43 protein-coding genes, 1 rRNA gene and 1 pseudogene (1 of these 45 running past the window's edge) are annotated in these 46289 nt (G+C 71.4%); 33 read left to right on the top strand and 12 right to left on the bottom strand.

Translation table 11 applies throughout. From position 1 onward, the window contains the following. The first annotated feature begins 160 nt into the window (after positions 1-160). Together rrf and ACZ7L5_RS24835 are read left to right on the top strand one after the other, a co-directional pair. Positions 161-277, top strand: a 5S ribosomal RNA gene (gene rrf, locus ACZ7L5_RS24840). Positions 278-1444: 1167 nt separating this feature from the next. Then, entirely contained in the window at positions 1445-2203 is a 759-nt protein-coding gene (locus ACZ7L5_RS24835; protein WP_471518871.1) for a tetratricopeptide repeat protein, read from the top strand. A gap of 53 nt (positions 2204-2256) precedes the next feature. Here ACZ7L5_RS24835 and ACZ7L5_RS24830 read toward each other — a convergent pair whose 3' ends face one another. After that, on the bottom strand, positions 2257-3549 hold the full coding sequence (locus ACZ7L5_RS24830; RefSeq protein ID WP_471518822.1) for a DUF1015 domain-containing protein: 1293 nt from the start codon (positions 3547-3549) through the stop codon (positions 2257-2259). A gap of 72 nt (positions 3550-3621) precedes the next feature. Here ACZ7L5_RS24830 and ACZ7L5_RS24825 point away from each other — a divergent pair, with 72 nt between their 5' ends. The 4 genes from ACZ7L5_RS24825 (at position 3622) to ACZ7L5_RS24810 (ending at position 7828) form a co-directional block, all read left to right on the top strand. After that, complete coding sequence (locus ACZ7L5_RS24825) at positions 3622-4650, top strand: HAD hydrolase-like protein (RefSeq protein ID WP_471518820.1); 1029 nt, start codon at positions 3622-3624, stop codon at positions 4648-4650. A gap of 138 nt (positions 4651-4788) precedes the next feature. Then, positions 4789-5832, top strand: a complete 1044-nt coding sequence (locus tag ACZ7L5_RS24820; RefSeq protein WP_471518818.1) for a FecCD family ABC transporter permease — start codon at positions 4789-4791, stop codon at positions 5830-5832. Between the two features lie 8 nt (positions 5833-5840). Continuing rightward, positions 5841-6917, top strand: a complete 1077-nt coding sequence (locus ACZ7L5_RS24815) for a FecCD family ABC transporter permease (protein WP_471518870.1) — start codon at positions 5841-5843, stop codon at positions 6915-6917. Beyond that, positions 6914-7828: an ABC transporter ATP-binding protein gene (locus ACZ7L5_RS24810; RefSeq protein ID WP_471518816.1), complete on the top strand. Its 915-nt coding sequence runs from the start codon at positions 6914-6916 to the stop codon at positions 7826-7828. Before ACZ7L5_RS24815 ends, ACZ7L5_RS24810 begins: the two co-directional genes overlap by 4 nt. Positions 7829-7880: 52 nt before the next feature. On the opposite strand, the gene ACZ7L5_RS24805 is transcribed toward ACZ7L5_RS24810, so the two are convergent. Beyond that, positions 7881-8228 carry an SCP2 sterol-binding domain-containing protein gene (locus ACZ7L5_RS24805; protein ID WP_362380873.1) on the bottom strand — a complete coding sequence of 116 codons (348 nt, stop codon included), beginning with the start codon at positions 8226-8228 and terminating at the stop codon, positions 7881-7883. Between the two features lie 42 nt (positions 8229-8270). Here ACZ7L5_RS24805 and ACZ7L5_RS24800 point away from each other — a divergent pair, with 42 nt between their 5' ends. From ACZ7L5_RS24800 to ACZ7L5_RS24775, 6 genes are all read left to right on the top strand, one after another. After that, on the top strand, positions 8271-8588 hold the full coding sequence (locus ACZ7L5_RS24800; protein WP_383239762.1) for a hypothetical protein: 318 nt from the start codon (positions 8271-8273) through the stop codon (positions 8586-8588). A gap of 7 nt (positions 8589-8595) precedes the next feature. Continuing rightward, positions 8596-9411: a TlyA family RNA methyltransferase gene (locus ACZ7L5_RS24795; protein WP_471518813.1), complete on the top strand. Its 816-nt coding sequence runs from the start codon at positions 8596-8598 to the stop codon at positions 9409-9411. Then, positions 9408-10313 carry an NAD kinase gene (locus tag ACZ7L5_RS24790; RefSeq protein WP_471518812.1) on the top strand — a complete coding sequence of 302 codons (906 nt, stop codon included), beginning with the start codon at positions 9408-9410 and terminating at the stop codon, positions 10311-10313. The genes ACZ7L5_RS24795 and ACZ7L5_RS24790 overlap by 4 nt, the downstream gene beginning before the upstream one ends. Before the next feature lie 190 nt (positions 10314-10503). Then, positions 10504-12222 carry a DNA repair protein RecN gene (gene recN / locus ACZ7L5_RS24785; protein ID WP_471518868.1) on the top strand — a complete coding sequence of 573 codons (1719 nt, stop codon included), beginning with the start codon at positions 10504-10506 and terminating at the stop codon, positions 12220-12222. 21 nt (positions 12223-12243) lie between these two features. Further along, positions 12244-12996 carry a hypothetical protein gene (locus tag ACZ7L5_RS24780; RefSeq protein ID WP_471518810.1) on the top strand — a complete coding sequence of 251 codons (753 nt, stop codon included), beginning with the start codon at positions 12244-12246 and terminating at the stop codon, positions 12994-12996. Positions 12997-13263: 267 nt separating this feature from the next. Next, the gene (locus tag ACZ7L5_RS24775) at positions 13264-14400 is read left to right on the top strand and encodes a glycosyltransferase family 4 protein (RefSeq protein WP_471518808.1); all 1137 of its coding nucleotides are present in this window, start codon (positions 13264-13266) and stop codon (positions 14398-14400) included. 32 nt (positions 14401-14432) lie between these two features. On the opposite strand, the gene ACZ7L5_RS24770 is transcribed toward ACZ7L5_RS24775, so the two are convergent. Continuing rightward, positions 14433-16085 (bottom strand): PucR family transcriptional regulator, encoded by a 1653-nt coding sequence (locus ACZ7L5_RS24770; protein ID WP_471518806.1) that lies wholly within the window; start codon positions 16083-16085, stop codon positions 14433-14435. A gap of 88 nt (positions 16086-16173) precedes the next feature. On the opposite strand from ACZ7L5_RS24770, the gene ACZ7L5_RS24765 reads away from it, so the two are divergent. After that, a complete protein-coding gene (locus ACZ7L5_RS24765) occupies positions 16174-17136 on the top strand; it encodes an LLM class F420-dependent oxidoreductase (RefSeq protein WP_471518804.1) in 963 nt (320 codons plus the stop codon). 21 nt (positions 17137-17157) lie between these two features. Here the strand turns inward: ACZ7L5_RS24765 and ACZ7L5_RS24760 are convergent, their stop codons facing one another. Then, a complete protein-coding gene (locus ACZ7L5_RS24760) occupies positions 17158-18540 on the bottom strand; it encodes an FAD-binding oxidoreductase (RefSeq protein ID WP_471518802.1) in 1383 nt (460 codons plus the stop codon). A 69-nt stretch (positions 18541-18609) separates the two neighbouring features. Then, the gene (locus tag ACZ7L5_RS24755; protein WP_362381366.1) at positions 18610-20412 is read right to left on the bottom strand and encodes a glycoside hydrolase family 15 protein; all 1803 of its coding nucleotides are present in this window, start codon (positions 20410-20412) and stop codon (positions 18610-18612) included. Positions 20413-20900: 488 nt separating this feature from the next. Here ACZ7L5_RS24755 and ACZ7L5_RS24750 point away from each other — a divergent pair, with 488 nt between their 5' ends. From ACZ7L5_RS24750 to ACZ7L5_RS24690, 13 genes and pseudogenes are all read left to right on the top strand, one after another. Continuing rightward, a complete protein-coding gene (locus ACZ7L5_RS24750) occupies positions 20901-22589 on the top strand; it encodes a CTP synthase (protein ID WP_328884526.1) in 1689 nt (562 codons plus the stop codon). A 98-nt stretch (positions 22590-22687) separates the two neighbouring features. Next, a complete protein-coding gene (locus tag ACZ7L5_RS24745; protein ID WP_471518800.1) occupies positions 22688-23314 on the top strand; it encodes an NUDIX domain-containing protein in 627 nt (208 codons plus the stop codon). Positions 23315-23529: 215 nt separating this feature from the next. Then, the gene (locus ACZ7L5_RS24740) at positions 23530-25617 is read left to right on the top strand and encodes a tetratricopeptide repeat protein (RefSeq protein WP_471518798.1); all 2088 of its coding nucleotides are present in this window, start codon (positions 23530-23532) and stop codon (positions 25615-25617) included. A gap of 134 nt (positions 25618-25751) precedes the next feature. Further along, complete coding sequence (gene ald / locus ACZ7L5_RS24735; protein WP_328882591.1) at positions 25752-26876, top strand: alanine dehydrogenase; 1125 nt, start codon at positions 25752-25754, stop codon at positions 26874-26876. A gap of 399 nt (positions 26877-27275) precedes the next feature. Further along, positions 27276-28412, top strand: a complete 1137-nt coding sequence (locus tag ACZ7L5_RS24730) for a ParA family protein (RefSeq protein ID WP_147996875.1) — start codon at positions 27276-27278, stop codon at positions 28410-28412. Beyond that, complete coding sequence (locus ACZ7L5_RS24725; RefSeq protein ID WP_365063208.1) at positions 28397-29023, top strand: hypothetical protein; 627 nt, start codon at positions 28397-28399, stop codon at positions 29021-29023. Before ACZ7L5_RS24730 ends, ACZ7L5_RS24725 begins: the two co-directional genes overlap by 16 nt. An 18-nt stretch (positions 29024-29041) precedes the next feature. After that, complete coding sequence (locus ACZ7L5_RS24720; protein ID WP_471518795.1) at positions 29042-30118, top strand: segregation and condensation protein A; 1077 nt, start codon at positions 29042-29044, stop codon at positions 30116-30118. Continuing rightward, positions 30115-30798 (top strand): SMC-Scp complex subunit ScpB, encoded by a 684-nt coding sequence (gene scpB, locus ACZ7L5_RS24715; RefSeq protein WP_328882594.1) that lies wholly within the window; start codon positions 30115-30117, stop codon positions 30796-30798. The genes ACZ7L5_RS24720 and scpB overlap by 4 nt, the downstream gene beginning before the upstream one ends. Next, positions 30798-31919, top strand: coding sequence for a pseudouridine synthase (locus ACZ7L5_RS24710; RefSeq protein WP_471518793.1), 1122 nt, complete (start codon positions 30798-30800; stop codon positions 31917-31919). Before scpB ends, ACZ7L5_RS24710 begins: the two co-directional genes overlap by 1 nt. A gap of 111 nt (positions 31920-32030) precedes the next feature. After that, entirely contained in the window at positions 32031-32996 is a 966-nt protein-coding gene (locus tag ACZ7L5_RS24705; RefSeq protein ID WP_471518791.1) for a sigma-70 family RNA polymerase sigma factor, read from the top strand. After that, the gene (locus ACZ7L5_RS24700) at positions 32993-33541 is read left to right on the top strand and encodes a TIGR03086 family metal-binding protein (protein ID WP_328882597.1); all 549 of its coding nucleotides are present in this window, start codon (positions 32993-32995) and stop codon (positions 33539-33541) included. The genes ACZ7L5_RS24705 and ACZ7L5_RS24700 overlap by 4 nt, the downstream gene beginning before the upstream one ends. A gap of 23 nt (positions 33542-33564) precedes the next feature. After that, positions 33565-33864 (top strand): annotated as a pseudogene (locus tag ACZ7L5_RS24695) (ADP-ribosylglycohydrolase family protein); the annotation flags it as partial. 3 nt (positions 33865-33867) lie between these two features. Continuing rightward, positions 33868-34635, top strand: coding sequence for a nucleotidyltransferase domain-containing protein (locus ACZ7L5_RS24690; protein WP_471518789.1), 768 nt, complete (start codon positions 33868-33870; stop codon positions 34633-34635). Here ACZ7L5_RS24690 and ACZ7L5_RS24685 read toward each other — a convergent pair. From ACZ7L5_RS24685 to ACZ7L5_RS24675, 3 genes are read right to left on the bottom strand one after another with little or no spacing between them, the layout of a single operon-like run. After that, the gene (locus tag ACZ7L5_RS24685) at positions 34561-35304 is read right to left on the bottom strand and encodes a nucleotidyltransferase domain-containing protein (protein ID WP_471518787.1); all 744 of its coding nucleotides are present in this window, start codon (positions 35302-35304) and stop codon (positions 34561-34563) included. The genes ACZ7L5_RS24690 and ACZ7L5_RS24685 overlap by 75 nt on opposite strands. A 22-nt stretch (positions 35305-35326) precedes the next feature. Then, a complete protein-coding gene (locus ACZ7L5_RS24680; RefSeq protein ID WP_467478575.1) occupies positions 35327-35773 on the bottom strand; it encodes a Rieske (2Fe-2S) protein in 447 nt (148 codons plus the stop codon). Between the two features lie 4 nt (positions 35774-35777). Then, entirely contained in the window at positions 35778-35912 is a 135-nt protein-coding gene (locus tag ACZ7L5_RS24675) for a DUF6529 family protein (protein ID WP_471518785.1), read from the bottom strand. Between the two features lie 117 nt (positions 35913-36029). Between ACZ7L5_RS24675 and aroH the strand changes: the two genes are divergently transcribed. The 5 genes from aroH to der all read left to right on the top strand — a co-directional run bounded on the left by aroH (position 36030) and on the right by der (position 40509). After that, entirely contained in the window at positions 36030-36398 is a 369-nt protein-coding gene (gene aroH, locus ACZ7L5_RS24670) for a chorismate mutase (RefSeq protein ID WP_328882604.1), read from the top strand. After that, a complete protein-coding gene (locus ACZ7L5_RS24665; protein WP_471518783.1) occupies positions 36395-37480 on the top strand; it encodes a prephenate dehydrogenase in 1086 nt (361 codons plus the stop codon). Before aroH ends, ACZ7L5_RS24665 begins: the two co-directional genes overlap by 4 nt. Before the next feature lie 142 nt (positions 37481-37622). Further along, positions 37623-38309 (top strand): (d)CMP kinase, encoded by a 687-nt coding sequence (gene cmk, locus ACZ7L5_RS24660; RefSeq protein ID WP_363042329.1) that lies wholly within the window; start codon positions 37623-37625, stop codon positions 38307-38309. 53 nt (positions 38310-38362) lie between these two features. After that, positions 38363-38950 carry a lysophospholipid acyltransferase family protein gene (locus tag ACZ7L5_RS24655; RefSeq protein WP_471518866.1) on the top strand — a complete coding sequence of 196 codons (588 nt, stop codon included), beginning with the start codon at positions 38363-38365 and terminating at the stop codon, positions 38948-38950. Positions 38951-39030: 80 nt separating this feature from the next. Then, positions 39031-40509 (top strand): ribosome biogenesis GTPase Der, encoded by a 1479-nt coding sequence (gene der, locus ACZ7L5_RS24650; RefSeq protein WP_471518781.1) that lies wholly within the window; start codon positions 39031-39033, stop codon positions 40507-40509. Positions 40510-40575: 66 nt separating this feature from the next. Here der and ACZ7L5_RS24645 read toward each other — a convergent pair whose 3' ends face one another. Both ACZ7L5_RS24645 and ACZ7L5_RS24640 read right to left on the bottom strand, forming a co-directional pair. Next, on the bottom strand, positions 40576-40929 hold the full coding sequence (locus tag ACZ7L5_RS24645; RefSeq protein ID WP_328882608.1) for a hypothetical protein: 354 nt from the start codon (positions 40927-40929) through the stop codon (positions 40576-40578). Between the two features lie 111 nt (positions 40930-41040). Continuing rightward, the gene (locus ACZ7L5_RS24640; protein WP_471518778.1) at positions 41041-41823 is read right to left on the bottom strand and encodes a hypothetical protein; all 783 of its coding nucleotides are present in this window, start codon (positions 41821-41823) and stop codon (positions 41041-41043) included. A gap of 539 nt (positions 41824-42362) precedes the next feature. Between ACZ7L5_RS24640 and ACZ7L5_RS24635 the strand changes: the two genes are divergently transcribed. Both ACZ7L5_RS24635 and ACZ7L5_RS24630 read left to right on the top strand, forming a co-directional pair. Further along, positions 42363-43037 (top strand): LysM peptidoglycan-binding domain-containing protein, encoded by a 675-nt coding sequence (locus ACZ7L5_RS24635; RefSeq protein WP_328882610.1) that lies wholly within the window; start codon positions 42363-42365, stop codon positions 43035-43037. Between the two features lie 116 nt (positions 43038-43153). Beyond that, positions 43154-43699: a transglycosylase family protein gene (locus ACZ7L5_RS24630; RefSeq protein ID WP_365063236.1), complete on the top strand. Its 546-nt coding sequence runs from the start codon at positions 43154-43156 to the stop codon at positions 43697-43699. Here the strand turns inward: ACZ7L5_RS24630 and ACZ7L5_RS24625 are convergent. Both ACZ7L5_RS24625 and ACZ7L5_RS24620 read right to left on the bottom strand, forming a co-directional pair. After that, entirely contained in the window at positions 43632-44309 is a 678-nt protein-coding gene (locus tag ACZ7L5_RS24625) for an ABC transporter ATP-binding protein (RefSeq protein WP_365063239.1), read from the bottom strand. The two genes, ACZ7L5_RS24630 and ACZ7L5_RS24625, sit on opposite strands and share 68 nt — an antisense overlap. Continuing rightward, positions 44306-46289, bottom strand: partial view of an ABC transporter permease subunit gene (locus ACZ7L5_RS24620; RefSeq protein WP_471518775.1) — the 3' portion only. It continues 698 nt past the right edge of the window; only the last 1984 of its 2682 coding nucleotides appear in the window; its start codon lies beyond the right edge, outside the window — the gene reads right to left on this strand; the stop codon is at positions 44306-44308. Before ACZ7L5_RS24620 ends, ACZ7L5_RS24625 begins: the two co-directional genes overlap by 4 nt.

Below are 46289 nucleotides of genomic sequence, written 5' to 3'. Positions count from 1 at the left end.
AAGCACGGTAACGTGTGGAGGTGACCGGTACTAATAGGCCGAGGGCTTGTCCATAGATGCTCGCGTCCACTGTGTTAGTTCTGAGGCAACGACCGTTGCCGGTTTTTTGAGCAGAACAGACAAAAGAAAAGTGTGCTTGTTCGCTCGAAACCATTAGGGTTTCGGTGGTTATAGCGTGAGGGAAACGCCCGGTTACATTTCGAACCCGGAAGCTAAGCCTTACAGCGCCGATGGTACTGCAGGGGGGACCCTGTGGGAGAGTAGGACGCCGCCGAACAATCTTTGGGAAGGACCCCTGGTCACCAGCGTTCAGCTGGGACCAGGGGTCCTTTCGTTTTTACAATGCTTGAGGTACCGAAGACAGGAGTCACCGATGTCCACCAACTCTCCCGACGACCGACCGGAGCGCGAACCGCGGCGACGGGACAGTGGTGACCGCGGCGACCGGGGTGATCGAGGCGGTTACCGCGGCGGCGACCGTGGTGGTGCCCGTGGCGGTCCCCGTCGTGACAACGACCGTGGTGGCTACGGGCGTCGTGACGATCGCCGTGGTGACGACCGGGGCGGCGATCGCCGCGATGACCGACGTGACGACCGACGTGACGATCGTCGCAGCGATGACCGTGGCGGCTTCCGGCGGGACGACAACCGTGGCGGTGGCTACGGCCGGCGTGATGACCGTGGTGGCGACCGGCGTGAAGGCGATCGCGGTCCCCGTCCGCCGTTCCGTAGGGACGACCGTTCCGGTGGACCGCGTCGGGACGACCGTGACCGTGGCTTCCGTCGCGAGGGCGATCGTCCGTCCTTCCGTCGGGACGACCGGGGGGAGCGTCGCGACGACGAGCGCGGCGGTTTCGCCCGGCGCGATGACCGTCGTGGCGACGACCGCGGTGGCTTCCGGCGGGAGGACAACCGTGGCGGTGGCGGCTATGGCCGGCGCGACGACCGCCGTGATGGTGACCGCGGCGGCTTCCGCCGCGACGATCGGGACCGTGGGTTCCGTGGCGACGACCGGGATCGTGGCTTCCGCCGTGACGACCGGCGTGACGACCGTCGCGATGATCGTCGTGGCGATGACCGCGGCGGCGATCGAAGCAGCTTCCGGCGTGATGACCGTCGTGACGACCGACGTGGCGATGACCGCGGTGGCTTCCGTCGCGATGACCGGCGTGATGACCGCAGGGATGATCGGCGTGACGACCGTCGCGATGATCGTCGTGGCGATGAGCGTGGCGGCTTCCGGCGGGATGACAGCCGGGGCGACCGTGGTGGGTTCCGTGGGCGTGACGACCGTGGTGGTCGTGGGCCCCGTCGGGACGACCGCGGTGGGCGTCCCGGTGGGTTCCGTGGGCGGGACGAACGGCGCGATGACCGGCGTGACGACCGGCGTGGCGGTGGCCGGTTCCGTGATGAGCGGGACCGGGACCGTGAGCCGATCAAGCGGCTGCCGATCCCGGAGGACGTCACGGGTGACGAGATCGACAAGGACGTACGGCAGGAGCTGCAGAGCCTGCCGAAGACGCTCGCGGAGGACGTCGCCAAGAACCTGGTGATGGTCGCGCGGCTCATCGACGAGGACCCCGAGCGCGCCTACGGCTACTCCAAGGTGGCCCTTCGGCTGGCGTCGCGTGTCGCGGCCGTGCGAGAGGCCGGCGGGTTCGCGGCGTATGCGAACCAGAAGTACGCCGAGGCGCTTGCCGAGTTCCGGGCGGCGCGGCGGATGACCGGTGGCGTGGAGCTGTGGCCGTTGATGGCCGACTGTGAGCGTGGGCTCGGGCGGCCGGAGAAGGCGCTGGACATGGCCGGGGCGTCCGAGGTGCACAAGCTGGACAAGGCCGGACAGGTCGAGATGCGGCTCGTCGCGGCCGGCGCTCGGCGTGACATGGGGCAGCTGGACGCGGCCATCGTGACGCTGCAGAGCCCCGAGCTGGCCTCCAACGCCGTACAGCCGTGGACCGCGCGGCTGCGGTACGCCTACGCGGACGCGCTGCTGGCCGCCGGGCGGCAGGGTGAGGCGCGTGAGTGGTTCGCCAAGGCCGTCGAGGCGGACAAGGACGGCAGCACGGACGCCTCCGACCGGCTCGCCGAGTTGGACGGTGTCGAGTTCGTCGACGCCTTCGACGAGAGCGAGGGCGAGGGCGAGAGCGACGGCAGCCGTGATGAGCAGGCCTCGGTCGACCCCGAAGAGGGCGACAAGGAGTGAGCCGCGTGTGACATGAAGGGCGGGATCCCGGGCTGGGGTCCCGCCCTTCGGCGTTATCCGTCCAGCGTGCGCAGCACCAGGCCCGAAGCCGGCTTCGGGCCGAACGACGTCGACTTGCGGGGCATCGTCACGCCCTGGCGGGCCAGGTCGCGTACGACGTCCTCACGGACCGGGTGCATGAGGACGGCCGTACCGCCGTCGCTCTCCGCCTTTTTGACGGTGGCGGCGGTGTCGTGGATGTAGGCGATGCGGGTGGGGTCGTCCTCGGGGATGTGCCAGACGTGGGCGAGGAGTGTGGCGTGCAGGACGGTGGCGTCCAGGGTGCGCCAGGCCGCGGGGCGGTCGGTGGGGACCGTGCGGTCGAGGAGGGCCGGGTCCGGGTCGTCGACCAGGTGGAAGGCGCCGTCTCCGGCGAGGAGGAAGGCGTTGCCCGCGCAGGCGACGTCGGCAAGCGCCTCCATGGCCTCGGCGAGCGGGGCTTCGAGGCGGCGTACGCGGAAGTGGCCGTCGAGGGCGGCCAGGGCGTCCGGCACCGGCAGGTCGTGCAGGAGGCGGTGGATGGCGCGGACGCGGAGGGGGTAGCGGGCCGTGTCGACGAGGAGGACCAGGCCGTAGTCCCAGGGGCTGGGCGAGCCGTGCTCCGCGCGTAGACGTCGATATGTCGCCCAGCGGTGATGGCCGTCGGCGATCAGGGCCTGGCGGAGGGTCAGGTCCGACTGGACGCGGGCCAGGTCGGCGGGGTCGGTGATCGACCACAGGCGGTGGCTGAAGCCGTCCTCCGTGGTGGTCGCGAAGAGCGGAGGGCCCTCGACCGTGCGCTCGATGACGGCGGTCGTGTCGGTCGCCGTTCCGTTGCCGCGGTAGGTCAGCAGCAGCGGTTCGAGGTTCGCGGAGGTGGCGCGCATCAGAGCCGCTCTGTCGGCGACCACGTGCGGCATGACGTCCTCGTGCGGCAGGACGAGGCCCTCCGAGGGCTCCGTCACGCGCAGGGCGCCGATGATGCCGCGCTGCAGCATGCCCTCGCCGTCACGCTGTTCGTAGACGTAGAGGCCGGGCTCCGGGTCGGCGGTCAGTACGCCCTCGGACAGCCAGCGGCGCAGGGTCGTCGCGGCCTGGTCGTTGCGGGCGTCCGCGGTGTCGGCCTGAGGGAGGATCAGCCGCACGATGTTGTACGGGTCCGCGTCCTGAAGGTGATGCAGGCCGTCGGGGCGGACGACGACGTCGTACGGAGGCGATGTCACGGCGGCCAGGCTGCCGACCCGGTCGGGGTCGTAGCGAAGCCCTCGGAACGGGGTGAGTTCGAGGCCTCGGCGCGCCGTTGCTTCCTGGTGACCTGCTGTGTTCATCCCGGCATCGTACGGGTGTCGGTGGCATGGGGGATGATCGAGGGAAAGCCGTCGAGCGAGGAGCGATGTGGAATGAGCCAGAGCGTCAGGAGGAGGCCGGAGGGCAGTGGCCAGGCTCTGAGCGAGGCGTACGACACGGCGCTGCTCGACCTCGACGGTGTGGTGTACGCCGGGGGCAATGCGATCGTGCATGCCGTGGAGTCGCTGGCAACGGCCCGTGCGGGCGGGATGCATCTCGCGTACGTCACGAACAACGCGCTGCGGACTCCGGACGTCGTGGCCGCGCATCTGACCGCGCTGGGGATACCCACGGGGGCGGACGACGTCATCACCTCGGCGCAGGCGGTTGCGCGGTTGATCAGTGAGCAGGTGCCGGCGGGCGCCAGGGTGCTGGTGATCGGCGGGGAGGGGCTGCGGGTGGCGCTGCGCGAGCGTGAGCTGGAGCCGGTGGAGTCGGCGGACGACGATCCGGCGGCCGTCGTGCAGGGGTACGGCGGGCCGGAGCTCGCGTGGGGCCGGTTCGCGGAGGCGTGCTACGCCATCGCGCGTGGGGTGCCGTGGTTCGCGTCCAACACCGACCTGACGATTCCGAGCGCGCGCGGGATCGCGCCGGGCAACGGCGCGGCGGTGGAGGTAGTGCGCATCGCCACCGGCGCCGAGCCGCAGGTGGCGGGCAAGCCGTTGCCTCCCATGCACCGGGAGACGATCCTGCGCACCGGCGCCGAGCGGCCGCTGGTCGTCGGGGACCGGCTGGACACGGACATCGAGGGCGCGTTCAACGGGGACGTCGACTCGCTGCTGGTGCTGACCGGGGTGACCGATGGTGCGCAGCTGCTTGCCGCGCCGCCGCAGCATCGGCCGACTTATGTCGACGCCGATCTGCGCGGGTTGCTCACCGGGCAGCCGGAGGTTGCCGAGGACGGAGAGGGCTTCCGGTGCGGTGGCTGGACGGCGACCGCGCGGGCGGACCGGCTGGAACTCGTCGGTGACGGTGAGGCCTTGGACGGGCTGCGGGCGCTGTGTGCGGCGGCCTGGACCGCGGCCGGGGACGGCTCGTGCGCGCTGGACGCGGGCAAGGGGCTGGCGCGGCTGGGGTTGTGACCTCGTAGGGAATCGCCGTGGCCGTGGGTGTGACGTCGCCGGGGAGGGATTGTGGCCGGGGCGGTGACGCCGTACGGCGGCACAGTGACCGTGTACGGCGGATCGTGGCTGAATGGGAGGGTAGGCTAACCTAACTGCGTGTTGGTCGACAGTCCTCCTGAACAGCGCGCGGAGTCCCAGTCCGCGCCCCCAACCCGATGGGCGATACGTGCCGTTGGGCTGCTTGTCTCTGTCCTGATTCTGATGGTCGTCGTTGCGGCGAGTATCGCGATCGGGGCGAAACAGCTGTCCCTGGGGGAGGTCTGGCACGGGCTCTTCGAGAGCTCCGGGACCTATGGCGACGTCGTGGTCGACGACCGGATCTCGCGCACCGTCCTCGGACTGCTGGCCGGCGCCGCGCTCGGTCTCGCCGGGGCGGTGCTGCAGGCGCTCACCCGCAACCCGCTCGCCGATCCCGGCCTGCTCGGGATCAACGCGGGCGCGTCCGCCGCGGTCGTCACCGCCATCACGTTCTTCGGTGTCACCAGCCTGAGCGGCTATGTCTGGTTCGCCTTCCTCGGCGCTGCCGCGGTCGGGGCGATGGTCTGGTTCCTCGGCGGCAGCCGGGGCGCCACGCCGGTGCGGCTCGCGCTCGCCGGTACGGCGATCAGCGCCGCGCTCTACGGCTATCTCCAGGCCGTGATGATCACGGACGACGCGGCGCTGAACAAGATGCGCTTCTGGACGGTCGGTTCGCTGACCTCGGCGACGGACTCGACCATCAAGCAGGTGCTGCCGTTCCTCGTCGTCGGCGTGGTCCTCGCGCTCGCCCTGGCCCGGCCGCTCAACGCCATGGAGATGGGCGACGACACCGCCAAGGCGCTCGGCGCCAACCTGAACCGGACCCGGGTGCTGTCGATGCTCGCCGCGACCGTCCTGTGCGGCGCCGCGACCGCGGCCTGCGGGCCGATCGTGTTCGTCGGCCTGATGGTGCCGCATGTCGTGCGGTCCTTCACCGGGCCCGACCTGCGCTGGATCCTGCCCTACGCGGCCGTCCTGTCGCCGGTGCTGCTGCTCGGCGCCGATGTGCTCGGCCGGACCGTCACCCGGCCCGCCGAGCTCCAGGTCGGCATCGTCACCGCGATCCTCGGCGGCCCGGTCTTCATCTTTCTCGTACGACGGCGGAGGACGGCCCAGCTGTGAGGACCGCAGTGAAGAGCGAAGCCAAGACCGCGGAGCCGGCGGCGACCACCCGCGCCAACCGTGCCGTGCGGACGCCGGGCGGGATCTCCGTCCGACTGGACGTCCGGGCGCTGACCGCCGTCGTCCTGCTGCTGCTCGCCGCGCTCACCGCGAGCGTCCTGCTGATCGGCACCGGCGACTTCCCGATCTCGGCGGGCGACGTGCTCAAGACGCTGGCCGGAAACGGCAACGCGGGGCAGGAGTTCATCGTCAACGAGCTGCGGCTGCCCAGGGTCCTGGTCGGGCTCCTGGTCGGTGCCGCGCTCGGTCTCGGCGGGGCGCTGTTCCAGGCGCTGTCCCGCAACCCGCTGGGCAGCCCGGACATCCTCGGCCTCGGGCAGGGGGCCACGGCCGGGGCGCTCGTGATGATCGTGCTGTTCTCCGGGGACTCCGCCCAGGTCACGGTCGGTGCCCTTGTGGGCGGACTCGCGACCGGGCTCGCCATCTATCTGCTCGCCTGGAAGCGGGGCGTGCACGGGTACCGACTGGTGCTGGTCGGTATCGGCATGTCCGCGATCATGACCGCGGTCAACGGGTATCTGCTGACCAAGGCCGACCTGGTCGACGCGGCCCGCGCGGTCGTGTGGATGACCGGCTCCCTCAGCGGTCGTGACTGGGCCCAGGTCTGGCCGCTGCTGGCGCTGTGCCTCGTCCTCGTGCCGCTCGTCCTCGCCAATGCGCGCGGGCTGCGGATGATGGAGATGGGCGACGACGTCTCGTACGCCCTCGGAGTGCGTGTCGAACGCGTACGGCTGCTGCTGATGCTGGCGGCCGTGCTGCTCACCGCGGCCGCTACCGCCGCCGCGGGCCCCGTCAGCTTCGTGGCACTGACCGCGCCGCAGCTCGCCCGGCGCCTGACCCGCTCGCCCGGGCCGAACCTGCTGCCCTCGCTGTGCATGGGCGCCGCCCTCCTCGTCGCCGCCGACTGGACATCCCAGCGGGTCTTCGGAGCCGACCAGATGCCCGTGGGCGTGGTCACGGGCGTGCTCGGCGGCGTATACCTGCTCTGGCTGCTGGTCACCGAGCGCAAGGCGGGCCGGATATGAGCGCCGGCAGCAACGGCAACGAGAGCCTCACCAACGGGCTGAACAACCGAAGGAGCACTGTGAACCGCCTGTCCGCCGACAATGTCACCCTCGCCTACGACCAGAGGGTCATCGCCGAGCAGCTGTCGGTGGAGATACCCGACAACTCCTTCACCGTGATCGTCGGCCCGAACGCGTGCGGCAAGTCCACGCTGCTGCGGGCGCTGTCGCGGATGCTCAAGCCCAGCCAGGGCCGGGTCCTGCTGGACGGGTCGGTCATCCAGTCGATGCCGGCGAAGAAGGTCGCGCGCACGCTGGGGCTGCTGCCGCAGTCGTCGATCGCACCGGACGGGATCACCGTTGCCGACCTGGTGGGCCGTGGCCGGTACCCGCACCAGGGGATCCTGCGCCAGTGGTCGACCGAGGACGAGCGGGTCGTACAGGAGTCGATGGCGCAGACCGGGGTCGCCGAGCTCGCGGATCGCTATGTCGACGAACTGTCCGGCGGGCAGCGCCAGCGCGTATGGATCGCTATGGCGCTCGCGCAGCAGACGCCGCTGCTGCTGCTCGACGAGCCGACGACCTACCTCGACATCCAGCACCAGATCGACGTCCTCGACCTGTGCGCCCAGCTGCACGAGGAGCAGGGGCGGACGCTGGTCGCCGTGCTGCACGACCTGAACCACGCCGCCCGGTACGCCACACACCTCATCGCCCTGCGCGGCGGGGAGATCATCGCCGAGGGCGCGCCGAACGACATCGTGACGGCCGAGCTGGTCGAGGACGTCTTCGGCCTGCGCTGCCAGGTCATCGACGACCCCGAGACGGGGACGCCGCTGGTGGTGCCGGCGGCGCGGAAGGCACGGGTCGGGGACAAGGCTGACGTCACGAAGGCGGACATCGCGAAGGTGGCCGCCGCAGAGGCCTCATGAGGTGACCTGGAGCAGCTTCCCGAGGTGATCCGCGCAAGCCTCCTGAGGTGACTCAGAGCAGCTTCCTGAGGACCAGCAGGTCGCGCAGGCCCGCGTGCAGCTTCACCCGGCCCGAGCCCCATGCCTTGGCGAAGTTCAGGTCGCCGTCGACCATGGCGACCAGGTCGTCTCCGGTCATGCTCAGTCTGATCTGGGCCTTCTCGCGGGGCGGGCCCTGGAGCGTGTCGTGGACCTGGATGCGACCGCCCGCCATGCGGCCGGCGAAGGTGACGTCCAGGTCGGTGATGTGGCAGCTCACCGAGCGGTCCAGGGCGGCGGCCGAGCGGACGTCCCCTTCGGCGCGCTGCATGTTGTCCGAGAGCTTTTCGAGTGCGGCGCGGCACTCCTCAGTCGTGGCCATCGCGATCGACGGTACCCCAGCGGTTCGGGGTAGCGTCTGGGCATGAGCGACACAGTTCCGCAGCCGGAGGTCCCGGAGGAGACCGAGGTCGAGGCCGAGGAGGCAACCGACCCCGGGCTCGCGGTCGAGCCCGAGTACGACCCCGCCGCCCCCGCCCCGCTGAACGTCCCGCGCACCCCCACCGGCCACGCCGACGTCGACGCTCAGCTGGAGCGGCTCGGCGATGCCGACCACCTCGCCACGGACGGGCATCTGGAGGTGTACGAGGATGTACACCGGGGGCTGCGCGACGCGCTCACCGCGCTCGACGCCCGCCCGGGACCTCCGGGGCCCCCGTCGACGTATGGGACTAGGAGCTGAACCGAAAGTGGCAGGAGTCGCACGCCGCCGTCTTGACGCGGAGCTGGTCCGCCGGAAGCTGGCGCGCTCGCGCGAGCACGCCAGCCAGCTGATTGCCGCCGGGCGGGTCACCGTCGGCAAGACCGTCGCGACCAAGCCGGCCACACAGGTGGAGACCGCGGCGGCGATCGTCGTGGTCGCCGACGGCAGTGACCCCGAGTACGTGTCCCGGGGCGGGCACAAGCTCGCGGGCGCTCTGGAGATCTTCGTGCCCCAGGGGCTGGCAGTCGAAGGGCGGCGGGCGCTCGATGCCGGGGCGTCCACCGGCGGGTTCACCGATGTGCTGCTGCGGGCCGGGGCCGCGCAGGTCGTGGCCGTCGACGTCGGATACGGACAACTGGCCTGGACTCTCCGGAGTGATGAACGCGTGACCGTCAAAGACCGTACGAACGTACGCGAGTTGACGCTCGAAGCGATCGATGGGGAACCAGTGGATCTTGTCGTGGGGGATCTGTCCTTCATCCCGCTCGGACTGGTGCTGCCCGCCCTGGTGCGGTGCGTGAAGCCGGACGCCGATCTGGTGATGATGGTCAAGCCACAGTTCGAGGTGGGGAAGGAGCGGCTGGGCAGCGGCGGGGTCGTCCGCAGCTCCCAGCTGCGGGCCGAGGCCGTGCGCGGCGTGGCCGAGAAGGCGTGGGAACTCGGGCTCGGGGTGAAGGGGGTCACGGCGAGTCCGTTGCCCGGCCCCTCCGGGAATGTCGAGTACTTTCTGTGGCTGCGTGCCGGGGCGCCCGCTCTGGACCCGGCCGACGTTGACCGTGCAGTTGCGGAGGGGCCGCGTTGACACCGAACCGAGCTCGTACTGTTTTTCTGCTCGCCCACACGGGGCGGCCCGCGGCCATTCGCAGCGCCGAGCTGGTGGTCAAGGGGTTGCTGCGGGAGGGCATCGGGGTGCGTGTCCTGGAGTACGAGGCCGCCGACCTGCCGCTGCCGGACGAGGTGGAGCTCGTCAAGGAGGCGACTGCGCAGTGCCTCGACGGGTGCGAGCTGCTGATAGTGCTGGGCGGCGACGGGACGCTGCTGCGCGGCGCCGAGTTCGCCCGGGCGTCCGGGGTGCCGATGCTGGGTGTGAACCTCGGGCGGGTCGGGTTCCTCGCGGAGGCGGAGCGCGATGATCTCGACAAGGTTGTCGACCGGGTCGTCACCAGGGCGTACGAGGTCGAGGAGCGGATGACCGTCGACGTCGTCGTCCATCAGAACGGCGACATCGTGCACACGGACTGGGCGCTGAACGAGGCGGCCGTGCAGAAGGCCGGCGCCGAGAAGCTGCTCGAGGTCGTGCTGGAGATCGACGGGCGGCCGGTCACGGGGTTCGGGTGCGACGGGATCGTGCTGTCCACGCCGACCGGATCCACGGCATACGCCTTCTCTGCGGGCGGGCCTGTGGTGTGGCCCGAGGTCGAGGCGTTGCTGATGGTGCCGATCAGCGCGCATGCGCTTTTCGCGAAGCCGTTGGTGACGTCGCCGGATTCTGTGCTGGCGGTGGAGGTTCTGCCGCACATCCCGCCGGGGGTGTTGTGGTGTGACGGGCGGCGGACGGTGGAACTGCCGCCGGGGGCGCGGGTCGAGGTGCGGCGGGGGGCTGTGCCGGTGCGGTTGGCTCGACTGCATCATGCGTCGTTCACGGATCGGTTGGTGGCGAAGTTCGCGTTGCCGGTTTCCGGGTGGCGGGGTGCGCCTCACTAGCGGTACGCAGGGGGTGGTGGGGGCTCCTGGCGGCTGCGGGTGGTTCCCCGCGCCCCTTGAGGGCGTTGCACTCGCCTGGGTGACATGTGCGGTCGATGCACATTCGTCACCTGCACCTTCACATCATCGGGCCGGGGGCCGTCGCACTTCCCCGTGCTGACCTCGTAAGGTCGTGTCCGTGTTGGAGGAGATGCGGATACGGTCGCTCGGAGTCATCGACGACGCTGTCGTCGAGCTGTCGCCGGGGTTCACCGCCGTCACCGGTGAGACGGGTGCGGGCAAGACCATGGTGGTCACCAGTCTCGGGCTGCTGCTGGGTGGGCGTGCCGACCCGGCGCTCGTGCGGATCGGGGCCGACAAGGCGGTCGTGGAGGGGCGGATCAGCGTCGCCGCGGGCGCGTCGGCCTTCGTACGGGCCGAGGAGGCCGGTGCCGAGCTAGATGACGGGGCGCTGCTGATCAGCCGTACCGTTTCCGCCGAGGGGCGGTCACGGGCGTATGTGGGCGGGCGCAGCGTGCCCGTGGGGCTGCTCGCCGACCTGGCCGACGACCTGGTGGCGGTGCACGGGCAGACGGACCAGCAGGGGCTGCTGAAGCAGACCCGGCAGCGGCAGGCGCTCGACCGGTACGCCGGTGATGCCGTCGCGGTGCCGCTCGCCAAGTACGGCGAGGCGTACCGGCGGCTGCGCGCGGTCTCCGTCGAGCTCGACGAGATCACCACGCGCGCGCGTGAGCGGGCCCAGGAAGCCGACATGCTGCGGTTCGGGCTCGACGAGATCGCCGGTGTCGAACCGCGCGCCGGGGAGGACGTGGAGCTCGCCGAGGAGGCGGAGCGGCTCGGGCACGCGGAGGCGCTGTCGTCGGCCGCCACGGCCGGGCACGCCGCGCTCGCCGGCAACCCGGAGGATCCCGAGGGCATCGACGCGACGACGCTCGTCGCGGGCGCGCAGCGGGCCCTGGACGCCGTGCGGTCGCACGATCCGGCGCTGGCCGCGCTGGCCGACCGGATCGGGGAGATCGGGATCCTGCTGGGCGATGTCGCCGGGGAGTTGGCGGGATACGCCGACGACCTGGACGCCGACCCCCTGAGGCTCGCGGCCGTCGAGGAACGACGGGCCGCGCTGAACGCGCTCACACGGAAGTACGGCGAGGACGTCGCCGCCGTGCTCAACTGGGCCGAGGAGAGCAGCCGGCGGCTCACCGAACTGGACAGCGACGACGAGCGCATCGACGAGCTGACCGCCGAGCGGGACGGGCTGCGGATTGAGCTGGGCGGACTGGCACAGGCGCTGACCGATGCGCGGGCCGAGGCCGCCGAGCGGTTCGCCGCCGCCGTGACGGCGGAGTTGGCCTCGCTCGCGATGCCGCACGCGCGCGTGTCCTTCGACATCCGGCAGACCGAGGATGCGCAGGGCGTGGAGGTCGGTGGGCGCGCGGTCGCCTACGGGCCCTCGGGTGTGGACGAGGTCGAGCTGCTGCTCGCCCCGCACCCGGGAGCGCCGCCCCGGCCGATCGCCAAGGGCGCGTCCGGCGGTGAGCTGTCGCGCGTGATGCTCGCCGTCGAGGTCGTGTTCGCGGGGACCGATCCGGTGCCGACCTATCTCTTCGACGAGGTCGACGCCGGCGTCGGCGGCAAGGCGGCCGTGGAGATCGGCCGGCGGCTGGCCCGGCTGGCCAGGACCGCGCAGGTCGTCGTGGTGACCCACCTGCCGCAGGTCGCTGCCTTCGCCGACCGGCAGTTGCTCGTCGAGAAGACCAACGACGGGTCGGTCACCCGGTCCGGCGTGAAGGTCCTGGAGGGCGAGGAGCGCATCCGGGAGCTGTCCCGGATGCTCGCCGGGCAGGAGGACTCGGAGACGGCCCGCGCGCACGCGGAGGAGCTGCTGGAGACGGCTCGGGCGGACGGGTAGTGCGGCCCGTAGGGTGGCCGGATGATCAACCAAGCCGTCTCCTTCGGCCTCTCCGCCGCCCTCACCCGCGCCGCCGTCGCCGCCCTGCGCGCCAAGGCTCCCGGTGGCCGTGACCGCTGGGAGCGGAAGAACTACGCGGGCCGGACCGTGGAGTTGTACGCCGGGCCCGCCTCCGCCCTGGCGGCTGCGGTGGCCGTCGGGCGGGTGGCGCCGGGCGCCGGGGTCGCGGTGGCCGTTGCGGGAGCCTGCGGCGCGTATGACGACGTCGTGGCGGACGGTGACCCCCGGCGTGGGTTCCGGGCGCATCTCTCCGCGCTGCGGGACGGCGAAGTGACCAGCGGGGCCGTCAAGTTGTTCGGGGTCTGCGCCGCCGGGCTCGTCGCGGGGGCCGTCCTCAAGGAGCGGCCGCTGGACAAGCTGCTCGCGGGTGTCGTGATCGCCGGTACCGCGCACTTCGTCAACCTCGTGGACGTGTGGCCGGGTCGGGCCGCCGCCGCGGTGCTTGCGCTCGGTGCGCCCGGGCTGTTGCGCTCGGGGTCCGGCGCCGAGTCGGCCGCCGGTGCCATGGGAGCCGCAGCGGCCGTACTGCCCGACGACCTCGGCGAGCGGGCGATGATCGGCGACACCGGAGCGCATGCGCTCGGCGCGGCCCTCGGGGCGGCGGTCGTGGCCGGGAACGGGCGCGCCGGGCTGGTCGCGCACGCCGCTGCGGTCGTCGCCGCGGCGGTGTACGGCGACAAGGTGAGCGAGGTCGCCCGCAGGGCGGCCGGGTGACGCGCCGCAGGTCGTGGGGCATGCCCAGCGCGCGCATGTTCGGCCACAACCCCCACCCCGCCTCACTCGTGCAGGTGACTCGGCCCGGCGCGTTGCCCCGCAGCTGAGCCGTCCACGCCCTGTCGCCGTTCCCGGAACGGCCGTACGTCCTGGCATCCTTGGCGTAAACACGTCGTACGCGTAGGGATTCTCGCGGTACACCCCCTCCGCCCGATCCTTCTGTACGTTCTTCGTGACCGCCCGACCCGAAGCAGGAGCCCCGGCCACGTGACCCCCGTGAGCAGCCACTCACCGCACGGCCAGTCGTCGCTGCGCACCGTGCAGGTGCTGGGCGGCGGCAACGCCGGCAGTAGCGCGCATGTGCGATCGCTGGCCTCGGGGCTGGTCGCACGGGGCGTGCGGGTCACCGTATGCGCCCCTGTCGAGGCCGATCACCTCTACGACTTCACGGGCGCCGGCGCCGAACATGTGCATGTGCCGCGCAGCAGCGATCCGGGTTCCGTGGCCGCTCTGCGGGCGGCCTGCGTGGACGCCGATCTGGTGCACGCGCACGGGCTGCACGCGTCCTTCCGTGCCGTGCTCGCGCTGAGCGGACGGCGTACTCCGCTCGTCGTCACCTGGCACGACCGGGCTCACGCGGAGGGCGCCCGCGCCCATCTCCTGCGGCTGTTGGAGCGGCGGGTCGTCAAGGCCGCCTCCGTCGTGCTCGGGACCACATCGGCGCTGGTGGACCGGGCCCGCCGGACCGGCGCCCGGGACGCCCGCCTCGCCGCCGCCGCGCTGCCCGCGCCGAGCCGTACCGTCGAGCACGACGACCCGGACCGACTGCGCCCCAAGGTCCGGGCCGAACTCGGCGCCACCGGACGCCCGTTGCTGATCGCCGTCGGCTCGCTGGAGCGGCATCGCGGGTACGACGTGCTCCTGGACGCCTCGCGCGCGTGGCTGCAGCTGGATGCCGTGCCGTTGGTCGTGATCGCGGGGGAGGGGGCGCTGCGTGCCGAACTGCAGGGCCGGATCGAGGACGAGGGGCTGCCCGTGCGGCTCATCGGCCGGCGCGACGACGTCTCCGAGCTGCTCGCGGCGGCCGACGTGGCGCTTCTGCCGAGCAGTTGGGAGTCACGGTCGGTCCTCGCCCAGGAGGCCCTGCACGCGCGCGTGCCGCTCGTCGCCACCGACGTCGGCGGCGTGCCGGAACTCGTCGGCGACGCGGCCGAACTCGTCCCGTACGGCGACCCGGACGCCCTCGCCGACGCTGTCGTACGGCTGCTCGGCGATGCCGAGCGGCAGGAGTTCCTCAGGGAGCGGGGCGCGCGGCAGGCGGCCACCTGGCCGACCGAGGACGAGACGGTCGCCCAAGTGCTCAGCGTGTACGACGAGTTGACGCAGCCTCGGCCCATGATCTAGACGCCGGAAGCGTCCGCGGCCCACGGGCCGTCCTAGCCCGCATGCCTGCGTGCCCGCAGGGCCAGGCTCAACGCCAGTACCGTCTGCGGGTCGTCGAGGTCCGTGCCGAGCAACTCGCCGATGCGGGCGAGGCGGTTGTAGAGCGTCTGCCGGTTCAGATGCAGCTCGCGGGCCGTCTCCGCCTTGCGGCCCGCGTGCGCCAAGTACGTCTCCAGGGTGGGCAGCAGGGGCGGCTTGGAGCGGTTGTCGTGGTCACGGAGCGGGCCGATCGCGCGGTCCACGAAGGCCGCGAGGTCCGGGTGGTCGCGCAGCCGCCACAGCAGCAGGTCGATGTCCAGGCGCCGGGCGTCGTACCAGGGGCGGTCCGACAGGCCCTGCGCCGCAGTCGCGGTCTCCGCCGCGTGCCTGAGGCCCGCCGAGGCCGCAGCCCAGCTGCCGGCCACCCCGACGACCACGACCGGCGGCGGTGCCCCGGGGCGTTGGACCCCGGCCCGCTCCACGCCCGCCCGCAGCGCCACCGCGACCCGGTCCGCGACCGCCGACCGCTCCGACTCCGAACGCAGGCCCAGCAGCAGCGGCACCCGCCCCTCCACCGGCCGTACGCCCAACAGCACCGGCGCCCCCACCGAGGCCAGCTCCTCGCCGACCGTGCGCGCCAGCACCGCCCAGCCGCCGCCCGGCGACATCGTGTCCCCGAGCCGCATCACGACCGGCAGCAGCGGACTGGCACCCGGCTTGAAGCCCAGCACGCGCGCCTGTGCCGGGGCGGCCTCGGCGGCGATACGGCCCTCCGCGAGGTCGGTCAGGAAGTCGCCGCGCCCGCGCGCCGCCAGCTCCTCCTCCTGACGTGCCTGCATCAGCACCACGGCCAGGCTGCCCGCGGCGCGCTCGGCGGCGATCCGGTGCACGGGCGCGAGCGGGCCCCGTACGGGGAGCAGCACGAGACGGGCCCGGACCGACCCCGTCCCCGGACCACCACCCGGCACATCCACCAGCACCGACCCACCCGGGGGCGGCGTGTCCTTGTGCTGGCCCCGCAGCCCCTCCCACACCTGCAACGGATCCGCGCCCTCGGGGCCCGACCCGGCGGCGTACAGCAGTTGGCCGTCCGTCGTCTCCAGGAACACCGGATTGCCGCTGAAGTCGGCCAGGATGCCCAGCACTTGGGGCACGCCACCGCCGCCGACCAGCGCCTCCGTGCACCGGCGGTGTACTTCCTCCGCCCGCTGCAGCAGCGCGTAGTGGCCGTTGACGATCTCGGTGTGGATCTCCTCGGTGACCGTCACGAAGGCCACCTCGCGATGCAGCTGGACCAGCGGCAGACCGGCCGTACGTGCCGTGTCGACCAGCGCGGCGGGCAGCCGCGTGAAGCGTGGGCCCAGCTCGACGACCAGGGCCGCGATGCCCCGCTCGGCCAGGGTGCGCACGAACGCGCGCTGGTCGGCGGGGCGGGTGCCGAGGCCGTAGCCCGTGGTCAGCAACAGCTCCCCGCCCTTCAGCAGCGAGGCGATGTTGGGCACCTCGCCGGCGTGCACCCAGCGCACGGTCCGCCCCAGCCGGTCGCCGCCCGCGAGGACCTCCGGCAGCCCGCTGCGCAGACCGGGCAGCTCCAGCGCCCGCCGCACGGTGATCCCGGCGCCGTGGGTGCCGTAGCCGCTGTCCGTCCCGCCCGTACCGCTGTCCATGTGCCGGACGCTACCCGTGCACGGGCTTCCCTGACATCTCCGGAGCCGATCATGCGTTGCGGCCCGGGAGCGGGGTAGCCGCGTCGGCATGGACTTCAGCGTGGTCGCCGTGGCACGGGAGGACGACAGCCCGGTCGAGGAGCCGCTGCGGGTGGCCGTGGCCGCCGACCGGCTCGGGTATCGCGAGGTGTGGGCGGGGGAGGGGCCGACCTGGGACTCCTTCGTCCTTGCCACGGCCATCGGGCGGGCCACCGAGCGGGTCGCGCAGACGGCCGGGCCCGTGGCGGTGTCGGTGCGCGAGCCGTTCGGGATCGCGCGGGGCGCCGCCTCGGTCGCCGCCGTCACCGGGCGGCCGGTCGGGGTGGCGCTGGGGACGTCCAGCAAGCGGGTGGTCGAGGGCGTGCACGGGGTGCCGCGCGCGCGGCCCGCCGCGGCGATGGAGGCCTCGGCGGCGGCCCTGCGCGTCTTCCTGCACGGCAGGCCCGGCGAACCGGTCGTCCCCGGCAGCGCCTTCCCGCGACGCCTCCCACCGCCCGGCGGCCCGCTCACCGTGGCGGCGTTCGGGGACCGCGCGATCGCCACGGCGGCGGCGCACGCCGACCGGATGCTGCTCGACATCGTCTCGCCGGAACAGGTGCGGACGCTGCGGGGGAAGCTCGAAGCGGCCGCTACGCGCGCGGGCCGTACGTCGCCGCCGACGCTGGCTGCCTGGCTGCCCGCCGCCGTCGACCCGGACGCGGACTCCCTCGCGCAGGTCCTGCGGAGCATCGCCGGGTATCTCACGGTGCCGGGCTACAGCGACATGTTCGAGGCGGCCGGCTTCGGCGAGGCGGTCGAGCTGGCCCGTACCGGTGCCGATCCCGGCACGCCGGCCCGGGCGCTGCCCGCCTCCGCGGCGAGCGCGGTCGGCCTGGTGGGCGACCTGGAGGCGGTACGCGCGCGTGTCGAGGCGTACGCCGACGCAGGACTGGACGAGATCGCTCTTGTGCCGGCGACGGCGGGCGACCCGGGCGGGGAGCGGACGCTGACGGCGTTCAAGCAAGTGGGCTGACGGGGTTCGGGCCGACCGTGCTCAGGCCGGCCTGATGTTGTGGTTGAACCGGAAGACGTTGTCCGGGTCGTACCGTCGCTTCAGATCCGCCAGCCGACGGGTGTTCTCGGCGCCGAGTCCGGCCTCGACCCGCTCGGCGCCCTCGTCGCCGATGAAGTTGAGGTAGACCGCGCCGGTACTCCACGGCTGCGCGTCGGCACGGACGTCCCGGACCCACTGGACGCACCGCTCGTCGTCCGCGGGGTCTTCCCAGATCGCGAAGGGGTGCACGGCCCACGGCGCGTCCCGGTAGGGCGCGGGGTACTCGTGCGGGCCCGCGGCGATCGCCCCGCCCTGCGGGAACAGCACGTGGAGGGTCCCCGTGGGCGCGGGCAAGGCCTCGCCCCGGGCGCAGAACATCTCCAGGTAGGCGTCGGGCGCGCCCGTCAGATACTCCGCCGACCAGTAGTTACGCATCCCCGGCGGATCGTCGAGCATGCACTGGACGTCGGCGTACGGCATCGCCCCGACGATCTCCGACTCGTGCGGCAGCGCCAGCAGCGGCTCGGCCAGCTTGATCAGGTCCTCCTCGGGCCCCGCGTAGGTCAGCAGTGCGGCGCACAGGAGCTTGCCGACCAGGTGCGGCGGTACGAACTCCTCGGGCGGGCCGGTGAGATACAACACACCGCCACTCGCCTCGTCCGGGGCCACGGTGATCAGCTCGCGGAAGGTGTGGACGGCCTTGGGGGCGAACTCCGGGAGGTACAGCACCAGCGCGATGGAGAACTCGGGCAGCTCGTGGAGCTTCAGGGTGAGTGCGGTCGCGACGCCGAAGTTGCCGCCAGCGCCGTGCAGACCCCAGAACAGCTCGGGGTTCTCGTCGGCGCTCGCGTGGGTGCGCTCGCCGTCCGCGGTGACGAGTTCGACGCCCAGCAGATTGTCGACGGCCAGTCCGCACCAGCGGTCCAGCCAGCCGGTGCCCCCGCCCAGGACGAAGCCGCCGACCCCGGTCGTGGAGGCCCGGCCGCCGGTCGTGGCAAGGCCGTGCGGCAGGCAGGCGCGGTCCAGGTCGCTCATCGTCGCCCCGCCCGCGACCCGTACCGCCTCGGCCGCGGGGTCGACGGTGACCGCGCGCATGTGGCGCAGGTCGATCACCAGGCCGTTGTCGTTGAGCGCCATGCCCGCGACGCTGTGCCCGCCGCCGCGCACCGCGATGTTGAGGTCCAGGTCGCGTGCGAACCGCACGGCCCGCGCGACGTCGTCCTCGTCCACGCACTGCGCGATCACCGCGGGCCGCCGGTCGATCATGGCGTTGAAGACGACCCTTGCGTCGTCGTAGCCGAAGTCCCCCGGCGCGAACACATCACCGGCCAGATCCTCGCGCAGCGCGGTGAGAGCCGCGCCCGCCTTCGAGAGGGAAGCCATGGCTGCCCCCTTCCGTGCCGGGGCATTCGCTTGCTCCCAGCCTAGGCGGGCGCGATACGCCGGTCCTGTTCAGCCGCCGTACGCCCCGGACGCCGTCAGACGCAGCGCGGTGTCGATCAGCGGGACATGGCTGAAGGCCTGCGGGAAGTTGCCGACCTGACGCTGCAGATGCGGGTCCCACTCCTCGGCCAGCAGACCGAGGTCGTTGCGCAGCGACAGCAGCTTCTCGAACAGCTTGCGGGCCTCGTCGACGCGGCCGATCATCGCCAGGTCGTCCGCCATCCAGAACGAGCAGGCGAGGAAGGCGCCCTCGTCACCGGGGAGGCCGTCGACGCCCTCGTCCTCGCCCTGCGTCGGGTAGCGCAGGATGAAACCGTCCGAGGTCGACAGCTCGCGCTGGATCGCCTCGATGGTGCCGATGACGCGCTTGTCGTCCGGCGGCAGGAAGCCCATCTGCGGGATCAGCAGCAGGGAGGCATCCAGCTCCTTCGAGCCGTACGACTGCGTGAAGGTGTTGCGCTCCTTGTCGTAGCCCTTCTCGCACACGTCCCGGTGGATGTCGTCGCGCAGTTCGCGCCAGCGCTCCAGCGGGCCGTCCGCGTCGCCGGACTCGATGAGCTTGATCGTGCGGTCGACGGCGACCCAGGCCATCACCTTGGAGTGCACGAAGTGGCGGCGCGGGCCGCGCACCTCCCAGATGCCCTCGTCCGGCTCGTCCCAGTGGTCCTCCAGGTAGCGGATCAGCTTCAGCTGGAGCAGCGAGGCGTAGTCGTTGCGGGCGAGGCCCGTCATGTGGGCCAGGTGCAGGGCCTCGGTGACCTCGCCGTACACGTCCAGCTGGAGCTGGTGCGCGGCGCCGTTGCCGACCCGGACCGGCGCGGAGTTCTCGTAGCCGGGCAGCCAGTCCAGCTCCGCCTCGCCGAGCTCGCGTTCGCCGGCGATGCCGTACATGATCTGCAGGTTCTCCGGGTCGCCCGCGACCGCCCGCAGCAGCCACTCCCGCCAGGCGCGGGCCTCCTCGCGATAGCCGGTGCGCAGCAGCGAGGACAGGGTGATCGCCGCGTCGCGCAGCCAGGTGTAGCGGTAGTCCCAGTTGCGGACGCCGCCGATGTCCTCGGGCAGGGAGGTCGTCGGGGCGGCGACGATCCCGCCCGTCGGGGCGTACGTCAGCGCCTTCAGCGTGATCAGCGAGCGGACCACCGCCTCGCGGTACGGGCCGTGGTACGTACAGTGCTCGACCCACTCCCGCCAGAAGTCCTCGGTCGCCTCCAGCGACTGCTCCGGCTCCGGCAGCGCGGGGGGCTGCTTGTGCGACGGCTCCCAGGAGATGGTGAACGCGATCCGCTCACCCGGGGCGACCGTGAAGTCCGAGTACGTCGTCAGCGACTTGCCGTACGTCTCGGCCTCCGTGTCGAACCACACGGAGTCCGGGCCGGCGACGGCCACCGTACGGCCCTCGTGCTTGTGCACCCAGGGCACGACCCGGCCGTACGAGAAGCGCATCCGCAGCGCCGAGCGCATCGGCACCCGGCCCGAGACGCCCTCCACGATCCGGATCAGCTGGGGCGCGCCGTCACGCGGGGGCATGAAATCGATCACCCTGACCGTGCCACGCGGCGTGTCCCACTCGGACTCCAGGATCAGCGAGTCGCCGCGGTAGCTGCGCCGGGCCGCGGTGGGCGGTTCGGCGTCGGAGGCGTGTGCCGGACCGAGCCGCCAGAAACCGTGTTCTTCGGTGCCCAGCAGGCCGGCGAAGATGGCATGCGAGTCGAAGCGGGGCAGGCACAGCCAGTCGACTGTGCCGTCCCGGCAGACCAAGGCTGCGGTCTGCATGTCTCCGATGAGTGCGTAGTCTTCGATGCGCCCGGCCACGTGCAACTCCAGTCGAACGGCCACGTCACCCCCTTCTCTGCCAAGGGGGCTCTCGCTTAGTGCGGTCAAGGGGTGGTTGTAATGCGTCGTCGAGCGGTGAAGCAAAGCAGTCGTCTCCGCCGTGAGGCAAAACGACAGTCGCTTCTCGACAATCTCTGCTCAACGAACTGACGAGCTCTCGTTGTTCCGGTGCTTACGGGCGAGGGGTGGTGCCGTGTTGCCGGCCGGGCTCGGCAGCGAATGTCCGAGCAGGATACGACGCACGTAGATGATCTGCGTGCCGCTCCGGGCAACCCGAGTCGGCCGAACGGGTGAGCAACGGGTGAGAAACCGCGACACCTGTGCAGGTTCGTGGTGACTCGTGTGCGGAGCGTGGCCGGAAGCCATCGGTCTCGGTCGCTGATACCCTGGTAGCCCGTGGACCGGTGGGCGTCAAAGACCCCCGAACCGCACTTCAAGATCGCGACCACGGGAGCCCCCTCTTGGCCATGCCGCCCGCTGCTTTTCGACACAACGCAGCCACGACGACCAAGCACATCTTCGTCACCGGGGGTGTCGCCTCCTCGCTCGGCAAGGGCCTGACGGCCTCCAGCCTCGGAATGCTGCTCAAGGCACGAGGCCTGCGGGTGGTCATGCAGAAGCTGGACCCGTACCTCAATGTCGACCCTGGCACGATGAACCCCTTCCAGCACGGCGAGGTGTTCGTCACCAACGACGGCGCCGAGACGGACCTGGACATCGGCCACTACGAGCGGTTCCTCGACCGTGACCTCGACGGTTCCGCGAACGTCACCACCGGCCAGGTGTACTCGACCGTGATCGCCAAGGAGCGGCGCGGCGAGTACCTCGGCGACACCGTGCAGGTCATCCCGCACATCACCAACGAGATCAAGCACCGCATCCGGCGCATGGCGACGGACGAGGTCGACGTCGTGATCACGGAGGTCGGCGGCACGGTCGGCGACATCGAGTCGCTGCCGTTCCTGGAGACCGTCCGCCAGGTCCGTCACGAGGTCGGTCGTGACAACGTCTTCGTCGTCCACATCTCGCTCCTGCCGTACATCGGCCCCTCGGGAGAGCTGAAGACGAAGCCGACCCAGCACTCGGTTGCGGCACTGCGGAACATCGGTATTCAGCCAGATGCGATCGTGCTGCGCTGCGACCGCGAGGTGCCGACCGCGATCAAGCGGAAGATCTCGCTGATGTGCGACGTCGACGAGGCGGCCGTGGTCGCCTGCCCCGACGCCCGCTCCATCTACGACATCCCGAAGACCGTGCACGGCGAGGGCCTGGACGCCTATGTCGTCCGAAAGCTGGACCTGCCGTTCCGCGACGTGGACTGGACGACCTGGGACGACCTGCTCGACCGCGTCCACAACCCCGACCACGAGATCACCCTCGCGCTGGTCGGCAAGTACATCGACCTGCCCGACGCCTACCTGTCGGTGACCGAGGCGCTGCGCGCCGGCGGCTTCGCCAACAAGGCCCGCGTGAAGATCAAGTGGGTCACGTCCGACGACTGCAAGACCCCGGCCGGCGCCAAGCAGCAGCTCGCCGACGTGGACGGCATCTGCATCCCCGGCGGCTTCGGCGACCGCGGTGTGCTCGGCAAGGTCGGCGCCATCAAGTACGCCCGCGAGAACCGGATCCCGCTGCTCGGCCTGTGCCTGGGCCTTCAGTGCATCGTGGTCGAGGCGGCCCGCAACCTCGCCGACATCGGCGACGCCAACTCCACCGAGTTCGACCCGGCCACCTCCCACCCCGTCATCTCGACGATGGCCGAGCAGCTCGACATCGTCGCCGGCGAGGGTGACATGGGCGGCACCATGCGCCTCGGCATGTACCCGGCCAAGCTGGCCGAGGGCTCGATCGTGCGCGAGGTGTACGACGGCAAGGAGTACGTCGAGGAGCGGCACCGTCACCGGTACGAGGTGAACAACGCCTACCGGGCGGAGCTGGAGAAGAAGGCGGGCATCCTGTTCTCCGGCACGTCGCCGGACGGCAAGCTCGTCGAGTACGTGGAGTACCCGCGTGAGGTCCACCCTTACCTGGTGGCCACGCAGGCCCACCCCGAGCTGCGCTCGCGCCCGACGCGCCCGCACCCGCTGTTCGCCGGCCTCGTGAAGGCGGCGGTCGAACGCCAGCAGGCCGAGGGCGTCGGCAAGAATTCGGACTGACACGAGAGTTGTACGGTGGCCGGGGTGCAAACCTTCAAAGGTTCGCACCCCGGTTTTCTTTGGCGGGTTCTTTTTGAAGGCGTGTGGAAGGGCAGGGCATGACGATCAAGGACACCCCGCAGGAGTGGGAGATCCGGGCGACGGACACCCCCTTCGTGGGCAACAAGACCTCCGTCCGCACGGACGACGTGGTCATGCCCGGCGGCTCGGTCGTCCGCCGCGACTACCAGGTCCACCCGGGCTCCGTGGCGGTCCTCGCCCTGGACGCCGAGGACCGTGTCCTGCTCATCAAGCAGTACCGCCACCCGGTGCGGCAGAAGCTGTGGGAGATCCCGGCCGGCCTGCTCGACATCCCCGGCGAGAACCCGCTGCACGCCGCCCAGCGCGAGCTGTACGAGGAGGCCCACGTCAAGGCCGAGGACTGGCGGGTGCTGACCGACGTCTACACCACTCCCGGCGGCTGCGACGAGGCCGTACGGATCTTCCTCGCCCGTGATCTGTCCGAGGCCGAGGGCGAGCGCTTCGAGGTGGAGGACGAGGAGGCCGACATGGAGCACGCGCGCGTGCCGGTCGACGAGCTGGTCCGGGGTGTCCTCGCGGGCGAGGTGCACAACAACTGCCTCGTCGTCGGCGTGCTGTCGCTGGTCGCCGCCCGTAGCGGCGACGGGCTCGACGCCCTGCGCCCGGCGGAGGCGCCCTGGCCGGCGCGCCCGTTCGAGTCCTGAGCGACCATGACTGCAAGTCCCGAGCGACCATGACTCCAAGTCCCGAGCGAAACCGACCCGCCTTCGGTGTGAAGATCGGCTGATCCGATCGAGGGACGTCCTCGCCGTGCCCGCCACGCTCCGCCCGGAACGTAGCAGAGCGTGAACTAGGCTCTGATTACGCCCGAACCGGAGTCCCGGCGGGCTTGCGCGTGCGTGGGACGGGAGTGTGGCCCGTGACGGATCAGGTCGTGGACACAGGCGGCGTCCAGGCGTTGCCACAGGCTCCTGCCGGGCGCCAATTCCTGGGCCGTACGCGCGAGTTGAAGGAACTCCTCGCCGACATCGAGCGCGCGGGACTCGACACCCTCTCCGGCCGCAAGGCGCCACGCGCGCGCGTACTGCTCATCGCGGGCCGCCCCGGCTCGGGACGCACGGCGCTAGCCGAAGAACTCGTACGGCAGGTGGCGGACCGCTACGGCGACGGCGTCCTGCGGGCCCGCCTCAGCGAGCCCGACGGCACCCCCGTCCCCGTCGCGCGCACCGCCCGTGAGCTGCTCGCCGCCCTGGACCGGCCGGCACCGGCCGGCGCCGCCGAGGACGACCTCACGGCGGTGCTCCGAAAGACCCTGGCCGACCGCCGGGTCCTGCTGCTGTTCGACGACGCGGCCCGCGCCGAGCAGGTCGACGCCCTGCTGCCGGACACCCCGGAGTGCCTGGCCGTCGCGGTCTCGGGCGGCCCGCTGACCGGGATCTCGGACGTGCGGCCCTGCACGCTCGGCGGCCTCGACACCAAGTCGGCCGTGGAACTGCTGTCCCGGCACGCCGGCTCGGTGCGCATCACCGTCGACCCACGGGCCGCCGAGGACCTGGTGGAGGTGTGCCAGGGTCAGCCGGCCGCCCTGATGCTGGCCGGCGGCTGGCTCGCGGCCCGGCCCAAGGCGGCCGTCGCCGACCTCGCCAAGCAGCTGCACGCCGAGGGCGAGGACGGCACACCGCTCGGCAGGGTCTTCCGCCTCGCCTACGCGGGCCTGCCGACCCCGGCCGCCCGGATACTGCGGCTGCTCTCGCTGGCCCCCGGCGGCCTCGTCGACCCGCACACCGCCTCAGCGCTCGCCGGCTCCTCGGTGGACGGGGCCCACACCACCCTGGACGACCTCGTCGCCCTCGGCCTGCTGCAGGTCGTCGACTCGCCGCTGCCGCAGTACGAGGTCCCGACCTGTCTGCACCGGCTTCTGCGGGCCCTCACCGAGACCCAGGATCGGCCCGCCGAGCTGCAGCTCGCCCGCGCCCGCATGCTGGAGCGGACCGTACGGCTGCTGCAGTCCTGCCGCGCGATCACCGAGACCGACAACCCCGAGACCCGGCAGAAGCTCCTCGGCATGCCCCGCGCCCTGCGCTTCCCCAACCCCCGGGCAGCCGCCGAGTGGCTCAGCATCCGCAGGCCCGCCCTGCTGGCCGCGGCCCGGGCCGCGGTCGCCGACGGGGAGCTGGACACACTCGCCAGGCGCCTGATGTCCCAGCTGGTCAGGGCGATGGCCGCGCACTTCGGCACCCAGGCGGCCGCCGGTGACCTGTACGACATCCACGGCCTGGTCCTCGACGTGGCCGAGCGGCGTCAGCTGCCCCGCGAGAAGGCCGCGGCCCTGCTGAATCTGGGCGATCTCGACGCCCGGACGGGACGTACCCGGGAGGCCCTGGTTCGGTTCCGGGCCGCGCTGGACGCCGGGTGGGAAGCAAATGACCCGTATGCGACCGGCCGCGCGATGGAATCCGTAGGCGGCGCCCATCTGGAGCTCGGGGACTACGACCGGGCCGCCGACTGGTTCGGCCGCGCGCTGGCCGAGCGGCTGGCCCGGGGCGAGCGGGCGGACGCCGCCCGGCTGTACGGCCGGATCGCCGAGGCGCACACCTACGCGGGCCGGTATGGCGACGCGCTGCGCAACTGGCGGTCCGCGGTCACCGGGCACCGCAGGAACGGCGATGTCGCCGGTCACGCCCGGGCGTTGAGCGAGCTGGCGCGGGTCCAGGAGTACGCCGGCCGGCCCGAGGAATCGTTGCGCACCTGCCAGGAGGCGGTGGAGTGGGCGCGACGCGCCGAGGACGTACGGCTGCAGGGCGCGCTGCATCTGCGGCTCGCCGACACGCTCGAGCACCTCGGTGATCCGTCGGCGGCGCAGCTGCACCGAGGCGCCGCCGAGCGGATGCTGGGAGAGGAGCCTGAGGAGTCCGATGCGGCCGAGTCTGAGCCCGGACAAGATGGTTTCGAGCCGGAAGAGGAGGCTGACGCCTGCGAAATCCGTAGTGCATCCGAAGAAGATTGATGCAATGAAAGGCTAGACAGCGAGAACACCTTCATTAGACTGGCTCTGCCGCACCTTCTCTGCGGTGTCTCCCGGTGTGCCCATGCATGCCTGGGTATGTCATGTAATGCCCCACACCCTCTGAGCCAAGGACCGTGATCGACGTGAAGGTCGGCATCCCCCGCGAGGTCAAGAACAACGAGTTCCGGGTGGCCATCACCCCCGCAGGCGTGCACGAGCTGGTGCGCCACGGCCACCAGGTCGTCATCGAGCAGGGCGCCGGTGTCGGCTCGTCGATCCCGGACAGCGAGTACGTCTCCGCAGGCGCCCAGATCCTTCCGACCGCCGACGAGGTGTGGGCCGCCGCCGACCTGCTGCTGAAGGTCAAGGAGCCCATCGCCGAGGAGTACCACCGCCTCCGCAAGGACCAGACGCTCTTCACCTACCTGCACCTGGCCGCCTCCAAGGAGTGCACGGACGCGCTCATCGAGTCCGGCACCACCGCGATCGCCTACGAGACGGTCGAGCTGCCCACCCGCGCCCTGCCGCTGCTCGCCCCCATGTCCGAGGTCGCTGGCCGCCTCGCCCCGCAGGTCGGCGCCTACCACCTGATGGCCGCGAACGGCGGCCGCGGTGTCCTGCCCGGCGGTGTCCCCGGCGTGCTGGCCGGCAAGGCCGTCGTCATCGGCGGCGGTGTCTCCGGCTGGAACGCCGCGCAGATCGCCATCGGCATGGGCTTCCACGTGACCCTGCTCGACAAGGACATCAACAAGCTCAAGGAGGCGGACAAGGTCTTCGGTACGAAGATCCAGACCGTCGTCTCCAACGCCTTCGAGCTGGAGAAGGCCTGCCTCGAGGCCGACCTCGTCATCGGTGCCGTCCTCATCCCGGGCGCCAAGGCCCCGAAGCTGGTCACCAACGAGCTGGTGTCGCGGATGAAGCCCGGAAGTGTTCTTGTCGACATCGCGATCGACCAGGGCGGCTGCTTCGAGGACTCGCGTCCCACCACGCACGCCGAGCCGACCTTCCCGGTCCACAACTCGGTCTTCTACTGCGTCGCCAACATGCCCGGCGCGGTGCCCAACACCTCCACCTACGCGCTGACCAACGCCACGCTGCCGTACATCATCGAACTGGCCAACCATGGCTGGGTCGAGGCGCTGCGCCGTGACCCCGCGCTGGCCAGGGGCCTCAACACGCATGACGGCAAGGTGGTTTACCGCCAGGTCGCGGAGGCGCACGGCCTGGAGCACGTGGAGCTCGCCTCGCTGCTCGGCTGAGCCGATCGGCTAAGTCACTTTCTGGTAAAGGCGATACGTCAACACAAGTCGTCAACCGAACGCACCCGGCCGGACCTTGCCCGAAAAGGTCCGGCCGGATGTGTGTATGGTCACTTTGCGACTCTCGGTCAACTCGCCTCGAACGCAACCCTTCGACCGATTCGCACACCGGTGAAACCTGCTGTGCGACGGCCGTACGCCCTTGACAGCGGGATGTTTCATTGTCGACACATCTGCCCGGTCCGGCGGATTGTGTTGCTGCGGACCGCCGACACGCCATAGAGTCGCCGACTGTCGGCATGGTGCCACGCTGACCTGTCTAGAAGTTTCCTGGTCACCAAGGAGGTAAGACGACTTGTGAATGAGTCGACATTTTCTCCCGGGGGTGGTCAACCAGGAATGCCGGTACGGGACCAGGGTCCCGCGGGATTCGAGGCTGTCGGCTCCGTTGCGGTGCGCACCTTCGCAGCCCACCAGAGTCACCAGATCTCAGGGTTGACTCAGACAGCACACCAGAGCATGGATGGCCATCACGTGAACGCCATGGCCGGCGACGGAAGTGGCGCGCCCCACAACCAATTCGCCGTCTACGACGAACTGCCCGACGGGCACTTCTACGATCCCGACGCGGAGTACGAGCCCGACCCCGAGTACGCGGCCACGCTCGCGCCCGACGCTGCCCGCCAGCGCCGCGAGCGCGTCGGTCCGACCGGGCGTCCGCTGCCGTACTTCCCGATCCCGGGTCCACTGACCGACCACGGCCCCGCGAAGATCATCGCGATGTGCAACCAGAAGGGCGGCGTAGGCAAGACGACGTCGACCATCAACCTGGGTGCCGCGCTCGCGGAGTACGGACGCCGGGTCCTGCTCGTCGACTTCGACCCACAGGGCGCGCTCTCGGTCGGCCTCGGCGTCAATCCGATGGAGCTCGACCTCACGGTCTACAACCTGCTCATGGAGCGGGGCATGTCGGCCGACGAGGTGCTCCTGAAGACAGCGGTCCCGAACATGGACCTGCTTCCGAGCAACATCGACCTGTCGGCCGCCGAGGTGCAGCTGGTGAGCGAGGTCGCGCGCGAGTCGACACTCCAGCGCGCCCTGAAGCCCCTGCTGCCGGACTACGACTTCATCGTGATCGACTGTCAGCCCTCGCTGGGTCTGCTCACGGTGAACGCGCTTACGGCCGCCCACAAGGTGATCGTGCCCCTGGAGTGCGAGTTCTTCGCCCTGCGCGGTGTCGCGCTGCTGACGGAGACCATCGAGAAGGTCCAGGAGCGGCTCAACCCCGAGCTGGAGCTCGACGGGATCCTCGCCACGATGTACGACTCGCGGACGGTCCACAGCCGCGAGGTCCTGGCCCGTGTGGTCGAGGCGTTCGACGATCACGTCTACCACACGGTCATCGGGCGCACGGTCCGCTTCCCGGAGACCACGGTCGCCGGTGAGCCGATCACCACGTACGCCTCCAACTCCGTCGGAGCCGCCGCCTATCGTCAGCTCGCCAGGGAGGTGCTCGCCCGGTGTCACGCCGAGTGAGTCTGCCGGGGGCCGACGAACTGTTCCGTACGACAGGGGGTATGGCGCTCCAGCCGTCCACTCCCCGGCGCCCGGCCAACGGCGAGGCCCGGGTGCCGGCTCCCGCGGGGGAGAGCGACAACGCCGCCGCCGAGGACGTGCCGCAGTCGGTGCCCGCGCAGGGCGGAGACGGTGACGGCGCGGAGCATGTGGCGGCCGACGCCGAGTCCGTCGATGCCGGTGAGTCGCGCAGCCGGGCTGCCGCCGCGGAGCGCTCCGCTCGGCGGCAGGGGGCGCAGGAAGGTTCTGCCGGGGCGTCCGCGAATGCCGTGGGCGGTTCCACCGCGTCGGGTGCGGCTGCTTCTGCCGCCGCCTCCGCCGCGCCGCGCAAGCGCGGACGGCAGGCCTCGCGCCGGCCCAGTGGTCGCGAGCGGCACGACGAGAAGATCACCGTGTACGTCTCCGCCGAGGAGCTCATGGATCTGGAGCACGCGCGTCTGGTGCTCCGCGGTGAGCACGGGCTGGCCGTCGACCGCGGGCGGATCGTCCGCGAGGCGGTGGCCGTGGTGCTCGCGGATCTGGAGAGCCGGGGAGACGCCAGCATCCTGGTACGACGGCTTCGCGGGCGGTAGCGGTAGCCTGCGGGGGCTATGACCTCGAACGACGTTCCCGCCACCGGTCCCGGTGCATCCGGCGGTCGTCGGCGTGCGCTGGGCCGGGGGCCGGGCGCTGCGCAGGTCGAGCCGGATCTGTCGCCTCCTGCGGAGGCGGTGCCTGCTGTGCCTGCGGCGGAGAGCGAGTCATCGGCCGAGGCCGAGTCTTCGGCTCCGGCCGGCGGGCACAACGGGGGTGGTGACGGCGGAGTGCCGCCTGCTGCCGAACCCGCGGAAGCAGCCCCCGACCCCCAAGAACCCGACGACGGCGTCTTCAAGGTCCGTCTCTCCAACTTCGAGGGGCCCTTCGACCTCCTGCTCCAGCTGATCTCCAAGCACAAGCTCGATGTCACCGAAGTGGCGTTGTCCAAGGTGACCGATGAGTTCATGGGGCACATCAAGGCGATGGGGCCGGACTGGGATCTCGACGAGACGACCGAGTTCCTGGTCGTCGCGGCGACCCTGCTCGACCTCAAGGCGGCGCGGCTGCTGCCTGCCGCCGAGGTGGAGGACGAGGCCGACCTCGCGTTGCTTGAGGCGCGGGATCTGCTGTTCGCGCGGCTGCTGCAGTACCGGGCGTACAAGCAGATCGCCGACATCTTCAGCCGGCGGCTGGACGACGAGGCCCGGCGCTATCCGCGGACCGTCGGGCTGGAGCCGCAGCACGCCGAGCTGTTGCCCGAGGTCGTCATCAGCATCGGGGCGGAAGGATTCGCCAGGCTCGCGGTCAAGGCGATGCAGCCCAAGCCCAAGCCGCAGGTGTACGTCGATCACATCCACGCGCCGCTGGTCAGCGTGCAGGAGCAGGCGGGGATCGTCGTCGCGCGGCTGAAGGAGCTCGGCGAGGCCAGCTTCCGTGCCCTGATCGAGGACACCGACGACACCCTCACCGTCGTGGCGCGATTCCTGGCTCTGCTGGAGCTTTATCGCGAGAAGGCCGTCGTCCTCGACCAGGAGATCGCTCTCGGCGAGCTCATCGTGCGGTGGACGGGTGGGGAAGGGGACGAGGCACCCCTGGTGACCGACGAGTTCGACCGGCCGCCCGAGCCGCCCAAGGAGGAGAAGAAGGCGTGAGTGAGGAGACCACCGAGCTTCCGGCCGGGTTGCGCGGCGTCGCGGACCTCGACCTGAAGCCCGCCCTGGAGGCGATGCTCATGGTCGTGGACGAGCCCGCGACCGAGGAGCGCCTCGCAAAGCTCCTGGAGCGGCCCCGTCGCAAGATTGCCGACGCTCTGCGGGAGCTGGCCGACGAGTACGCCGTGCAGGGCCGTGGCTTCGAGCTGCGGTTCGTGGCCGGCGGCTGGCGCTTCTACACCCGCGCCGAGTATGCGGCCGCCGTCGAACGGCTGGTGCTCGACGGCCAGACGGCCCGGCTCACGCAGGCTGCGCTGGAGACGCTCGCGGTCGTCGCGTACCGCCAGCCGGTCAGCCGTAGCCGGGTCTCGGCCGTGCGCGGAGTGAACTGTGACGGTGTGATGCGCACCCTCCTGCAGCGCGGGCTGGTCGAGGAGGCGGGCACGGAACCCGAAACAGGTGCGATCCTGTACAGGACGACGAACTACTTCCTGGAGCGGATGGGCCTGCGCGGTCTGGACGAGCTCCCGGAGCTCGCGCCCTTCCTCCCGGAGGCGGAGGCGATCGAGGCCGAGACCCAGGAAGGCGTTCCGTCGTTCGACCCGGACGCTCCCGATGACGGTCCGGGCGTCCCGGCACCCCGGGGCACCGACGACGTAGACGACCAGACGGAACTTTGATGCGAAGCAGCAGCGGCAGGAACAGCAGCGGAAACAACGGCGGGAGCCGTGGTGGCAACAGCGGCGGCCGCGGCGGAAGCAGCGGTGGCCGCGGTACCAACCGCGGCGCCGGTAACAACCGCGACGACAAGCAGGGCGGCCGGCCGAAGAGGCCGCGCCCGGAGGAGCGGCGCTACGACGTAGGCCCCGGCGCCACCCAGGAAGGCCCCAAGTCGGGGCGTGGCGCCTCTGCGCGCGGTGGCGCCAAGGGCGGCCCCAAGCAGGGCCAGGGCACCGGGCGGGGCCGTTCGGTTCCGTCGACCTCCCGCGAGTACGACGCGCGGGCCGAGGAGCGCAACCGTGAGCGCTACGCCGGCAAGAAGGACGTCAAGCTGCCCAAGACCTTCCCGGGCGCCGAGCAGGAGGGCGAGCGGCTGCAGAAGGTCCTCGCGCGTGCCGGCTACGGCTCGCGGCGTGCCTGCGAGGAGCTGATCGAGCAGGCCCGGGTCGAGGTCAACGGCGAGATCGTCCTGGAGCAGGGCAAGCGCGTCGACACGGAGAAGGACGAGGTCAAGGTCGACGGCCTGACGGTCGCGACGCAGTCGTACCAGTTCTTCTCGCTCAACAAGCCCGCCGGTGTCGTCTCGACCATGGAGGACAACGAAGGCCGGCAGTGCCTTGGTGACTACGTCACCAACCGGGAGACGCGGCTCTTCCACGTCGGGCGGCTCGACACCGAGACCGAGGGCGTGATCCTGCTCACCAACCACGGCGAGCTGGCGCACCGGCTGACCCACCCCAGGTACGGCGTGAAGAAGGTCTACCTCGCGCACATCGTGGGCCCGATCCCGCGCGACCTGGGCAAGCAGCTCAAGGACGGCATCCAGCTGGAGGACGGGTACGCGCGCGCTGACCACTTCCGGGTCGTCGAGCAGACCGGCAAGAACTACCTGGTCGAGGTCACCCTGCACGAGGGCCGCAAGCACATCGTGCGCCGCATGCTCGCCGAGGCGGGCTTCCCGGTCGACAAGCTGGTGCGGGTCGCCTTCGGGCCGATCACGCTGGGCGACCAGAAGTCGGGCTGGCTGCGGCGGCTGTCGAACACCGAGGTCGGCATGCTGATGAAGGAAGTCGACCTGTAGGCCGGATCCCGGTCCCACGCGTGCGAATCGGCCGGTTCCGGATGTGCTCCGGGGCCGGCCGATTCGTTTTCGCCGCTCCGCCGGTCTGTATCAGTGACGGAGGGAGCGGGGATGAGTACGACCACCGCGGATCGTGACGAGTTCGTCCGGCTGACCGACCCATACCGGCGGGAGCTGCTCGCGCACTGCTACCGGATGCTGGGGTCGGTCGACGAGGCCGAGGACTTGGTGCAGGAGACGTATCTGCGGGCCTGGCGGTCCTACGACGGCTTCGAGGGCCGGGCGTCCCTGCGGACGTGGCTGCACCGGATCGCCACCAACACGTGCCTGACGGCGCTGGAGGGCCGTGCCCGGCGTCCGCTGCCCTCGGGGCTCGGCGGGCCCGCAGAGGAGCCCGAGGAGCCGCTGAGGGCCCCTGTGACGGACGTTCCGTGGCTCCAGCCGCTGCCCGACGCGCTGGTCGACCCGGCGGGCGTCGTCGCCGCGCGGGGAAGTCTGCGCCTCGCCCTGGTCGCGGCCCTTCAGCAGCTGCCCGCGCGGCAGCGGGCCGTCCTCATCCTGCGGGACGTGCTGGCCTGGCGGGCGCCCGAGGTGGCGGCGCTGCTGGGCACGTCGACGGCGGCGGTGAAGAGCAGCCTCCAGCGCGCGCGTGCCCGCCTCGACGAGGTGGCTCCCGACGAGGACCTCGTCGAGGAACCGGAGGGCGCCGCCGACCGCGAGGTGCTCGACCGGTACGTGGCCGCCTTCGAGAACGCCGACGTGGACTCGCTGATCGGGCTCCTCAAGGACGGCGTCGAGCTGGAGATGCCGCCCTTCCTGGAGTGGTACCGCGGCAAGAAGGACGTGCTGCGGTTCCTGCACGCGCGTGTCCACGAGAAGGGCACCCTGCGGATGCTGCGCACGCGCGCGAACGGGCAGCCGGCGGTGGCGATGTACGTCCGCGACGAGGACGACGTCCTGCGAGTGCACTCCCTGCAGGTGCTCACGGTGCGGGAAGGACTCCTGGCCCGGATCACGGCCTTCCTCGACCCGGCGGACCTGCTGGACCGCTTCGGGCTGCCCGAGGAGCTGTCATGAACTCCGGGGAGCTGCTGGAGCGTTCGCTCGCCTACGCGCTGGGCAGCGTCGCCGGCTCCGAGTCCGCGAGCCTGACGCGCGGGACGCCGTGCGCCGAATGGGACCTCGGGGAGCTGCTCGGGCATCTCGACGACTCGCTGGACGCGCTGTACGAGGGCCTGACCGGCGGGCGGATCGGGCTGCTCCCGCGTGCCGACCGGGCCTGCGGCTTCCGTACGCGCGCGTGCGCGGTGCTCGGCGCCTGGTCGGCCGGGCCCGCCGAGGAGCGTGTCCTGGTCGGTGAACGGCCGCTGGACGTACGGGTGATGGCCGCCGTGGGCGCCGTCGAGATCGCCGTGCACGGGTGGGACGTCGCCCAGGCCTGCGGTCGGCCCAGGCCCATCCCGGGCGCGCTCGCGGCCGAGCTGCTGAGCATCGCCCGCTGCGTGGTCGCCGAGGAGGACCGGGGCGTGCGGTTCGGCGCGCGGGTCGAGGTGCCGCCACGCGCGCGTGCCGACGTCCGGCTGCTGGCCTTCCTGGGCCGCCGCGATTCCTTTCCGGAGTGAGCCGGGTCTGCCTTCCGTGAGGGGTCCAGGGCGCCGTACGGACCGTCTCGCCCGAGACCGATCCGTGCCTGGCGACGGGGGAGGGCTGGATCGCCGAAGAGGCCATGGCCTGCGGCCTGTTGTGCTTCCTGTGGTTCGTCGACGAGCCGCTGACAGCGCTGCGCCGGGCCGCCTGTACGTCGGGCGACTCGGACTCGATCGCGTGCCTGACGGGGGCCTTCGCGGGCGCGTACCTGGGCGCGGACGCCTGGCCGACCGAGTGGGCGGACCGGATCGAGTACCGGGGTGATCTGCTGACCCTCGGAGCGCTCTGGGACGCTTGACGGATGATCGACGCCCTGGACATCGACCTCACGCCCGTCGTCGCCGAGCAGCCCGACCCGGTGCTGTTCGCGACCGTCTCCGGCGCGCATCTGTACGGCTTTCCGTCGCGCGACTCGGACGTCGACCTGCGGGGCGTGCATCTGCTGCCGGCCGCCGATCTCGTCGGGCTGCGGGAGCCGGACGAGACGCGGTCACGGATGTGGGTCCGGGACGGCGTCGAGATGGACCTGGTCACGCACGACCTGCGCAAGTTCGTCAGGCTGATGCTGCGCCGTAACGGCTATGTGCTGGAGCAGCTGCTCTCGCCGCTCGTCGTGCACACCACGGACGCCCACCGTGAGCTGGCCGAGCTGGCGCCCGGCGTCCTCACCAGCCACCACGCCCATCACTACCGGGGTTTCGCGAACACGCAGTGGCGGCTCTTCGAGAAGACCGGCGAGCTCAAGCCGCTGCTCTACACCTTCCGGGTGCTGCTCACCGGCATCCATCTGATGCGCAGCGGTGAGGTGCAGCCGCATCTGCCCACGCTGGTCGGGGAGAGCGTCCCGGGCGGGCAGGCCCAGGCGCCCGGCTATCTGCCGGAGCTGATCGCGGCGAAGGCGGAGCAGGAGCACGGGCCCGCCGACGTCGACCACGCGCGTGCGGCGGCCGACGTCGAGCGGCTGCACGATGCGCTCGACGAGGCGCAGGCGGCCTCAGCGCTGCCCGACGCCCCGAGCGTCCACGACGCCCTGCACACCTTCGTCGTACGGACCCGGCTGGAGAGCTGACGCGCGGCGGACGCGGATCAGGAAGTCCTCGACCCGGCGGCGGTCCGGCCCGGCCGGGAGCGGGCTGTGGTGGACGGCTTCCTCCGCCTCCCTCGCCAGGCGGGTCATCCGGGACTCGACCTCCGGCCAGGGAACCTCGCCGCGCTTCACCTCCAGCAGCGCCTCGCGCCCATCACCCACGTCGATCGTCAGGTGGCCGCTGCGCAGCAGGTCGCGGGCGCTCGTCAGGAGACGGAGAAGGTGCATCGCGTGCTTCCAGCGCGGGGCGCCGTGGGAGCGGACGTCCGCCTCCAGCTTCTTGCGCTGGCCCAGTGCGTAGCGCGTGAACGTCTCGAAGGCCTGGCGGGACAGGAACGCCTCGCGCAGGGCGAGGAGCTCGCGGCCCGTGTCGTCGACGTGCTCCACGAGCGGGGAGTGCAGGCACTCCAGGATGTTCGGGTTGGCGCGCAGCGCGAGCTCGCAGAAGCGCTCCAGTTCCCAGCTGAACTGTTCCTCCAGCGGGCCGTCGATGTGCGTCGGCGGCTTGTCGAAGCGCCAGAAGAGCGGCGTGGGGGCGAGGAACACACCCCTGCGGTCGGTGTCGCTGCCGTCCGTCGCCAGGCCGAAGGCGCGCGAGCCCATCACACAGGCATAGATCGTGTGGTCGCGGACCAGGGTCTCGGGGCGCATGCCCCGGAGCGTACGTGGCGGATCACACGAGCCGGATCGAATTTCCCTCCACGACGATGTTCTTCGCCGGCAGCGGCTTCGTCGCCGGCGGGTTGGCCACCGCGCCGTCCGTGATCTTGAACTTGCTGCCGTGGCACGGGCAGTTGATCGTTCCGTCCGCAACGCTGCCGACCAGGCACTGCTGGTGGGTGCAGATGGCGGAGAAAGCCTTGAACTCGCCCTGCTCGGGCTGGGTCACCACGACCTTCTCGTCCTTGAAGATCGTGCCGCCGCCCACCGGGATGTCGGAGGTGGAGGCCAGTTCCTGGCCCTCCTGGCCGTCCTGACTGTCCTGGTCGGGCGAGGTGGTGGGGGTCGAGTCGGTCGACCCGCCGCTGTCGTCGGAATCGCCGCAGCCGGCGACGAGCGCCGTCGCACCCGTCGCGCCGGTCGCGATGAGGATCGTGCGCCGCGTCGGACGGTAGGTCATGTCGTCACTCCGAAAGTGCGGAAGAACCAGAGGGCGGGAGTACCAGAGGGCGGAAGCGCTTCGCATGGATCAACAGCATCTTTGCACTCAAAATGCCAAACAAGAAGCAACACAGGATCAGATACAGGAAAACGCGCATTTCGTACTCTGGTGCCGCTCAGTGTCTCAGGGGGCGGGCGACATGCCTGGGCCGCACATGGGCTGACTAGGCTGGACAGTCGAAGAGTCGATCCGTACGTCAGCAAGGAGCAGCGCCGTGGCGGTACGAGCGGTCCGGGGGGCCGTCCAACTGGAGCGGGACGAGGCCGGCCACATGGACGAGCAGGTCGGGGCCCTGCTCACCGCGATCCTGGAGCGGAACGACCTCACCGCGGACGACCTGATCAGCATCTGGTTCACGGCCACGCCCGACCTGCACAGCGACTTCCCGGCGGCCGCCGCCCGCAAATTGGGCAACGGCTTCGCCGACGTACCGCTGATCTGCGCCCAGGAACTGGACATCGAGGGCGCCATGCCCCGGGTCGTGCGGGTCCTCGCGCACATCGAGTCCGACAAGCCCCGCGCCGACATCGCGCACGTCTACCTCGGCGCCGCGGCCGCCCTGCGCAAGGACATCGCCCAGTGAGAACCGCACTCGTCATCGGCACCGGCCTCATCGGCACGTCCGCCGCCCTCGCGCTGGCGGCCCGCGGCGTCGTCGTCCACCTCGCCGACCACGACCCCGAGCAGGCCCGTACGGCGGCCGCGCTCGGCGCTGGCACGGACGAGGCCCCCGACGGCCCCGTCGACCTCGCGATCATCGCCGCCCCGCCCGCCCATGTGGCCGGGGTGCTCGCCGACGCCATGCGCCGGGGCGTGGCCCGCGGCTACCTCGACGTGGCCAGTGTGAAGGGCGGGCCGCGCCGTGAGCTGGAGGCGCTGGGCCTCGACCTGTCCTCGTACATCGGTACGCATCCCATGTCGGGGCGTGAGAAGTCCGGCCCCCTGGCCGCGAGCGCCGACCTCTTCGAGGGCCGCCCCTGGGTGCTGACGCCGACCCGCGACACCGACACCGAGGTGCTGAACCTCGCCCTGGAGCTGGTCTCGCACTGCCGGGCCGTGCCGGTGGTGATGGACGCCGACGCCCACGACCGCGCGGTGGCCCTCGTGTCCCACATGCCGCACCTGATGTCCAGCATGGTCGCCGCGCGTCTGGAGAACGCCGAGGAGACGGCCGTACGGCTGTGCGGTCAGGGCATCCGTGATGTGACACGGATCGCGGCCTCCGAACCCGGGATGTGGATCGACATCCTCTCCGCGAACCCGGGGCCCGTCGCCGACCTGCTCACCGATGTCGCGACCGACCTGGAGGAGACGGTGCGGGCGCTGCGGGCGCTGCAGTCCTCCGACGAGGACAAGCGGCTGGAGGGCGCGTCCGGAATCGAGGGCGTGCTGCGGCGGGGGAACGCCGGGCAGGTGCGCGTTCCCGGCAAGCACGGGGCCGCTCCCCGGATCTACGAGGTCGTCGCCGTGCTGATCGACGACCAGCCGGGGCAGCTGGCGCGGATCTTCGCGGACGCGGGGCTGGCCGGGGTCAACATCGAGGACGTACGGATCGAGCACGCGACCGGGCAGCAGGCGGGTCTGGTCCAGCTGATGGTGGAGCCGAAGGCGGCGCCGGTGCTGTCGGCGGCGTTGCGGGAGCGGGGCTGGGCGATCCGTCAGTAGGGGGCCCGCCACCGCCGCCGTGCCCCGTGGCCGTCAGGGCGAGCCACGGGCGGCCGGACGAGTGACGCGCACCCAGTAACCTTGTGCGGGGCGCCCTCGCGTCCCCACACTCCCGTCACACCGCATCTGGAAGGTGTCCCCCGTGGAAAACGGTGCCGCCAAGCCCGTGATTGTCGCCATCGACGGCCCCTCCGGCACGGGCAAGTCGAGCACGTCGAAGGCCGTTGCCGCACAGCTCGGGCTGAGCTACCTCGACACCGGCGCCCAGTACCGGGCGATCACCTGGTGGATGGTGGCCAACGGGATCGACATCGAGGACCCGACCGCGATCGCCGCCGTGGCCGGCAAGCCGGAGATCGTCTCCGGCACCGAGCCGGGCAACCCGACGATCACCGTCGACGGCACCGACGTCTCCGGCCCGATCCGCACCCAGGAGGTCACCTCCAAGGTCAGCGCGGTCAGCGCGGTTCCCGACGTGCGGGCCCGGATCACCGAGCTGCAGCGCAGCCTGGCGACCTCCGCGGAGGGCGGCATCGTCGTCGAGGGCCGTGACATCGGTACGACCGTGCTGCCCGACGCCGACCTGAAGATCTTCCTCACCGCCTCCCCGGAGGCCCGCGCGGCCCGCCGCAGCGGTGAGCTGAAGGGTGCCGACGTCAACGCCACCCGTGAGGCGCTGGTCAAGCGTGATGCGGCGGACTCCAGCCGTAAGACCTCGCCGCTCGCCAAGGCGGACGACGCGGTCGAGGTGGACACCACCGAGCTCACGCTGCAGCAGGTCATCGAGTGCGTCGTCACGCTCGTCGAGGAGAAGCGAGCAGGGAAGTGAGCCAATCGTCCGAGCGGGGTGCCGACGTCGGGAGACGCATCGGCGTCGGCCTGATGTACGGGCTGTGGCGGCCCCGGGTCCTGGGCGCCTGGAAGGTGCCGCCGACCGGGCCGGTGATCTTCGCGGTCAACCACAGCCACAACATCGACGGGCCGATGGTCATGGGCGTGTCGCCCAGGCCCGTGCACTTCCTGATCAAGAAGGAAGCCTTCGTCGGCCCGCTCGACCCCTTCCTGACCGGCATCGGCCAGCTGAAGGTGGACCGTCACTCCGCCGACCGCACGGCGATCTCGCAGGCCCTCGGCGTGCTGTCCAACGGTGGTGTCCTCGGCATCTTCCCCGAGGGCACCCGCGGTGAGGGCGACTTCGCCTCGCTGCGTGCCGGGCTCGCCTACTTCGCCGTGCGCAGCGGGGCCCCCGTCGTCCCGGTCGCGGTGCTGGGAAGTTCCGAGAAGCGGGGACGGTTGATAAAGGGGCTGCCGCCGCTGCGCCACCGTGTCGACGTCGTGTACGGCGACCCGTTCGAGGCGGGCGACGGCAGCGGACGGCGTACGCGCAAGGTGCTCGACGAGGCGACCGAGCGCATCCAGAAGCAGCTCACCGCGCACCTGGAAAACGCCAGGCGACTGACCGGTCGCTAGGCGACACTGAGTAGTGGATCAGCAGGGCGACAGCCGCGCGGTCCACCGATCACCACGATGAACGACGAGGTACGGACTTCATGAACGACCACATCCACTCCGAGGGCTCGCCCGAAGGGCACGACCACGGAGAGCTTGGCGACGCCGAGTACGCGGAGTTCATGGAGCTCGCCGCGGAAGAGGGCTTCGACCTCGAGGACGTCGAGGGTGCCATCGAGGCGGCCGGTCACGGACCGCTGCCCGTGCTCGCCGTCGTCGGCCGGCCGAATGTCGGCAAGTCGACTCTCGTCAACCGCATCATCGGACGCCGCGAGGCCGTCGTCGAGGACAAGCCGGGCGTCACCCGCGACCGCGTGACCTACGAGGCCGAATGGGCCGGCCGCCGCTTCAAGGTCGTCGACACCGGCGGCTGGGAGCAGGACGTCCTCGGCATCGACGCCTCCGTGGCCGCGCAGGCCGAGTACGCGATCGAGGCCGCCGACGCCGTCGTCTTCGTCGTCGACGCCAAGGTGGGCGCCACCGACACCGACGAAGCCGTCGTACGCCTGCTGCGCAAGGCCGGCAAGCCCGTGGTGCTGTGCGCCAACAAGGTGGACGGCCCCAGCGGCGAGGCCGACGCGACCTACCTGTGGTCCCTGGGCCTCGGCGAGCCGCACCCCGTCTCCGCGCTCCACGGCCGTGGCACCGGCGACATGCTGGACTCCGTTCTGGAGGCCCTGCCGGACGCGCCCGAGCAGACCTTCGGCGGCGCCGGGATCGGCGGCCCCCGCCGTATCGCTCTCATCGGCCGCCCGAACGTCGGCAAGTCCTCCCTGCTGAACAAGGTGGCGGGCGAGGAGCGCGTCGTCGTCAACGAGCTGGCCGGCACCACCCGTGACCCGGTCGACGAGCTCATCGAACTGGGCGGCGTGACCTGGAAGTTCGTCGACACCGCGGGCATCCGCAAGCGCGTCCACCTTCAGCAGGGCGCCGACTACTACGCCTCGCTGCGCACCGCGGCCGCCGTCGAGAAGGCCGAGGTGGCGGTCATCCTGATCGACGCCTCCGAGTCCATCTCGGTCCAGGACCAGCGCATCGTGACGATGGCCGTCGAGGCGGGCCGCGCGATGGTCATCGCCTACAACAAGTGGGACACCCTCGACGAGGAGCGCCGCTACTACCTGGAGCGGGAGATCGAGACCGAGTTCGGCCAGGTCGCCTGGGCGCCCCGGGTGAACGTCTCGGCGTCCACCGGCCGCCACATGGAGAAGCTGGTCCCGGCGATCGAGACGGCCCTCGCGGGCTGGGAGACCCGGGTCCCGACCGGGCGGCTCAACGCCTTCCTCGGCGAGCTGGTCGCCGCCCACCCGCACCCGGTCCGCGGCGGCAAGCAGCCCCGCATCCTGTTCGGCACGCAGGCCGGCACCAAGCCCCCGCGGTTCGTGCTCTTCGCCTCCGGGTTCATCGAGGCGGGCTACCGCCGCTTCATCGAGCGCCGGCTGCGTGAGGAGTTCGGCTTCGACGGCACGCCGATCCACATCTCGGTGCGGGTGCGCGAGAAGCGCGGCAAGAAGAAGTAGTGGCTAGAGCTGCTCAAGGACACGTCAAAGGGGCGGCCCGGTGCGGGCCGCCCCTTTGACGTGTGCTCAGCCTCTGCGCGCCGGCGGCAGCGCGGCCGGGACGTGATGCATCCCCGCGCCCTGCGGTCCGATGTGTCCGACGCGCTGCCACTGAGGCTGCTGGCCGTTGCTGCCGTGCCGGGCGCTGTGGGCCCCCGCGCTGTAGGCGCTGTACGAGCTGCTGAACGACCCCGGGCGGTGGCCGCCGTACGAGCCCGTGCCGCGCTGCATGTTCCCGAACGCGACGAACCCCATGTCCTCCTCCCCGCTGCGATCACCCGGCAGCGAGCGGAAGGACTTGACGTACTCGGCGTAGAGCGCGTCGTAGATCGGCGTGGGCGATGAGCCGCCCTGGAGGCGGGGAACGTCGTATGCATGCACGTATGTCCAAACGACCCCGCGCTCGAAGAGATGCGGCCGTGGTGACGGGTCGCCTGCTCAGCTCAGGCGCAGGAACGTACTACGCGCACAGCTCCGTGTCGGCGGGCGCTCTCAGGTCCCCGCCAGTGGCAGCGCGGCCCCGACCAGCTTTCCGTTGGCCGCCGACTTGTCCAGCGCCCCCCGAAGCAGGTCCTCCCGGGGCTGGCGTCCGATGGAACCCACCGGCGCCGCGAACATCAGCACCTGCTGGTGCTTGTTCGCGGCGGCTCGCCACCCGTCGGTCACCTGAAGCGGCTGATGCGCCTGCCACCACGCGACCGGCTGCCCACCGGTCGGCCCCGGCTGCAGCACGGCGTGCAGCTGCCCCATGGCCAGCAGTACGGACCATCCGTGCAGCACCGGCGGCACGTCGGCCAGCTCCGTCAGCGGCATGAATCCCTGCTCGATGAGCAACGGCAGGAAGTCGTCCCCGGCGCCGATCGCCCCGGGCCGCACGATGGGTCCGGTCGGCTCGACCACCAGGGCGGGGTGCAACTCCCCGGCGAGCAGCACCAGTCCGCTGGTGACTCCGAGCACGGCCTGCTCCGGCACGATCGACTCCGGCTCCAGGTCGACCCGGTCGCCGGTGATGGACTTCACGGCACCCTGCAACTGCTCCTCGGTCACCTGGACGACCTGGGAGGGCAGACAGGTGGCGTGGGCGAAGGCGAGGACGGCGGTCTCGTCCCCGATGAACAGGACGGTGCTGGTTCGCTCCTGTTCGGAGTCGCCCGGGGTGCGGCAGGAGGTGCAGTCGTAGCTGCCCGGGGCGTTCTCTCCGGCGAGCAGCCGGTCGGCCTCTTCGTCGCCGATCTCGGCACGTACCTCGTCGCTGACGTCGAGCATGCGCGGCACGGGTGGCTCCCTCGGGATGTGGTGCGTGGACGGGCCGGGTGGCTCCCGGCCCGTGAACCGGGCGGGTCCCGGGCTCATGAAGAAGACAACGGACGATCTGTGGCGGGAGTCACGCATCAGGGCGAACGGAATCGAACCAACCATCGCGCACCGTCACCCCGGGTGCGGAATCGCGCACTCACGGTCAACTGGAGGGAAATGCAAGGAAGTTGGTTGCGTGGGGTACGTCACAGATCATCAGGGTGCCTGGTCGACAAATCCGGAAATCAGCGAATGAAGTGGGTGGCTGAAATTCGCCGATACCGGGGGTAACTGTGAACTGGCCTGGAGCGACGAGGAGTTGGTTGATGCCGACTGCCCGCTGTCCATAGATTCCTCGGCCGTGTGCAACGAGCACCGCTCGGGTACGTCCGCCGACCGCACCAACCAGCTTGCAGCACCATCCCCGGGCGGACGGGGCGAGCGCGACTCACACGCCCGGTGGCGTGGGGAGTGGCGTTCCGTCTTGGGGGACCCCGGGTCCTTGGAGAGGGAACTACATGTCCGAATGTGCCGATACCACTCACAACAACGCTCGTAAGGCGCCGAAGGCTCCGAACGGGAGCCGGACTCGTACGACGGCGGTCCTCGCCGGGGCGGCACTGCTCGCCCCGCTCGGACTGCTGGCCGCGACCGGCAACGCCGCAGCGGCGGACAGTGGAGTGTGGGACCGCATCGCCCAGTGCGAGAGCGGCGGCAACTGGCACATCAACACCGGCAACGGCTACTACGGCGGACTGCAGTTCGCCGCCTCCACCTGGCGCGCCTACGGCGGTACGGCCTACGCCCCCACGGCGGACCAGGCAAGCAAGGACCAGCAGATCGCGGTGGCCACCAAGGTCCAGCGTGCCCAGGGGTGGGGCGCGTGGCCGACCTGTTCGGCCCGGGCCGGAGCGTCCGGCAGCGCACCCGCGGCCTCCGCCGCCGGTTCGGGCGCCCCCGCCGCCAAGGCGGCCCCGTCGACTCCGGCGCGGACGTCGGAGCGTTCGGAGCGCTCGTCGGGACACACGAACCGCGACTCGTCCCGCGGTGACTACACCGTCCGTGAGGGCGACACGCTCAGCGGCATCGCAGCCCGGCACGGGACCACTTGGCGACAGCTCCACGAGGCCAACAAGTCCGTCATCGGGGCCGATCCCAACCTCATCGTGCCCGGGCAGCGCCTCGAACTCTGAGCAGCGCTCCCTGCCCACGCCTCGGAGCCCCGCCCGGTCCGCCGACCGGGTGGGGCCCCGGCCTTCATCGGACGCGCCGCGCGGGATGGCCGCAATGGGCTGCCTAGCGTGCTCATATGAAATGCACACCGCTCACGATCGTCCTGGCCGCCACGCTGTTCACAGCCGTCGCCCCAGGACCGACGCACGCAGCACAGGCGACACACGCAACGCGTCACATCCATACGGCGCCGCCCCGACCGGCCCCAGGACCGCCTCCCAAACCCGCGGCGCTCGCGTGCGCCAAGGACCAGTGGCCCTGGGGCTGTGTCGCCAAGTGCGAGAGCGGCGGGAATTGGCACATCAACACCGGCAACGGTCACTTCGGGGGGCTGCAGTTCTCGCAGAGCACCTGGGAGGCCTTCGGCGGGTCGAAGTACGCCCCGCGCGCGGATCTCGCCAGCCGCAAGGAGCAGATCACCATCGCCCGGAAGGTGGTGGCAAGTCAGGGGTGGGGAGCCTGGCCGCACTGTTCCAGGCGGTACGGGCTCAAGGGCCGTATGGAATTGCGGCGGCCCAGCGTCACGGAACGGCTGACCTCGAAGACGTCGCAGCTCATCCGGAAGGGGTCGACCCGGTTCGGTGCGCTGCACGGCGCGCCCATTCGCCCGACTCGCCGCTGAACACGACCGCTCCGCGGCGCAGTTCGTAGACGAGTGCCGCCCGGCCGTGCAGGCCGGGCGGCACCCGTTGCTCGGCGACGACCACACAGGCGTCGAGTTCGCTCAGCAGCTCGTACGTGCGGGCGGCGACCGTGGGCGACATGCCCTGCGCGGGTTCGTCCACGAGCACGACACGCGCGCGTGCCAACAGGGCGCGGGACAGGGCCAGCATGCGCTGCTCACCGCCCGAGAGGGTGCCGGCGCGGCGGGCGAGGAGCGGTTCGAGCCGCGGGTAGGCGTCGAGGGCGATGTCGTACGACCGGGCCGCGAGTTCGAGGTTCTCGCGGACGGTGAGGGAGCCGAACACCGCCTGCCGCTCGGGCACCAGGCACAGTCCGCGGCGGGCGCGTTCGTACGCGGGCAGCCGGGTCACGTCGGCGCCGTCCCACAACACCGCGCCGCCGGACAGGGGCACGGTCCCCGCGAGGGCGCGCAGCGCTGTCGTGCGCCCGGATCCGTTCCGGCCCAGCAGGATGGTGAGGCCGGGGCCGGGCGCGGCGATCGTGATGCCGTGGAGGGCCTCCAGAGGGCCGTAGCGCACGCGTGCGTGGCGCAGGGAGATCGTCGTCATGCGGGGGCCTCCTGGGAGCCTGCCGCGCCGAGTACACGGTCGGGAGGGCCGGCGGCGACGATGCGGCCCGCCGCCATGACGTACACGGTGTCGGCGAGGTCGGCGACCAGGTCGAGGTCGTGCTCGACGACGAGCAGGGCAGTGCCGTCGGCGGCGAGGGCCTTGAGGATGCGGGCCAGTGCGGTGACCTCTGCGGTGTCGAGGCCCGCGGCGGGTTCGTCGAGGAGCAGCACGCGCGGGCTGCCCGCGAGGGCCCTGGCCAGTTCGACGCGTCTCAGTGTGCCGGTGGGCAGGTCCGCGGCCGGCAGGGCCCGCACCGGGCCGTCGAGCCCCAGGAGTCTGAGGGCCCGCTCCACGGCCGAGGGGTCTCGGATCCGTCCCTGCTCCGCGCCTACGCGGACGTTCTCGGCCACGGTCAAGGAGGAGAAGACGGCCAGTTGCTGGAAGGTGCGGGCGATGCCCAGGCGGGTGCGGGCGTGTGCGGGGAGGCGGGTGATGTCGCGGGTGCCGAGCAGGACTTGGCCGTGGGCGGGGCGGTGGGTGCCGGCGAGGCAGTGGAACAGGGTGCTCTTTCCTGCGCCGTTGGGGCCGACGATGGCGGTGACCTGGCCGGGGTGGACGGTGACGGTGATGTCGTCCAGGGCGGTGAAGTTGTCGTAGCGGGCCTGGAGGTGGTGCGTGCTGAGTTCCGGTGCGCGGGTGGGCGCATGGCCTTTGGCCGCGTTCGGCCCGTGTGGGGGCCGAGCGCCGTCGGCGGCCTCCTGGCCTGCGACGCCCGACGCGGTCAAGCCCGTCAGGGTCGGCCGAGGTGCGGCTCCTCGCTCCGTCGGCCGCAGTCGCCTCCGTACCCTCACCCCCACCTCCGTCAGCCTCGCCCCGCGTCGCAGCCGCAGACTCCCCGCCGCCGTCCGCAGTGCCTCGTACGGTCCGCCGGGGAAGCGGCCCACCAGTACCGCCAGGATGCCGATCAGGGCCGCTGCCACGCCGCCACGGGCGCCCGCGTCGAGGCCGACGAGGAGGGCCGCCGCGACCAGGGCGCCGAGGGTGCTGTCGGCGCCCAGGACGACTACCGCGGCGAACCAGAGGAGGCCGCGGACGGGGTCGTAGGCGGCCGGGTCGAAGGCGCGCAGGCCCATGCCGAGCATTCCGCCGCCCAGGGCAGCCAGGGCGGCGCCCGAGACGAAGGCCAGGAGTTTGAGGGAGGGCACCTGGACGCCTGCCGCCGATGCCCCGGACTCGTGGTCCCGCATCGCCGCCAGGGCCCGGCCCGTGCGGCCCCGGCGCAGCAGCCAGGTCGTCAGCAGGGCGGCTGCCAGGAGGGTCAGTTCCAGGGCGTAGTAGGCGCGGTCGCCGTCGAAGCCCGCCGGGCGGCCGAGGGAGAGGCCCGAGATCGCGTACGGCTGGGCGAAGACGAAGCGGCTCACGCCGACGCCGACCGCGAAGGTCGCCAGCGCCAGGGCCAGGCCCCGGCGGCTGATCGCCGGCCAGCCGGTGAGGAGACCGAGGGGGGCCACCAGGACGACCGCCAGCGCGAGGGCCGCGAGCTCCGGCAGCCGGGGGAGGCCGGGGAAGCTGCCCGCCGCCAGCAGGGCCGTGAACAGGGCGCCGAGGCCCGCGTACGCCGCCTGCCCCAGGGAGATCTGGCCGCCGCGGCCGGTGACGACGACCAGGGAGAGCAGCACCACGCCCAGCGCCGGCACCTGCACCGACGTATGCAGGTCCGAGCCCGCGAAGCCCAGGGGGAGCAGGAAGAGCACCATCGCCACGATCCAGGCGCCCGGAGGGGTCCGCACGCGTACGGTGGCGGAGCGGGGGAGCGCGTCGCGGGTGCCGACACGGGGGAGGGCCAGGGCCGCGATCAGCAGGGCGACGACGAAGAGGTTCGTGCTGACGGCCTGGAGGAGCGGGGCGCCCCGGCCCGTGGGGTGCAGCCGCGTCAGCTGGCTCTGCGCCACCCCGATGGCCAGCGCCGTCAGCACG

Source organism: Streptomyces sp. NPDC107528 (genome assembly GCF_055639295.1).
This window is presented reverse-complemented; position numbering and strand designations above follow the sequence as displayed.

Excerpts from the sequence above, each read along its gene's own strand:
- ACZ7L5_RS24830 (WP_471518822.1), bottom strand. The coding sequence starts at position 3,549 with ATGAACACAGCAGGTCACCAGGAAGCAACGGCGCGCCGAGGCCTCGAA.
- ACZ7L5_RS24825 (WP_471518820.1), top strand. The coding sequence starts at position 3,622 with ATGAGCCAGAGCGTCAGGAGGAGGCCGGAGGGCAGTGGCCAGGCTCTG.
- ACZ7L5_RS24810 (WP_471518816.1), top strand. The coding sequence starts at position 6,914 with ATGAGCGCCGGCAGCAACGGCAACGAGAGCCTCACCAACGGGCTGAAC.
- ACZ7L5_RS24805 (WP_362380873.1), bottom strand. The coding sequence starts at position 8,228 with ATGGCCACGACTGAGGAGTGCCGCGCCGCACTCGAAAAGCTCTCGGAC.
- ACZ7L5_RS24800 (WP_383239762.1), top strand. The coding sequence starts at position 8,271 with ATGAGCGACACAGTTCCGCAGCCGGAGGTCCCGGAGGAGACCGAGGTC.
- recN (WP_471518868.1), top strand. The coding sequence starts at position 10,504 with ATGCGGATACGGTCGCTCGGAGTCATCGACGACGCTGTCGTCGAGCTG.
- ACZ7L5_RS24780 (WP_471518810.1), top strand. The coding sequence starts at position 12,244 with ATGATCAACCAAGCCGTCTCCTTCGGCCTCTCCGCCGCCCTCACCCGC.
- ACZ7L5_RS24770 (WP_471518806.1), bottom strand. The coding sequence starts at position 16,085 with ATGGACAGCGGTACGGGCGGGACGGACAGCGGCTACGGCACCCACGGC.
- ACZ7L5_RS24765 (WP_471518804.1), top strand. The coding sequence starts at position 16,174 with ATGGACTTCAGCGTGGTCGCCGTGGCACGGGAGGACGACAGCCCGGTC.
- ACZ7L5_RS24760 (WP_471518802.1), bottom strand. The coding sequence starts at position 18,540 with ATGGCTTCCCTCTCGAAGGCGGGCGCGGCTCTCACCGCGCTGCGCGAG.
- ACZ7L5_RS24750 (WP_328884526.1), top strand. The coding sequence starts at position 20,901 with ATGCCGCCCGCTGCTTTTCGACACAACGCAGCCACGACGACCAAGCAC.
- ACZ7L5_RS24745 (WP_471518800.1), top strand. The coding sequence starts at position 22,688 with ATGACGATCAAGGACACCCCGCAGGAGTGGGAGATCCGGGCGACGGAC.
- ACZ7L5_RS24730 (WP_147996875.1), top strand. The coding sequence starts at position 27,276 with ATGCCGGTACGGGACCAGGGTCCCGCGGGATTCGAGGCTGTCGGCTCC.
- ACZ7L5_RS24720 (WP_471518795.1), top strand. The coding sequence starts at position 29,042 with ATGACCTCGAACGACGTTCCCGCCACCGGTCCCGGTGCATCCGGCGGT.
- ACZ7L5_RS24710 (WP_471518793.1), top strand. The coding sequence starts at position 30,798 with ATGCGAAGCAGCAGCGGCAGGAACAGCAGCGGAAACAACGGCGGGAGC.
- ACZ7L5_RS24705 (WP_471518791.1), top strand. The coding sequence starts at position 32,031 with ATGAGTACGACCACCGCGGATCGTGACGAGTTCGTCCGGCTGACCGAC.
- ACZ7L5_RS24700 (WP_328882597.1), top strand. The coding sequence starts at position 32,993 with ATGAACTCCGGGGAGCTGCTGGAGCGTTCGCTCGCCTACGCGCTGGGC.
- ACZ7L5_RS24690 (WP_471518789.1), top strand. The coding sequence starts at position 33,868 with ATGATCGACGCCCTGGACATCGACCTCACGCCCGTCGTCGCCGAGCAG.
- ACZ7L5_RS24685 (WP_471518787.1), bottom strand. The coding sequence starts at position 35,304 with ATGCGCCCCGAGACCCTGGTCCGCGACCACACGATCTATGCCTGTGTG.
- ACZ7L5_RS24680 (WP_467478575.1), bottom strand. The coding sequence starts at position 35,773 with ATGACCTACCGTCCGACGCGGCGCACGATCCTCATCGCGACCGGCGCG.
- ACZ7L5_RS24675 (WP_471518785.1), bottom strand. The coding sequence starts at position 35,912 with ATGCGCGTTTTCCTGTATCTGATCCTGTGTTGCTTCTTGTTTGGCATT.
- ACZ7L5_RS24655 (WP_471518866.1), top strand. The coding sequence starts at position 38,363 with ATGTACGGGCTGTGGCGGCCCCGGGTCCTGGGCGCCTGGAAGGTGCCG.
- der (WP_471518781.1), top strand. The coding sequence starts at position 39,031 with ATGAACGACCACATCCACTCCGAGGGCTCGCCCGAAGGGCACGACCAC.
- ACZ7L5_RS24635 (WP_328882610.1), top strand. The coding sequence starts at position 42,363 with ATGTCCGAATGTGCCGATACCACTCACAACAACGCTCGTAAGGCGCCG.
- ACZ7L5_RS24630 (WP_365063236.1), top strand. The coding sequence starts at position 43,154 with ATGAAATGCACACCGCTCACGATCGTCCTGGCCGCCACGCTGTTCACA.
- ACZ7L5_RS24625 (WP_365063239.1), bottom strand. The coding sequence starts at position 44,309 with ATGACGACGATCTCCCTGCGCCACGCACGCGTGCGCTACGGCCCTCTG.